The organism is Myxococcus sp. RHSTA-1-4 (assembly GCF_020037125.1).
Classification (GTDB): domain Bacteria; phylum Myxococcota; class Myxococcia; order Myxococcales; family Myxococcaceae; genus Myxococcus.
Genome location: NZ_JAIQDG010000040.1, coordinates 57,672 through 104,963, shown reverse-complemented (window position 1 = coordinate 104,963; position 47,292 = coordinate 57,672). Strand labels below are relative to the sequence as shown.

Annotated in this window: 42 protein-coding genes and 1 pseudogene (1 of these 43 cut by a window edge); 22 read left to right on the top strand and 21 right to left on the bottom strand. The window is 70.6% G+C overall.

The features are described from left to right. Positions 1 to 104: 104 nt before the first annotated feature. Positions 105 to 407 carry a hypothetical protein gene (locus tag K8638_RS37895; protein WP_223759604.1) on the bottom strand — a complete coding sequence of 101 codons (303 nt, stop codon included), beginning with the start codon at positions 405 to 407 and terminating at the stop codon, positions 105 to 107. Between the two features lie 31 nt (positions 408 to 438). Continuing rightward, the gene (locus K8638_RS37890; protein WP_223759603.1) at positions 439 to 999 is read right to left on the bottom strand and encodes a type IIL restriction-modification enzyme MmeI; all 561 of its coding nucleotides are present in this window, start codon (positions 997 to 999) and stop codon (positions 439 to 441) included. 153 nt (positions 1,000 to 1,152) lie between these two features. Between K8638_RS37890 and K8638_RS37885 the strand changes: the two genes are divergently transcribed. The 3 genes from K8638_RS37885 (at position 1,153) to K8638_RS37875 (ending at position 4,181) form a co-directional block, all read left to right on the top strand. Continuing rightward, positions 1,153 to 2,802, top strand: coding sequence for a hypothetical protein (locus K8638_RS37885; RefSeq protein WP_223759602.1), 1,650 nt, complete (start codon positions 1,153 to 1,155; stop codon positions 2,800 to 2,802). Positions 2,803 to 2,939: 137 nt separating this feature from the next. Then, the gene (locus K8638_RS37880) at positions 2,940 to 3,482 is read left to right on the top strand and encodes a hypothetical protein (protein ID WP_223759601.1); all 543 of its coding nucleotides are present in this window, start codon (positions 2,940 to 2,942) and stop codon (positions 3,480 to 3,482) included. Positions 3,483 to 3,632: 150 nt separating this feature from the next. Beyond that, entirely contained in the window at positions 3,633 to 4,181 is a 549-nt protein-coding gene (locus K8638_RS37875) for a hypothetical protein (RefSeq protein WP_223759600.1), read from the top strand. Positions 4,182 to 4,263: 82 nt separating this feature from the next. Here the strand turns inward: K8638_RS37875 and K8638_RS37870 are convergent, their stop codons facing one another. Next, entirely contained in the window at positions 4,264 to 5,730 is a 1,467-nt protein-coding gene (locus K8638_RS37870) for a pentapeptide repeat-containing protein (protein WP_223759599.1), read from the bottom strand. A gap of 44 nt (positions 5,731 to 5,774) precedes the next feature. Here K8638_RS37870 and K8638_RS37865 point away from each other — a divergent pair, with 44 nt between their 5' ends. After that, on the top strand, positions 5,775 to 6,740 hold the full coding sequence (locus K8638_RS37865; RefSeq protein ID WP_223759598.1) for an RluA family pseudouridine synthase: 966 nt from the start codon (positions 5,775 to 5,777) through the stop codon (positions 6,738 to 6,740). A gap of 24 nt (positions 6,741 to 6,764) precedes the next feature. Beyond that, positions 6,765 to 9,338: a penicillin-binding protein 1A gene (locus tag K8638_RS37860; RefSeq protein WP_223759597.1), complete on the top strand. Its 2,574-nt coding sequence runs from the start codon at positions 6,765 to 6,767 to the stop codon at positions 9,336 to 9,338. Here K8638_RS37860 and pyrF read toward each other — a convergent pair. Both pyrF and K8638_RS37850 read right to left on the bottom strand, forming a co-directional pair. Next, positions 9,319 to 10,188, bottom strand: coding sequence for an orotidine-5'-phosphate decarboxylase (gene pyrF / locus K8638_RS37855; RefSeq protein ID WP_223759596.1), 870 nt, complete (start codon positions 10,186 to 10,188; stop codon positions 9,319 to 9,321). The genes K8638_RS37860 and pyrF overlap by 20 nt on opposite strands. A gap of 34 nt (positions 10,189 to 10,222) precedes the next feature. Continuing rightward, positions 10,223 to 10,984, bottom strand: coding sequence for an SDR family NAD(P)-dependent oxidoreductase (locus K8638_RS37850; RefSeq protein WP_223759595.1), 762 nt, complete (start codon positions 10,982 to 10,984; stop codon positions 10,223 to 10,225). Positions 10,985 to 11,213: 229 nt separating this feature from the next. On the opposite strand from K8638_RS37850, the gene K8638_RS37845 reads away from it, so the two are divergent. Further along, on the top strand, positions 11,214 to 11,609 hold the full coding sequence (locus tag K8638_RS37845; RefSeq protein ID WP_223759594.1) for a response regulator: 396 nt from the start codon (positions 11,214 to 11,216) through the stop codon (positions 11,607 to 11,609). Between the two features lie 7 nt (positions 11,610 to 11,616). Here the strand turns inward: K8638_RS37845 and K8638_RS37840 are convergent, their stop codons facing one another. Continuing rightward, positions 11,617 to 12,642 (bottom strand): histone deacetylase, encoded by a 1,026-nt coding sequence (locus K8638_RS37840; protein ID WP_223759593.1) that lies wholly within the window; start codon positions 12,640 to 12,642, stop codon positions 11,617 to 11,619. Positions 12,643 to 12,758: 116 nt separating this feature from the next. Here K8638_RS37840 and K8638_RS37835 point away from each other — a divergent pair, with 116 nt between their 5' ends. From K8638_RS37835 to K8638_RS37810, 6 genes are all read left to right on the top strand, one after another. Further along, positions 12,759 to 14,810 carry a HAMP domain-containing methyl-accepting chemotaxis protein gene (locus tag K8638_RS37835; RefSeq protein ID WP_223759592.1) on the top strand — a complete coding sequence of 684 codons (2,052 nt, stop codon included), beginning with the start codon at positions 12,759 to 12,761 and terminating at the stop codon, positions 14,808 to 14,810. Positions 14,811 to 14,849: 39 nt separating this feature from the next. After that, positions 14,850 to 16,133, top strand: coding sequence for an MFS transporter (locus K8638_RS37830; protein WP_223759591.1), 1,284 nt, complete (start codon positions 14,850 to 14,852; stop codon positions 16,131 to 16,133). Between the two features lie 125 nt (positions 16,134 to 16,258). Next, positions 16,259 to 16,774, top strand: coding sequence for a Sec-independent protein translocase protein TatB (gene tatB, locus K8638_RS37825; protein ID WP_223759590.1), 516 nt, complete (start codon positions 16,259 to 16,261; stop codon positions 16,772 to 16,774). A 42-nt stretch (positions 16,775 to 16,816) separates the two neighbouring features. Continuing rightward, the gene (locus K8638_RS37820) at positions 16,817 to 18,022 is read left to right on the top strand and encodes a twin-arginine translocase subunit TatC (RefSeq protein WP_223759589.1); all 1,206 of its coding nucleotides are present in this window, start codon (positions 16,817 to 16,819) and stop codon (positions 18,020 to 18,022) included. 10 nt (positions 18,023 to 18,032) lie between these two features. Then, positions 18,033 to 19,124 carry a TrkA family potassium uptake protein gene (locus tag K8638_RS37815; RefSeq protein ID WP_223759588.1) on the top strand — a complete coding sequence of 364 codons (1,092 nt, stop codon included), beginning with the start codon at positions 18,033 to 18,035 and terminating at the stop codon, positions 19,122 to 19,124. Positions 19,125 to 19,206: 82 nt separating this feature from the next. Continuing rightward, complete coding sequence (locus K8638_RS37810; protein ID WP_223759587.1) at positions 19,207 to 23,319, top strand: protein kinase; 4,113 nt, start codon at positions 19,207 to 19,209, stop codon at positions 23,317 to 23,319. Here the strand turns inward: K8638_RS37810 and K8638_RS37805 are convergent. Beyond that, complete coding sequence (locus tag K8638_RS37805; protein ID WP_223759586.1) at positions 23,271 to 24,581, bottom strand: alpha/beta fold hydrolase; 1,311 nt, start codon at positions 24,579 to 24,581, stop codon at positions 23,271 to 23,273. The two genes, K8638_RS37810 and K8638_RS37805, sit on opposite strands and share 49 nt — an antisense overlap. A gap of 51 nt (positions 24,582 to 24,632) precedes the next feature. Further along, on the bottom strand, positions 24,633 to 25,922 hold the full coding sequence (locus K8638_RS37800) for an O-acetylhomoserine aminocarboxypropyltransferase/cysteine synthase family protein (protein WP_223759585.1): 1,290 nt from the start codon (positions 25,920 to 25,922) through the stop codon (positions 24,633 to 24,635). A 337-nt stretch (positions 25,923 to 26,259) separates the two neighbouring features. On the opposite strand from K8638_RS37800, the gene K8638_RS37795 reads away from it, so the two are divergent. Both K8638_RS37795 and K8638_RS45045 read left to right on the top strand, forming a co-directional pair. Continuing rightward, entirely contained in the window at positions 26,260 to 26,691 is a 432-nt protein-coding gene (locus tag K8638_RS37795; RefSeq protein ID WP_223759584.1) for a DoxX family protein, read from the top strand. Positions 26,692 to 27,343: 652 nt separating this feature from the next. Then, a complete protein-coding gene (locus K8638_RS45045) occupies positions 27,344 to 27,556 on the top strand; it encodes a hypothetical protein (protein ID WP_305071223.1) in 213 nt (70 codons plus the stop codon). Between the two features lie 104 nt (positions 27,557 to 27,660). Here the strand turns inward: K8638_RS45045 and K8638_RS45430 are convergent. Further along, a pseudogene (locus K8638_RS45430) lies at positions 27,661 to 27,759 on the bottom strand (TetR family transcriptional regulator); the annotation flags it as partial. Positions 27,760 to 28,606: 847 nt separating this feature from the next. After that, on the bottom strand, positions 28,607 to 29,236 hold the full coding sequence (locus tag K8638_RS37780) for a glutathione S-transferase family protein (RefSeq protein ID WP_223759583.1): 630 nt from the start codon (positions 29,234 to 29,236) through the stop codon (positions 28,607 to 28,609). 170 nt (positions 29,237 to 29,406) lie between these two features. On the opposite strand from K8638_RS37780, the gene K8638_RS37775 reads away from it, so the two are divergent. Then, positions 29,407 to 30,294, top strand: a complete 888-nt coding sequence (locus K8638_RS37775) for a methylated-DNA--[protein]-cysteine S-methyltransferase (protein ID WP_223759582.1) — start codon at positions 29,407 to 29,409, stop codon at positions 30,292 to 30,294. Positions 30,295 to 30,332: 38 nt separating this feature from the next. Here the strand turns inward: K8638_RS37775 and K8638_RS37770 are convergent, their stop codons facing one another. From K8638_RS37770 to K8638_RS37750, 5 genes are read right to left on the bottom strand one after another with little or no spacing between them, the layout of a single operon-like run. Then, complete coding sequence (locus K8638_RS37770) at positions 30,333 to 31,079, bottom strand: SDR family oxidoreductase (RefSeq protein WP_223759581.1); 747 nt, start codon at positions 31,077 to 31,079, stop codon at positions 30,333 to 30,335. Between the two features lie 10 nt (positions 31,080 to 31,089). Next, positions 31,090 to 31,782: a histidine phosphatase family protein gene (locus K8638_RS37765; RefSeq protein ID WP_223759580.1), complete on the bottom strand. Its 693-nt coding sequence runs from the start codon at positions 31,780 to 31,782 to the stop codon at positions 31,090 to 31,092. After that, positions 31,782 to 32,879, bottom strand: coding sequence for a phosphotransferase family protein (locus K8638_RS37760; RefSeq protein WP_370644222.1), 1,098 nt, complete (start codon positions 32,877 to 32,879; stop codon positions 31,782 to 31,784). Before K8638_RS37760 ends, K8638_RS37765 begins: the two co-directional genes overlap by 1 nt. A gap of 10 nt (positions 32,880 to 32,889) precedes the next feature. Then, positions 32,890 to 33,708, bottom strand: coding sequence for an SDR family oxidoreductase (locus K8638_RS37755; protein ID WP_223759578.1), 819 nt, complete (start codon positions 33,706 to 33,708; stop codon positions 32,890 to 32,892). Positions 33,709 to 33,712: 4 nt separating this feature from the next. After that, positions 33,713 to 34,948: an acyl-CoA dehydrogenase family protein gene (locus K8638_RS37750; protein WP_223759577.1), complete on the bottom strand. Its 1,236-nt coding sequence runs from the start codon at positions 34,946 to 34,948 to the stop codon at positions 33,713 to 33,715. Positions 34,949 to 35,030: 82 nt separating this feature from the next. On the opposite strand from K8638_RS37750, the gene K8638_RS37745 reads away from it, so the two are divergent. Together K8638_RS37745 and K8638_RS37740 are read left to right on the top strand one after the other, a co-directional pair. Continuing rightward, a complete protein-coding gene (locus tag K8638_RS37745; RefSeq protein WP_223759576.1) occupies positions 35,031 to 35,957 on the top strand; it encodes a LysR family transcriptional regulator in 927 nt (308 codons plus the stop codon). Between the two features lie 147 nt (positions 35,958 to 36,104). Further along, the gene (locus tag K8638_RS37740; protein ID WP_223759575.1) at positions 36,105 to 37,301 is read left to right on the top strand and encodes a cytochrome P450; all 1,197 of its coding nucleotides are present in this window, start codon (positions 36,105 to 36,107) and stop codon (positions 37,299 to 37,301) included. A 27-nt stretch (positions 37,302 to 37,328) separates the two neighbouring features. Here K8638_RS37740 and K8638_RS37735 read toward each other — a convergent pair whose 3' ends face one another. The 3 genes from K8638_RS37735 to pruA all read right to left on the bottom strand — a co-directional run bounded on the left by K8638_RS37735 (position 37,329) and on the right by pruA (position 41,166). Next, positions 37,329 to 38,516 (bottom strand): polymer-forming cytoskeletal protein, encoded by a 1,188-nt coding sequence (locus tag K8638_RS37735; protein WP_223759574.1) that lies wholly within the window; start codon positions 38,514 to 38,516, stop codon positions 37,329 to 37,331. Positions 38,517 to 38,654: 138 nt separating this feature from the next. After that, a complete protein-coding gene (locus tag K8638_RS37730; protein WP_223759573.1) occupies positions 38,655 to 39,503 on the bottom strand; it encodes an aldose epimerase in 849 nt (282 codons plus the stop codon). 7 nt (positions 39,504 to 39,510) lie between these two features. Further along, on the bottom strand, positions 39,511 to 41,166 hold the full coding sequence (gene pruA, locus K8638_RS37725) for an L-glutamate gamma-semialdehyde dehydrogenase (protein ID WP_223759572.1): 1,656 nt from the start codon (positions 41,164 to 41,166) through the stop codon (positions 39,511 to 39,513). A gap of 243 nt (positions 41,167 to 41,409) precedes the next feature. On the opposite strand from pruA, the gene K8638_RS37720 reads away from it, so the two are divergent. From K8638_RS37720 to uraH, 5 genes are read left to right on the top strand one after another with little or no spacing between them, the layout of a single operon-like run. Then, the gene (locus K8638_RS37720) at positions 41,410 to 42,792 is read left to right on the top strand and encodes an FAD/NAD(P)-binding protein (RefSeq protein ID WP_370644221.1); all 1,383 of its coding nucleotides are present in this window, start codon (positions 41,410 to 41,412) and stop codon (positions 42,790 to 42,792) included. After that, a complete protein-coding gene (gene allB / locus K8638_RS37715) occupies positions 42,789 to 44,159 on the top strand; it encodes an allantoinase AllB (protein ID WP_223759570.1) in 1,371 nt (456 codons plus the stop codon). Before K8638_RS37720 ends, allB begins: the two co-directional genes overlap by 4 nt. A gap of 25 nt (positions 44,160 to 44,184) precedes the next feature. Next, the gene (gene alc / locus K8638_RS37710) at positions 44,185 to 45,207 is read left to right on the top strand and encodes an allantoicase (RefSeq protein ID WP_223759569.1); all 1,023 of its coding nucleotides are present in this window, start codon (positions 44,185 to 44,187) and stop codon (positions 45,205 to 45,207) included. Next, positions 45,204 to 45,713, top strand: a complete 510-nt coding sequence (gene uraD, locus K8638_RS37705; RefSeq protein ID WP_223759568.1) for a 2-oxo-4-hydroxy-4-carboxy-5-ureidoimidazoline decarboxylase — start codon at positions 45,204 to 45,206, stop codon at positions 45,711 to 45,713. Before alc ends, uraD begins: the two co-directional genes overlap by 4 nt. Continuing rightward, complete coding sequence (gene uraH / locus K8638_RS37700; protein ID WP_223759567.1) at positions 45,710 to 46,054, top strand: hydroxyisourate hydrolase; 345 nt, start codon at positions 45,710 to 45,712, stop codon at positions 46,052 to 46,054. The genes uraD and uraH overlap by 4 nt, the downstream gene beginning before the upstream one ends. 16 nt (positions 46,055 to 46,070) lie before the next feature. Here the strand turns inward: uraH and K8638_RS37695 are convergent, their stop codons facing one another. The 3 genes from K8638_RS37695 to K8638_RS37685 form a co-directional block, all read right to left on the bottom strand. Beyond that, positions 46,071 to 46,472 carry a response regulator gene (locus tag K8638_RS37695; protein ID WP_223759566.1) on the bottom strand — a complete coding sequence of 134 codons (402 nt, stop codon included), beginning with the start codon at positions 46,470 to 46,472 and terminating at the stop codon, positions 46,071 to 46,073. A gap of 180 nt (positions 46,473 to 46,652) precedes the next feature. After that, on the bottom strand, positions 46,653 to 46,922 hold the full coding sequence (locus K8638_RS37690) for a hypothetical protein (RefSeq protein WP_223759565.1): 270 nt from the start codon (positions 46,920 to 46,922) through the stop codon (positions 46,653 to 46,655). A gap of 100 nt (positions 46,923 to 47,022) precedes the next feature. Continuing rightward, positions 47,023 to 47,292, bottom strand: partial view of a serine protease gene (locus tag K8638_RS37685; RefSeq protein WP_223759564.1) — the end only. It continues 393 nt past the right edge of the window; 270 of the gene's 663 nt are visible here — the last part of the coding sequence; its start codon lies beyond the right edge, outside the window; its stop codon occupies positions 47,023 to 47,025.

The following is a 47,292-nucleotide window of genomic DNA, read 5'->3' as shown; positions in this document are numbered from 1 at the left end:
GCACCGAACGAATCAACTTCGCTCGTCCTTTGAGCATGCCGGCCTTCACCTTTAGCTAATTTCCCGAAGCTGTTTAGGGTGAAGTTGGATTGTTGGACTGCAGATCACGGGCCCGCGCAGTACGCCTCCCTCGGGCCCGCCCAGTTGCATGACGCCTCCCCCGCGCACTCGCGGAGCGGGGACCACTCGCCGCCGTCGCACCGGAGCACCGCGCGGGAGTCCTTGGGAGGGGCGGAGCACCGCAGCTCCCCGGGCTCGGCGCACGGCTCCCCGACGCGGGGGGTGTGCTCGCCCGGCCACCCGACCTCGCCGTGCCCGTCGGGCGGCTGACAGCCCTGCAGCGTGAACACCAACCAGTATGCTCCGACGATAACTGCCAGGTTCTGCTTCGGTGCGGAGATCATCATCCCCTCCTTTGGTTGAAATTGAATTGCTGAACTACGAGCCGGGCTTCCACCCGGCGGGTGGAATCCAGCCGGCGGGTGGCCGGAGTGCATCCGGCTCACGCATGAGTGCCCTCAGCACGCGCAGGGGCTCGGTCGGGTCGTTGCGGAGGTCCTCCAGGGTGAAGCGGTGGACCACCTTCTTCGTGCCGGTGAAGTTGGTGTGGACCTCGAGGTTCTCCAGGTCACACACCACCAGGAGGGGAGGGTTCTCCAGGGACTCCCGGTACTGGAGGAGCTGCTGGTAGGCCTTCTCCAGGTTCTTGTGCTTGCCCTTGTACTCCCAGGCGAAGTGGCCGCGCTTCCAGACGTCGGCGAAGCCGTCCGAGCCGTCCTGTTTCTCCGCTCCCTTCTCGAAGGCGTACCACTCGCCGTGAGGGTCGGCCTCGTTCGGCGTGTCCACACCGAGCATCCGGCACAGGTCGATGTAGTGCTCCTGGGTCGCGGCGCGCTCGTTTCGCGTGCTGCCGCTCCATTTGGCTGCGAACTCCGAAGGACTGAGCGCGCGCGGCCCCATTCCCGACTGCCCCTCCGACCTCACCTCTCGCTGGGGCATCGACTCCCTCGCTCCCCGGATGATTGGTCCGGCCGCAGACTATGCGTGGTAGGTGACATCGGGGAACACAGAGGAGCCTTTCTGGGAGGGGGCTCCGGGAACTCACCGCAGCAACCCCATGAGCTTTGCTGGGACTGGAAAGGCACGGACGGCATGACGCGCATCCTCGCTGTAGCGGCCCTCCTCGCCCTCTCCCTGGTGTGGACCGGCTGTGCGACGACGCACGACGGCTCGGGCGGCACGGTGTGGGTGGGGAACGGCCTGCCCGCCGGCATGGACGAGGCCGCGCTGGAGCAGGCCACGAGCGCCGAGGCGTCGCGAGAGGTATCCCAGGTCCAGGCCGTGGCCGCTGGTGTGCACGAGGTGGGGGCGCGCCTCGCCTTCACGTTCTGGGCAGAGCGGGGTGCGCTGACGCTGGTGGCGTATGAGTCCTCCGGTCGCGGAGGCCCCATTGGGCGGCCGGTCGATGTGGACGCGACCCTCTCCTCGTTGCGGACGGTCTTCGAGACGTACGCCATGCGGCGCACCGGAGAGGTGCGGCTGGTGCTGCGGCGGCAGGAGTCGCGCTGGGCAGTGGACTACGAGTCAGGCGCTCACGCCCGGCGTCCCCCGGAAGCGAAGTCGTTGCCCGTGCGCTGGGAGGGCACACCGACGCCGGCCATCGAGTCCTCGACGGAGGAGCTGGGCAGGCTGCTGCGCGCGGTGGAGGTCCCCGCCGGAGGTGCTGCCCGGGTCGTGGCGGAGGCCCGCCTGGAGGACGGGCGTGTGGAGGGCTGGGAGCTGAGGAGCTTCCAGGTAACGCACCGGGGAGTCGGCGGTGGGGCCCGGCCAGTGTCCGAGGCGGTTCGCGGCGCGGGAGTGAAGGTGCTGCTGCCCTTCATGGAGGGGCTGGGGCCGCGCGCGGTGCGGGTGGAATGGGTGCTGGTGCACCGCGAGGGCGAGGCGCGAGCGGGAGGTTGGGTGGAGGGCGCGCGGGTGGTGCGGGCCTCACCCCCGGCCGGGCTCGACGATGACGCCGTCGCTGAGTACCGGGCGCTGCACGAGGACATCCTGCGGCGCTGGCGAGAGGGCGTGCACGAGGGGTTTTCGTGGCTGGCGCGGCGGGGCGTGGAGGAACTGGCGCTGTGGTACGTGGGAGGCGTCCTCGCCAAGAGCGCGGGCTTCTGGGCGGTGCGAGGTGGCGGCATCGTCCTGAAGGCGCTGCGCAGGGGCAAGGAAGCCGCGGCCGGCTGGCTGCGTACGATGCTGGCGCGGCTGTCGGGCGGTGAGAGGCGGGCCTTCGAGCGGCTGTGGGCGAAGGTACAGCTCGAAGGGGAGAAGGCCCTGAGCGCAGGGGAGCGGCAGGAACTACGCGCGTTGATGGCACGTATCGAGCAACTCGCTGCCTCGCCGCTGACCCCGGACGAGAAGGACATCATCAGGGCGAAAGCGCGCAGATATTACAAGGCACTTCATCCCCGCCTCGCGCCGGTCATGGACTCGCTCCCCGCACAGTGGCCGGTTCATCATCGACGTCCCCTCCAATATGCCCACCTCCTGCCTGCCGAGGACATCAATGCCGCGAGCAACCTGGCGATGGTGGAGTATCCCATCCACAGTCGCATCAACATGCTCTGGGACAAGTTCAGCAGGGCTCGGCCAGCGCCCTCGGCGGATGACGTGCGGAGGGCCGCTGGCGTGATTGATGACCAGTTCGGGCCCTGGTACCACCGCGCAGGGGGTGTGCCGACGATGAAGACGCCCGATGAGGCAGAGCAGGCCGCACTCGAAGCCCTGAAGAGGCTCTTCCCGGGCCTTGAATAGTGGGAGCTGACGCCATGGACAATGAGGTGCTACCCGGCCTTGCTCGACTATTGGCTGTCTGCACGAAGCTCGGGGCTCGGATCGTCACGACACCACCCGGGAAACAGTCCTCCCTGTCGTTCACCCGGGTGGACGGCATGCCGTTGGACCCATTGCTCGTCGCCATCTACGCCCGCCTGGGAAGCGCGATGTTCGCGGCGGACATCGATGGACTTGGCCTGTTCCAGGTGGACGATGACGTCAACGAGCTGCAGACCAGGAACGCAGCCGTTCACGAGGGGTGGCAGGAGAACTTGTTCTCATCCTTCCTCGTCTTCGGGGGGGCGCCGGGTCTGGCCCACTTCTACGCCACGGTTCCCGCCCTGGCGGATGAACAGGGGCACCAGCCGGTGGTCTGGGTCAATGCCTACGAGCAGGGATATGCCTTGCCCGTCGCCTCCACCGTGGACCGTCTCTTCGACACCTACTCTCGCTACCTGGAGGAGTTGGTCGCGCACGAGGACTTCAAGGAGGAGGGGGCGGCGGCCCTGACCTTCCCCTGGCGCACGCCCCACCTGCTGGCCCGCGACGAGCACCTGGTCCGGCTCATCAAGGAGGGGCATTTCGACCGGTGGCTCCCCGGACAGGAGGGGAGGGACTGGGCCGGTAGGGTCATCAAGGCCCACCATGACCACTTCTGAGTCGCTGAAAGTTACCGGGGTAGGGAGGTCCGGACGATGGAGGACACGACGCTTCCAGGCCTGCGTCGGCTGCTGGCCGCCTGCGAGAGGACTGGGCTCGGCTTGCGCACCAATCCTCCCGGACGGGCTCCCCCCGCGACCGGAAGGCTCGTGGGCGGCTTTCCCCTGGACCCGGAACTGGCGGCGTTCTACTCGCGGTGTGGCGGCGCGAGCTTCGCGAGCGACATCTACCTCCTGCGCGTCAACGACGAGGAGGAACAACTGGAGGAGAAGGCCCAGTGGTGGCGTGAGGAATGGCAGGACCGCGTAGGCGTGCCTCTCCTGATATTCGGGGGAGTGGCGTCCCTGGCGTATTACTTCGCCACGGTTCCGGGCCTGACGGACGCGCATGGACGCCAACCCGTCGTGCAGGTGGATACGTACAGGCTCGACGGGCCCTCCCTGTTGCCGCTCGCGTCGAGTGTAGACCGCTTCTTCGACACCTACTCGCGCTACCTGGAGGAACTGGTCGCCCACGAGGATTTCAAGGACCAGGGCGCAGCGGCCCTCAACTTCCCCTGGAAGGTGCCCCACCTCCTGGCCCGCGACGCCAGGCTCGTCCAGCTCATCCGGGAGGGGCACTTCGACCCGTTCCTCCCCGGACTGGAAGGCCGGGCCTGGGTCGCCCAGGTCCTCGCCGCCCACGACCTCCTCGCCTGACCCCGGAAACACCACGGGGCCGCCAGGCCCGGGAATCTCCCGAGCCTCGCGGCCCCGCGGGCCTCGTCCTATTCGCCGTCCGTCACACGTCCGGCGACTGGACGATGAGCTTCTCCTTGCCACACACGTCGCAGCGCACGTGGACGAAGAGGTCGTCGTCGCTCTCCTCGGGCACCTCGCCCTCGGGCACGCCCAGCTCCGCCTTCGCCAGCGCCGCCACCTTCAGCGGGATGTCCTGCGCCTTCAGCGCCTGGACGTACGTCATCTCCCGGTCATGGCACTCGCGCGTCTCCGGGCCATTCAGCCACGCCGGCTCCATGCCCTCCGGCAGCCGGCTCACCAGCTCCAGGTTGGACACCGACTCGGCCAGGTACGCCAGCCTCCGCAGCCGCGCCTCTTCCGGCAGCGCCGCGAACACCTGGAAGCCCTCGAAGAGGGCGTTGCGGTCCTCGCCCGTGGCGAGCTGCGCCAGCTCCATCGCCTGGTCGCTCGACTCCAGCGCCTCCTCCCAGTTGTTCTCCGGGTTGAAGCCCGCCTCCAGGAGCGACGTGTAGAGCTGCGTGGCCGCCAGCCGGCGCCGCGCCTCTTGCAGGTGCTCCACCACCTCGTGCGTCAGCCGCAGCTCCAGCAGCGCCCCCGTGGTGCGAGGGTCGATGGAGCCCGTCAGGTCATCCACCTCCACCTCTTCCCGCAGCGCGCCCTTCAGCACCTGCGCCGCGGAGAAGCGCGCCAGCGGCAGCACGCCCACCTCGCGCAGGTACATGGCCGCAACGGCCGCGTCCTTCGCGCCCATGCGCAGCGCCTTCTGCGCCCGCTCCACCACCGCCGGGTCCGCCAAGGGCTTCTTGTTCTCCAGCCGCGTCTTCACCGCCTCGCGGTAGAGCGTCTCCAGCGAGCTGCCCGGCGGCAGCCGCTGGGGCAGCAACGGCCGCAGGCCCGGCACGTCCAGCACCCACAGGGGGGGCACCGCCAGCCGCTTCAGCCCGCGGAAGAAGAGCGAGCCCGGCGGGTCCTGGGGCCGGAAGGGCGGCAGCTCGTCGCCCGCGGGCTCGCCCTGCATGACGGCGGCGGCCTGCACGCCGAGCGCCTTCTCCCGCTGCTCCCGGGTGAACGCGGTGATGCCCTGGGCCGGGGGCGGGGGCGGGGGCGGGGCCTCCTCCCCGTCCAGACCGACGACGCGGTCCATGTCCACGTCGTCCAGCTCCATGTCGTCGAGCCCCTTGGCGCCCGTGAAGTCGCAGCGCAGGAGCTTCAATTTTTCGAACGTGGCGCCCTCCAGGTTCGCCCCCCGGAAGTCGCAGTCCTGGAGCCGCCCACCGTGGAAGTAGGCGTTGGACAGGTCCGCGTCCCGGAAGTTGACCTTGGAGAGGTCGCACCGCTCCCACTCGGAGCCGACGAGGCCGAGCCCCGAAAGGTCCGTGTTGGCGGAGAACAGTTGACTGAAGGTGGCGCCGGTATGGTCGGACGGAACCTGGCCGGACTTGCGCAGGCGGTTCCATTCCGCCGAGCCACTCTGAAGAAGCTTCTCGATACTTGGGGCTTTCGCCATGGACCCGGGATTATTCGTATGGTCTGGTCCGCGCGCCAGCACAAATGATCGAGTACCGAATCGAAGCCGACACCGCCGGGATGCGGCTGGACAAGCACCTGCGCAAGAGGCTCCCCAACGTCCCGGTGAGCCACCTCTTCAAGATGATTCGCACCAAGAAGGTGCGGGTGAACGGGAAGCGAGCCCAGCCTGAGCAGTTGCTAGCCGAGGGAGACGTGCTCACCATCCGCGGCGACGAGCAGCAGCTCACGGCCGACGACCGTCCGAAATCGGACCGTCCCACGCCGCCGCCCCCGCCGGTGGACCCCAGCCGGCTGGTCATCTTGAGGGAGGACGACTGGCTCATGGCCGTGGACAAGCCCAGCGGCATGGCCGTCCATACCGGCAGCGGCATCACCGGCGGCACGCTGGTGGACTATGTGCGCGCCTACCTCGGCCCCAAGGCCGTCCGCAACGACTTCGCCGCCTCGCCCGCCCACCGGTTGGACAGGGAGACGTCCGGCGTCATCCTGGTGGCCAAGCGCCGCCCGGCGATGGTGCACTTCACCGAGGTCTTCACCCACGGCCACTCGAAGAAGCGCTACCTCACCCTGGTGAAGGGGAAGATGCCCAGGGACTCGGGCGTCATCGACCTGCCCCTGTCGGAGCACCAGCAGACGGCTGAGTCCAAGGCCCGTCGTGGGGTGAACATGCAGGAGGCGCTCACCCGGTGGAAGGTCGTCAAGCAATCGGGCGACGCAGCGCTCCTGTCCTGCTCCATCGAGACGGGGCGCACCCATCAGATAAGAAGGCATCTGGCCGCCATCGGACATCCGGTCGCGGGGGACAAGAAGTACGGAGATTTCGCCTTCAACCGCGACGTGCGGGCGCGCTGGGGGCTCAAACGGCTGTTCCTGCACGCCGAGCGCATTGAATTCCCGCATCCCGAAGGCGGTGGGAGGGTGGCCGTGGAGGCCCCCCTCCCACCGGAGCTGAGGGACGTGCTCAAGCGGGCCGCACTGGTGCCCTGAAGCCCGCAAGGTTCCGAAACGCGTATGGCTGACCCCAAGACGACTGACCGCAGCCGCTCGAAGCTGGTGCTCGACGGCGTCCCCCCCAAGCGCTGGTGGAAGTTCTTCCTCAAGGCGGCCGGGTGGCTGACGCTGACGGGGGCCACCGCCGCCGTGGTGGCGGTGATGGCCGTGTATTACGTGTACTCGGACGGGCTGCCCGCCATCCCCAAGGTGGACGAGTACTGGCCCCCCATCGTCACCGAGGTCTACACCGACGACGCGGTGCTGGCCGGCGAGTTCTACAACGAGCGCCGCAAGGTGGTTCCGTACGAGCGCATCCCCAAGCGGCTCGTGCAGGCGTTCATCGCCAGCGAGGACTCCAGCTTCTTCGACCACTTCGGCGTGGACGTGCTGGGCACCGCGCGCGCGGGCTTCAAGACGGTGGCCTCCAAGCTGGGGCTGCGCTCCGGCGGCATCCAGGGCGGCTCCACCCTCACGCAGCAGACGGCGAAGGCCGTCCTCATCTCCGCGGAGGGCTACAAGTCCGCCACCGCGAAGACGCTCACCCGCAAGATTCGCGAGGCCATCCTCGCCCTGCGGCTGGAGCAGGCGCTGACGAAGGAGGAAATCCTCTACCTCTACCTCAACAACGTCTTCCTCGGGCACCACAGCTACGGCGTGCAGAGCGCGGCGGAGAACTACTACCGCAAGGACGTGCGCGATTTGACGCTGGGGGAGATGACGCTCATCGCCGGCCTGCCGCAGGCGCCCAGCCGCTACTCGCCCTTCCTGCGCCCGGAGGCCGCGAGGAAGCGCCGCTCCTACGTGCTGCGCCGCATGCTGGACGAGGGCATGATTTCGCAGGCCGAGCACGACGCGGCCAACGCCGAGCCGGTGAAGGTGTACCCGGTGGAGGACGTCTTCCACGAGTTCGCGCCGTACTTCGTGGAGCAGGTGCGCAAGGACATCGTGGACCGGTACGGCAACCCCGTGCTGCTGAAGGAGGGCCTCAAGGTCTTCACCACCATGGACAGCGAGCGCCAGCGCGCCGCGCAGGACGCGGTGCTGGACGGCCTGCTGTCGGTGGACAAGCGCCAGGGCTGGCGCGGGCCGGTGCAGCAGCTCACCACCGACGAGGCCATCAAGTCCTTCCTGGACCGCGCGAAGAAGGCCATGGGCAAGGAGGAGCTGGCGGAGAACCGGCTCTACGTGGCCGTCGTCACCGCGATTGACTCCGACGGCAACGGCGCGGACGTGCAGGTGGGGCCGCACAAGGGCCGGCTGCCGCTGCTGGGCATGCGCTGGGCGCGCAAGGTGAACCCGGAGGGCTACTACCCGGCGATGATGATTTCGTCGGTGAAGAAGGCCATCGCCGTGGGCGACGTCATCGTGGTGCGCCACGTGACGAAGAAGGACCTCACGGACGACAAGGAGCAGTGGGACAAGAAGCTGGCCGAGGCGATTCCGGCGGAGGGCGTGAAGCTCTTCCGCCTGGAGCAGACGCCCGAGGCGCAGAGCGCGCTCGTCTCCATCGACCCCCACCGCCAGTACCTCACGGCCATGGTGGGCGGGTACGACTTCGACGACAACGAGTTCAACCGCGCCTTCCAGGCGTGCCGCCAGCCGGGCAGCTCCTTCAAGCCCTTCGTGTACTCGGCGGCGCTGGAGCAGCTCAACTGGACGGAAGCCACCGTCATCGTCGACTCGCCGATTGTGGAGCACGACCCGGACAACAAGGTGTCGTGGAAGCCGGAGAACTACAGCGAGGAGTTCGTGGGCGACGTGCTCCTGCGCACCGCGCTGGTGAACTCCATGAACATCCCCGCGGTGAAGACCTTCGCCGCGGTGGGCGTGAAGAACATGGCCGCGTGGAGCCAGAAGCTGGGCCTCACCACGCCCATGAACATGGACTTCTCCGCCGCGCTGGGCTCGTCCTGCGTGTACCCGGTGGACCTGGCCAACGCGTACGCCACCTTCAACCGCTACGGGCGCAAGAAGCCCACGTACTTCGTCCGCAAGATTGAGGACCGCTGGGGCCGCACGCTGGAGGACCACACCGCCTTCGACGACGCATGGGCCCCGCTGCAGGACCGCGTGGCCGCCGGCTACGCGCGCCTGTTCGAGCCGGGCGAGCAGGTGATGAGCTCCGAGACGGGCTTCATCCTCACGCACCTGCTGCGCGGCGTGGTGCTCCAGGGCACCGGTGGCCCGGCCACGAAGCTGGGCAAGCCCGCCGCGGGCAAGACGGGCACCACCAACGACTCGTTCGACGCGTGGTTCGCCGCCTACACCCGGGACCTCGTGACGGTGGCGTGGGTGGGCTATGACTTGAACCCGCACCCGCTGGGCCGCTACGAGACGGGTGGCCGCGCCGCGCTGCCCATCTGGCTCGACTACATGAAGCGCGCCCTGGAGGGCCGGCCCCAGTCCGAGTTCTTCCCGTGGCAGTCCATGGACCTGGTGCGGCTCCACATCGACAAGAAGACCGGCAAGATTGCGCCGCCGGGCTCCAAGGGCTCGGAGCTGATGTTCTTCAAGAAGGGCACCGAGCCCAAGGATGCGGTGCCCGACAAGAACCAGGTCGACGTGGACCAGTTCATGATGGGCGCGCAGTAGCGCGGAAGCGGCGGGCGGGCTCCAGGTGGCGCTCCAGCGCCGCGCGCAGCGAGGCGACGTCGGGGCCCGCCTCCAGCACGGAGCGGGTGGCGGTGGGGATGACCTGGGCCTCGCGGCCGGCGAACAGCCGCTTCAGGTCGTCGAAGCCGGCGCCCTGCGCGCCGATGCCGGGCGCGAGCATCAGCGCTCCGCCGAGCCGCTCGACGACGCCCCGGTCCGAGTCGGGGAGCGTGGCGCCCATGACAGCGCCCACCACCGGCGGCGCCTTCGGGCCGGGCTGCTCGTTCAGCTCTCGGATGCCGTCCGCCAGGGCCTCGGCCACGGTGCGGCCGTCCGCGCCCTTCGCCGTCTGGAGCGACGTGCCCTCCGGGTTGGAGGAGCGCACCACCACGAAGGCGTAGGCATTCGCCGCGCGCGCCAGCTCCACCGTCTTCGCCAGCGCGCCCAGGCCCAGGTAGGGCGAGAAGGTCGCCGCGTCCGCCTTGTAGGCGCTGTTCGGGCCGAAGAGGCTCTGCGCGTACGCGTCCATGGTGGAGCCGATGTCCCCGCGCTTCACGTCCAGCAGCGTGAGGCTGCCCTGGTCCTTGAAGCGCTTCATCACGTCCTGGAGCACGCGCAGGCCGTCGGGGCCGTGCCGCTCGTAGAAGGCGCTCTGCGGCTTCACCAGCGCCACCCGGTCTCCGGCCGCGTCCGCCACGCGCTCGCAGAACTCGCGCAGGCCCCGGGCGTTGTCCTCCAGTCCCCAGCGGGTGAGCAGCTCTTTCGACGGGTCGATGCCGAGGCAGAAGGGGGAGCGCTTTTCCGCGAGGGCGTTGAAGTTGTGGATGAAGGGCGGGGCGAGTGTCGTCACCGGTCTGCCTCCGTGAAGCGGGTGGGGAAGAAGCTCAGCGGAACCTGCGCGCGGCGGCGTCGAAGAGGGGGTTGGGCACCACCTTCAAGAGGCGCGAGGGGAGGGCGAGCTGCCAGGGGAAGTACAGCTCCGCCTCGCCCCGGAGGATGCCGCTGCCCATGCGCTCCACCGCCGCGTCCGTCTCCATGAGGAAGGGCATGGGGAAGGGGTTGTTCGCCGTCATCTCGCTCTTCACGAAGCCGGGGTAGACGCAGGTGACGCGAACGCCGGTGCCGCGCAGGTCCACGCGCAGGCTCTCCATGAAGGTGGCCAGGAAGGCCTTGGAGGCGGAGTAGGCGCCATGGCCCGCCAGCCCCCGGAAGGCCGCGAGGCTGGAGACGCCCACGAGGTGCCCTCGCCGGCGCTCCACCATCTGGGGCAGCACGGCGCTCAGCGTGGCGGCGGCGCCGGTGACGTTGGTGTCGATGATGGCGCGCACGCGCTCCCACTGGAGCCGCTTCCCGTGGGTGACGCCGCCCACGCCGGCGTTGGCCACCACGAGGTCCAGCCCGCCGCACTCGCCGTCGAGCTCGCGGATGCGCTCCAGCGTGGCGTCGGTGGCGGTGACGTCCAGCGCCACCGGCTCCACGGTGGCGCCGGCCGCCTGGGCCTCGGCGGCCAGGGCCTGGAGCTGGGGGACGCGCCGGCCGGCGGCGAACACGCGCAGGCCCCGCTTGGCCAGCCACAGCGCCAGCCCGCGGCCCAGGCCGCTCGTGGCGCCCGTCACCAATGCCGTCCGGTAGCTCATCTCCGCCATGTGTCCTCCTGGGTGCGGGAGGCTTCTCGCACGGTTGGCCGCCGCGCGGGACACAAATCCGAAGGGCCAGCCGGGGGGGGCGTGGGCCCTCGTCCCGGGAGGCGGGGTGCCTGTTGGCTGGCGGGCGCGTGGCGGGGCCGGTCGCTGGCCGCTTCCTCGGGCCGCGCCACGGGGGCGATGGCGCGAGTGCCCGCCGGTTCGCACCTTACACGCGGGGGAGGGTGCGGGCATGACGCCGTGGAACTGCGTGATGGCGGTAGATGACGACCCCGACATCCTGCTCGCCTTCAAGGACGTGCTGGAGATGGAGGGCTACGCCGTGCTGCTTGCCCGGAGTGGCCGCGAGGCGCTGGAGCTCCTGCGGAAAGGGGCGCGGCCGGCCGTCATCCTGCTCGACCTGATGATGCCGGACATCAATGGCTGGGACTTCCGCGAGCTGCAGGCTGCCGATGCCTCGCTCGCCTCCCTCCCCGTGGTGGTCGTCTCCGGGCAGGGCGTGAGCGCGAGCGACGTCGCCCGGCTCGGTGTGGACGGCTACCTCAAGAAGCCGGTGGACCTGGACCAGCTCCTGAGCACCGTCGAGCGCTACGTGCGGCCCCAGCCGCTCCAGCCGCAGCACGCGTGACGGGCACCTACAGCACGGACCAGTACGGCCTCAGCGCGTCGCGGCTGGCGATGAGCGCCTGCTTCGCGTCCGCGTGCGTCGTCCCGGAGGGGAAGCTGTCCCCGCGTCCTGCGAGCACCTCGATGCAGGCGTGCACGGACTGGGAGAGCCCCTCCAGCGAGTAGCCCCCCTCCAGCAGCAGCACCAGCCGGCCGCCGCAGACGCGCTCGGCCAGGGAGCGCATCGACGCGCACATGGCGGCGAAGCCGCGCTCGGTGACCTCCATGCCGCCAATCGGGTCATTCTGGTGCGGGTCGAAGCCCGCGGACACGAGGATGAGCTGCGGCCGGTACGCCTCCGCCATGGGCAGGAACAGCTCCTCGAAAATCATCCCGTAGTCCGCGTCCGAGTTGCCGCCGGGCAGGCCGACGTTGACGGTGTAGCCCTCGCCCTCGCCCACGCCCACCTCGGGGGCCGCGCCGGTGCCCGGGTAGTAGGGGAACTGGTGCACCGACTGGTACAGCACGTCGCGCCGCGAATAGAAGGACTCCTGGGTGCCGTTGCCGTGGTGCACGTCCCAGTCGAGGATGAGCACGCGCTCCGCGCCCAGCCTGCGCCCGGCCTCCGCGGCGATGGCCACGTTGTTGAAGAGGCAGAAGCCCATGGCCCTGCCGGGCTCGGCGTGGTGCCCCGGCGGCCGCACCAGCGCGAAGGCGTTGCGCGCGCGGCCCGCCATGACCTCCTCCACCGCCTTGATGGACGCCCCCGCCGCCAGCCGCGCCGCGTCCACGCTGTCCGGTGACACCTGGGTGTCCGGGTCGATTTGCGCCTCGTGCCCGCTCAGGCGCTTCAGGTAGGCAAGCAGCTCCGGGGTGTGCACCGCGGCCAGCTCCGCGTCCGTGGCCGAGCGGGGCACCCCCATCACCGTGCCCTCCACCGGCGCCCTGGCCAGCACGCCCAGGATGCGCTGCAGCCGGGCCGGGGACTCCGGGTGGCCGTGCCCGGGGTCGTGCTGGAGGAACAGCGGGTCGGTGAGCAGCAGGGTTGCGGTCATTACGTAGAACCTTACGCATCCCAGCGGAGGGAAGTCAGGCCCCCAGCGGGCAGAGGGGCGGGGGCGGCGCACCGGTTCTTGCCCTGCCGGGGATTCCCTCCCTACAGTGCCCGGGCTTGACTCCCCGCTTCAAGAAACCCGGCCTGCGAAGCCTGCTGCTCGGCTCCTTCGCCCTGGTGCTGGCCCTCATCCTCGGGACGCTCTACTTCGTCGTCCCGTCGCGGGTGGAGGCCTACCTCGAGGGCCGCCTGCTCGCGCATGGCGTGGCCCGGGCCGGCCAGGTCGCCACGGTGCTGACCAGCCCCTCGGACGCGGCCCTGCCGGCCAGCCTGGCGCGCCTGCACGCCGATGACGACGACTTCGACGTGATTGCCGTCCTCGCTCCGGACGGGCGGGTGGTGGCCAGCCATCCCTCGCCCCCTCCGGAGTGGTTCCAGAAGGAGCTGGGGGCGCGCCCGGCGGGGACGCCGCTGGACCGCTTCCGCTTCTCCAATGGGGACGCGGCCGTGGCCAGCCCGGTGTCGCTGCGGGAGAGCGGCGAGGGCCAGGTGGTGGTGGTGGTGAACTTCGCCGGCCTCGACGAGGTGCTCACCTCGCTGCGCACGGTGGTGCTGCTGGCGTTCGGAATCGGCCTGGCGCTCTTCCTGGTGGTGGCCTTCTTCATCTCCCGCGCCTTCATCCTCGTCCCGCTGGACGCGATGATGAGCATGGCGCGCCGGCTGGCGGAGGCGGACCTCACCGGCCGCGTGGAGGTGGGCACCCGGGACGAGCTGGGCCTGCTGGCCGAGGCGCTCAACCGCATCGCCCAGAGCTGGCGCGACACGCTGGGCCGGGTGCGCGGCGTGTCGGACGTGGTGGCCGGCGTCGTCGAGCAGATCCACCGCACCGGCACCACCGTGTCGTCCGGCGCGGGCACGGTGCAGGCTCGCGTGGAGGAGACGTCTTCCTCCATGGTGCAGATGATGGCCTCCCTGCGCGGCATCGCGGAGAACGTGGAGGTCCTCTACCAGAGCGCCGAGGAGAGCAGCTCCTCCATCATGGAGATGGCCGCCACCAATGACGAGGTGGCGGAGAACGTCCAGGCCATGGCCGCCAGCGTGGAGGAGACCACCAGCGCCATTGAAGAGATGACGTTCTCCATCAAGGAGGTGGCCAAGAACATCCAGGAGCTGGGCGCCTCCACGGAGGAGACGTCCTCGGCCATCAGCCAGATGGACGCGGCCATCGGTCAGGTGGAGGCCAACGCCAAGGAGACGGCCCGTCTGTCCGAGCAGGTCTTCGAGGACGCGCAGACGGGCGTGGAGTCCCTGCGCAAGACGCTCACCGGCATCGACCGCATCAAGGAGTCCAGCCGCACGGCGGCCACCGTCATCGACAGCCTGGGGCGGCGCATCTCCGAGATTGGCAACATCCTCAACGTCATCGACGACGTGGCGGAGCAGACCAACCTCCTGGCCCTCAACGCCGCCATCATCGCCGCGCAGGCGGGGGAGCACGGCAAGGGCTTCGCGGTGGTGGCGGAGGAAATCAAGGACCTGGCCGAGCGCACCGGCGCGTCCACCAAGGAAATCGCGGAGCTCATCCGCGCCATCCAGGACGAGAGCCGCAACGCCGTGGTGGTGATGAACCAGGGCGTGCGCAACGTGGAGGAGGCCGTGTTGCTCGGCCGCGAGGCGGAAGGGGCGCTGCGCAAAATCAACGACAGCACCCAGAAGTCCACGCAGATGGTGAAGGCCATTGCCCGGGCCACCGTGGAGCAGGCGCGCGGCAGCAAGCAGGTGACGGCCTCCATCCACCGCATCAGCGAGACGGTGCAGCAGATTTCCAAGGCCTCCAACGAGCAGGCCAAGGGCGGCGAGCAGATCATGAAGAGCGCGGAGAAGATGAAGGCGCTCACCGCCCACGTGCAGCGCAGCAGCCAGGAGCAGGCGCACGGCAGCAAGCAGATCACCCGCTCCATCGAGAGCATCAACGAGATGGTCACCCACCTCAACCGCGCCCAGAAGGAGCAGACCAAGGGCAGCGAGCAGGTCCTCAAGGCGGTGGAGACCATCAAGGGCGTGTCCGAGCACCAGACGCGCTCGGTGCGCCAGCTCGAGGAGGCCATCGACAACCTCCAGAAGCAGGCGGAAATCCTCCGCGCCGAGGTGCGTCGTTTCCGCGTGTAGGCGTGCACAGCGGGCGGGAATGGCTTAGTAGAAGGCCACATGCCCAGTGAAAGACAGGTCTCCGAGCGCGCGCTGGTGTTCCTCATCGGGGCGGTCCAGTTCGTCAACATCCTGGACTTCGTGATGGTGATGCCGCTGGGCCCGGACTTCGCGAAGGGCCTGGGCATCGCCGCGTCGCACATCGGCACCATTGGCGGCGCGTACACGGCGGCGGCGAGCGTGGCGGGAGTGGTGGGCGGCTACTTCCTGGACCGGTTCGACCGGCGCAAGGCGCTGGCGGTGGCCATGCTGGGGCTGGTGGTGGCCACCGCGGCGGGCGGCCTGGCCACGGGCTTCGCCACGCTGCTGCTGGCGCGCGTGGCGGCGGGCCTCTTCGGTGGGCCGGCCACGTCGCTGTCGCTGTCCATCATCGCGGACCTGGTACCGGTGGAGCGGCGCGGGCGGGCGCTGGGCGCGGTGATGGGGGCCTTCTCCGTGGCGTCCATCATCGGCGTCCCCCTGGCGCTGCGGATGGCGAGCTGGGGCGGCTGGCAGCTCCCCTTCTTCCTGGTGGCGGGGATGGGGCTGCTGGTGGTGGCCGGCGCCATCTTCTTCCTTCCGCCGGTGCGCGGGCACCTGACGCCGGAGCGTCAGGCGGTGAAGCCGGTGGGCGTGCTGGAGCTGCTCGGCCGCCGGGACGTGCAGCTGTCCTACCTGATGACGGCGGTGGTGATGATGGCCGGCTTCCTCATCATCCCCAACATCTCCGCCTACGTGCAGCAGACCCTGGGCTACCCGCGTGACAGCCTGGAGCTGGCGTACTTCGTGGGCGGCCTGGTGAGCTTCTTCACGCTGCGGGTGGCGGGGCCCCTGGTGGACAGGTACGGCGCCTTCCGCGTGGGCACGGTGGGCTCGGTGCTGACCCTGCTCTCCACCTACGTGGGCTTCGTGGCCTACCCGAAGTGGCTGCCGGTGCCGGTGCTCTTCATGGCCTTCATGCTGGCCATGGGCACGCGCAACGTGGCCTACAACACGCTCGCCTCGCGGGTGCCGGAGAACCCGGTGCGCGCGCGCTTCATGTCCCTGCAGTCCGCCATCCAGCACATGGCGGCGGCCGTGGGCGCCTTCCTCAGTGTGCAGCTCCTGACCGACCTGCCGGATGGCACCCTGGGCGGCATGGCCCGGGTGGCCGGGGTGTCCATGCTCCTGACGGCCCTGTTGCCCCCCATGTTGAGGGTGGTGGAGGGGCAGGTGCGTTCCAAGGAGCGGGCCCGGGCGCTGGCGGTGGCCCCCTCCAAGGGGCTGGCGGTGCCGCTGGCCCCGGAGGCCCACCCCCAGCGGTAGACGCTCCCCCCGGCCGCCTGCCGCCCGCCCACGGTAGCGGGCGGACGTCCGGACGAGACGAGCGGTTGCGCTGGCCCGCCCGGGGCGCGATAACCCAGGCTGCCTTCCGGGGAGCGCGTCAGGACATGTTCAACATCGGCGCAGGCGAAATGGTGCTCATCCTGGTGGTCGCGCTGCTCATCCTCGGGCCGCAGCGACTGCCCGAGCTGGCGCGTGGCATCGGCAAGTTCATGCGCGAGTTCCGCCGCCAGACGGACGAGGTCCGCAACGTCGTGGAGCGTGAGTTCTACTCCATGGACCAGGAAATCGCCCGCGAGCCCACCCCGCCGGTCCGTCCGGGGACGTCGTTCGCCTACAACCCGCCCACCCCCCCGCCCGTCCTGCCGGACGCCCCCGCCATTCCCGCGCCGGAAGCACCCGTCGCCGCCGCGCCGGAAGCGGGTGCTCCGGGTACGCCGGCCCCGGTGGACGCTCCCCCGGCCCCGGCAACCCAGGGGCCGGAGCTGGACGCGAAGGGAGAGCGCTCCCCGCCGGGCGCGACCCTGGAACCCGCGGCGCCGCGCGAGCCCGCGCCGCTGACCCCTGACGTGCCGGTGCCCGTTCCCGGCACGGTGGCGCGTAACGCGCCGAAACGGAGCTGAGTCCTGAGCCCCCCGCCCGTCTCCCCCGAGCCCGAGCTGCGCATGAGCCTCGCGGAGCACCTCACGGAGCTCCGCTCGCGCCTGCTCAAGTGCACCATCGCGGTGCTGGTGCTGGGCACCGTCTCGCTGCTCTTCGCCAAGCCCATCTTCGGCCTGCTGATGCGGCCGGTGCTGGACGCGCTGCCCGAGGGCAACCGCGCCCTCATCTACACGTCCGGCATCGAGGAGCTGAACGTCCTCATGAAGGTGGGCGTGTACTGCGGCATCTTCCTCACCACGCCCGTCATCCTGATGCAGCTCTGGGGCTTCGTGTCGCCCGGGCTGTACCCGGAGGAGCGCCGCTTCGCCGCGCCCTTCGTGGCGTTCGGCTCCATCGCCTTCATCCTGGGCGCCGCCTTCTGCTACTTCGCGGTGCTGCCCTCCATGTTCAAGTTCCTCCTCAACGAGGAGGAGACGCTGGCGCTGGAGCAGCGGCTGGACACGGCCCGGCTGCGCGCGGACGACGCCCTGCGCTTCCTGCGCATCGGGGAGGCGGAGCGGGCAGGCGTGCTCGCCAGGGAGACGAGCGACGCGCTGCGCGCGGCGGGCGAGGGCCAGGCCCCGGCACCGGAGCTGGCGCCGTCGGCCGCGGTGGAGCTGAAGGCCCGGCTGGACGGCCTGGGGAAGCTGGTGGACGCGGCGGCGGACGGCTTCGGCGCTCCGGCCCGGGGCGTGCTGAAGCAGGCGGTGGAGAAGCGGGCGGAGGCGGTGGCGGCGTACGGCCGGCAGGACTACGCGGCGGCGTCGGAGGCCATGGACGGCGCGGCCAGCCTGCTGGCGGGCGTGGCGCCCACCCGCACGGAGGAGCTGGCGGGGCTGTGGAAGCTGGAGAAGGAGCTGGCGGCGGCCAACGCGCTGCACGAGGCGGCGCGGTGGACGCGGCCCATGCTGACCATGCACGAGCAGCTCTCGCTGGTGCTGCTGCTCATCCTCGCCTTCGGCATCATCTTCGAGCTGCCGCTCGTCATGGCGCTCTTGGGCGTGGTGGGCGTGGTGCAGTCGAAGTGGCTCTTCAAGTACCAGCGCCACGCCTTCGTGGTGTGCCTCATCGCCGCGGCCATCATCACCCCCACCGGAGACGTGGTGAACCTGTCGCTGATGGCCGGCCCCATGCTGCTCTGCTACGAGCTGGGCGTGCTGCTGGTGTGGCTGGTGGAGCGGCGGCGGGCGCGCAACGCGGCTGAGACCGGCATCACCCCGGTGTCCTAGCGGAGGCCCCATGGTGTCTGCGCCCCGGCACCTGCGCGCCAACCTGCGCTACCTGCGGGCGCTCGTGCGCCGCTTCCGCGTCACGCTGGTGCTGGCGGCGGCGCTGTTCCTCCTGGGGCCCCTGCTGTACCACCTGCGCTACGTGGGCCCGGGCGGGGACCGCATCACCTTCGGCGAGGGCCTGCACCACGTCTACTTCCTGCTCTACGGCCAGCCGTCGCTGCCGTACGTGCACGACTGGCTCATCGAGCTGCTCAACGTGGTGATTCCGCCGGTGGGCATCGCGCTGGTGGTGGATGGCGTGGTGCGCTTCGCCTACCTCTTCTTCGCCCGGCACAAGAACGACAAGGAGTGGATTGAAGTGGTCACCGAGACGATGAAGGGCCACGTCGTGGTGTGTGGGGCGGGGCGTGTGGGCTACCGCGTCGTCGCGCAGCTCCGGGAGATGGGCAAGGACGTGGTGGTGGTGGAGAAGCGTGAGGACGCCGCCTTCGTCTCCGCGCTGCGGGACGAGCAGGTGCCCCTGCTCATCGACGACACGCGCAGCCCGCTGTGCCTGCCGCGCACCAACGTGAAGAATGCCTCCGCCATCGTCTGCGCCACGGACGACGACCTGGCGAACCTCAACATCGCGCTGGACGCCCGCAAGCTCAACCCGGACATCCGCGTGGTCATCCGCCTCTTCGACGAGGACCTGAGCGGCAAGGTGCGCGACACCTTCAAGGCGGAGGCGCTCTCCAGCTCGTCCCTGGCGGCGCCGGCCATGGCGCTGTCCGCCATGGACCCGCGCATCATCCACTCCTTCCACCTGGGCAGGCACCTGATGGTCGTCTCCCACTTCGAGGCGCGCGAGGGGCTGCCGGGGCTCGACGTCTCCAGCGTGCGGGACAGGTTCGGCGCGCTCGCGCTGTCGCTGGTGCGGGGGGAGCACGAGAAGCTCCACCCGAACGGCGACGAGGTCATCCAGCCCGGCGACGTGCTGACGCTCCAGGCCGCGTACCCGGACTACCGCCGGCTGCGTGCCTTCACGCGCGAGTCCGAGCCCCCCATCTGGTCCCACCACGAGCCGCCAGCGGTGCCCGGGCAGCGCAAGGTGGGGTGAGCCGTCACAACGCGGCCCGCCCCGCTCCACCTCTCAGAGCGGAGCCGCGTCCGTCGCGGGGCTCCGGCCGAGGAGGGGTGAGATGCGGGAGGACGAAGGCGTTGGCTCGAGGGACTCGGACTTCGAGGACTCGTTCCTTCGCCGGCTCGCCCGGGTGGACGTGGACGAGCCGCCGCTCAGGCCCATTCCGGGCGAGTGGCTGGGCGGAGCGGACGGGCGCCGCTTCCGCATCCTCGAGGACCTGGGGCAGGGCGGAATGGGGCTCGTGCTCCGCGCGTGGGACGAGGTGCTGCACCGCGCCGTGGCCCTCAAGTTCCTCGTGCCCCAGGTGCGGCTCTCGGGCGCCTCGCAGCTGAGGCGCGAGGCCCGGGCCGTGGCGCGGCTCGACCACGAGAACATCGTCCGGTTGCTCGACCTGTCCGAGTGGTGCGTCGCTCCGATGGAGGAGCGGATGCCCTTCCTCGTCATGGAGTACCTGGAGGGAGAGTCCCTGTCGGCGCTGCTGCGCCGCGGGCCGCTCGGGCTGCGGCACGCTCTGGGCATCCTGCGCGCCGTGGCCGCGGGGCTGGCCCATGCCCACGCGCGCCAGGTCATCCACCGGGACCTCAAGCCCAGCAACGTCTTCCTCACCCGGGACGGGCGGGTGAAGCTCCTCGACTTCGGGCTGGCCCGGCTCGCGGCCCTGGGCACCGCGTCCGCGGGGTTTCTCCCCATCACCGGCACGCCGGCCTACATGGCACCGGAGCAGTGGCGGGGCCTGCCGCAGGACGCACGCACGGACATCTGGGGGGCCGGGCTGCTCCTGTTCGAGATGCTGGTGGGCGCGCCGCCGTTCCGTCCCGGCTCCCCCGAGAAGCTCCGGGAGCAGATTCTGTCGTCGGCCCCCGTGCCCTCCGTGCGCGAGCGCCACCCCGAGCTCCCGGAGGCGGTGGAGCGCATCCTGTCCCGGACCCTGTCCCGCGAGCCCGGCCGGCGCTTCCCGAGCGCGGAGACGCTGCGGGAGCACGTGGACGCCCTGTCGCGGAGCCTCGGTGCCCCGCGCCCCCGCTCCCCGGATGCGCCTCAACATCGACAGGTGACGCTGGTGGCCTGCCGGCTCACCGGGCTCGACTCGCGGCTTGGCCCAGGCGACGTGAACGAGCTGGTGGATGCGTTCCAGAAGGAGGCCCAGTGGCTCCTCCATCGTCGCGGAGGCGGTCTCACCATGGGCATGGGCGACGAGCTGGTGGCCTGCTTCGGTCATCCCGTGGCGCATGAGGACGACTCGGAGCAGGCGGTGCGCGCCGGAATGGAGCTGGCGACCGTCCTCGCGAGGGAGCAGTGCGAGCATTTCCCGCACCTCCCTGACCTGAAGCTGGCGATACGGGTGGGAATCCACACGGACCGGGTGGTGATGGGGAGCCCCGGGGAGGGCGCGTGGGCGGTCACCGCCATCTCGGGCGAGGCTCCGAAGGTGGCGGCGTGGCTCGCCAGCGAGGCCGAGCCGGGCGCGGTGCTGCTCAGCCAGTCGACGCAGGAGCTGGTGCAGGGCGTCTTCGAGACGGAGCCGCTGGGCAGCCGGGTATTCGCGGGGCTCGGGCGCACCGTCGAGCTGCGCGTGTACCGGCCCGTCCGGGAGCGGAGGGCCCTCTCCCGATTCGAGCGCTCCCGGGGGAACGGCGTGCTCACTCCGCTCGTGGGCCGCGAGCGCGAGCTCCAGGCGCTGGAGGCGTACTGGTCAGAGGCGCTGCGAGGGCGGGGCTCGCTCGTCCTCGTGCGGGGGGAGGCGGGCATTGGCAAGTCACGGCTCATCCAGGAGCTGGGCGGGCGCTCCCTGTCGAAGCCCTCCTGCTGCTGGCGGGCGCAGTGCTGGCGGCAGTCGAGCAACAGCGCGCTCCTTCCCATCATCGAGTTGCTCTATCGAGGACTGGAGCTCACGTGTTTGGAGGAGCCCGCGAAGAGGCGGGAGCAGCTGGAGGCCCGACTGGGAGCCCTGCGTCTGCCGCCGGATGACCTGGAGCTGCTCGCGATGCTGCTCTCGGTTCCCGTGGCCGAGGGCTCGCCCGTCCCGCGGTTCACCCCGGAGGAGCGCAAGGTGAAGACGCGGGAGGCCCTCACGCGGCTGCTGTTGTCCATGGCGGCGGAGCACCCGGTCCTCCTCGTGCTGGAGGATGTGCAGTGGGCGGACCACTCCACCCTGGAGCTGCTGGGCTTCCTCCTCGAGCACATCTCGACCAGGCGACTGCTCCTCGTCATGAGCGCGCGCACCGGGTTCTCGCCGCCCTGGCCCGCGGGCCAGGGCTTCCACACCCTGACGCTGGAGCGACTGTCCTCGGCGCACACCGAGTCCCTGGTGAGGGAGGTGGCTCACGGTGGGGGGCTGCCCGCGGAGACGGTCCGTCACCTCGTCGTGGAGAGGGGCGAGGGCGTTCCCCTCTTCATCGAGGAGCTGACGCGCATGGTACTCGAGCGCACGCCCCAGGCCGGGGACGCGCTCGCGCCTTCCATCCCCGCCACCCTGTACGAGCTGCTCCTGGCCCGGCTCGACCAGCTCCTTCCCCGGCAGAAGGCCCTGGCCCAGCTCTGTGCCGTGGTGGGCCGCGCCGTCGCCGCCTGCATGTTGGCGCGGTTCTCGGCGGAGATGGAGGTGGGGGCGCTGGAGCAGGTGCTCTCGGAGCTCATCGACGCGGGTGTGCTCCAGCGGGAAGAGTCGGCGGACGGGCCGCTCTATCGGTTCCGCCACGTGCTCATCCAGGACGCGGCCTACCAGTCCCTGCTCCGGAGCACGCGCCGGGAGTACCACGGCCGGATTGCCCGTGTCCTGGAGAAGGACTACCCCGAGGTGGCGGAGGCACAGCCCGAGTGGTTCGCCCACCACTTCACGGAGGCGAGGGAGGCCGAGCGGGCCATCCACTATTGGCTGCGGGCCGGGGAATCCGCCATCGAGCGCTCCGCCTTCGTCGAGTCCCTGGGGCACCTGCGCCAGGGACTGTCGCTGCTGGAGTCGATCCCCGATACGCAGAAGCGCATCCGGGAGGAGATTTCGCTGCGGCTCGTCCTGGGGGCCGCCCTGATGGAGCTCGAGGGGCTCGATGTCTCCGAACTGGAGCGGAACCATGCGCGGCTCCGTGAGCTGCTCCTGGAGGTCGACGCGGCCTGGTTGCCTACCGACGTGGCGTACTGGGCTCCCTTTCCCTGCATCTTCTCGCTGGGGAGCATTCCCGTCACGTGGGAGCTGTCCGGGAGGCTGCTCGAGGCGGGAGCTCGCCTGGGCAGCGACGAGATGCTCGGGCATGGCCACCGGATGCGGGCGTTCGTCCTTTTCATGAGGGGCGAGTTCGCCGCAGCCGGAGCCGAGCTCGAGCAGGCGCTGGCCTGCTTCGAGGCGCCGGGGCGCAAGCCCCTCCCCGCCACGGTCTCGAAGAGGGCCGGCAACAGCTCGCTGGCGGCGGTCCATGCCGGCGCCTCGTGCTTCCACTCCATCTCGGGCCAGCCGGAGCGGGCACGGGAGCATTCACGGGCCTCCCTGCGGCTGGCCGAGCAGAGTGGCCATCCCTACATCCAGGTCTATGCGCGGATCTGCATGGCCCTCACGCACCTGCTCCGCCGTGAATCGGAAGAGCTCCTGGCCTGGGCCACCAGGGCCGGCGCCCTCGCCCGGAAGCACGAACTCGTGACCTGGGGCGCGTGGGCCCAGACCCTGTGGGCCTGGGCTGTGGCGGACCTCGGTCGGCCGCGAGAGGGACTCCAGCGGATGCGGGCCTTGCTGGACTCGAACGCCTGGGCCCACGCGGGTGCCCGGCCGTTCCTTCCCGCGCTCGGTGGCCTTCACGCGGACATCCTCTTGAGGCTGGGCTCGTTCAATGAGGGGCTGTCGGTGGTGCGAGATGCGCTGGGGTGGATGGCCCGAACCGGCGAGCGCTTCTTCGAGACCGAGCTGTACCGGCTCCACGGCGAGCTGCTGCGCCAGGCCGGACGTGAGGACGAAGCGAGCCCGTGGCTGCAACGGGCCGTGGAGGTCGCCCGGAAGCAGAGGGCCCGCACGCTGGAGCTGAGGGCCGCCGTCAGCCTGGGGCGACAGCTCCAGGCGTTGGGGAGGCTCGACGAGGCGCGCTTCCTGCTGACGCGGTCCACCGAGGGGCTGGCCCCCCAGCTCGACATGCGGGACTACCGCGACGCCAGGGACCTGCTCCTCCAGCTCCCCCCTTCGACCTGAGGCACCACCCACGGGGAGGGCGCGGGGAGCGCGAGCGCGCGGGTGAGCAGCTTCGCCACGGCGTCCCACTCCACGAGGAAGCCGTCATGTCCGTACGGGCTGGACAACACGGCGTGCTCGGCGTGCCGGCCGTGCTCGCGCAGGCGCCGGGCCAGGGCCTCCATGTGGTGCGGGAGGAAGAGCTGGTCCTGGTCGATGCCCACGCACAGCGCGCTCGCGCGGATGCGGGGCAGCCCTCCGTCGGGGCAGCGCGCGAGGTCGTGGTGGTCCATGGCGCCCAGCAGCGCCAGGTAGGCGCGCGCGTCGAAGCGCGCCTCCAGCTTGCGGCCCTGGTGCTCCAGGTAGCTCTGCACGGGGTAGAGCGCGCGAGAGGACCAGGTGGCGGGACGGGCCTGGTTCAGCTCCAGCCCCGGCTCCGCGCGATAGGTGAGCATGGCCAGCTGCCGGGCCAGCTCCAGCCCGCGGTGCGGCGCCTCCGGGTAGCCCGGGTCCAGCAGCACGGCCTGCCGCGCCACGTGGTTGAAGCCCACCACCCAGGACGTGGCCGTCTCCGCCGCCGCGATGGGGGCCATGCGCGCGAAGCGCTCCGGCGCCAGCGCCGCGAGGCAGAGGACAATCATCCCTCCCAGCGAGCCCCCGACGACGAGCGACACCTCGTCCACGTCCAGCGCGTCCAGCGCCAGGAGGATGCTCCGCGCCTGGTCCCACGGGGTGATGGTGGCGGGTAGCCTGTGCTCGTCCTGGCGCAGGTCCCCCTTGGGCAGCGGGCGGGGCGGCTCGGCGCGCGAGTCGTCCAGCCTCCCCGGGAAGCCCTCGTCCGCGGGGCCCGTGGTGCCGTAGCACGAGCCCAGGTTGTTGAAGCACAGCAGCCGCACACGCGTGGGGTCCAGCGCGCGCCCCGGGCCGATGACGGGCTCCCACCAGCCGCCCTCTCCGCCCGCGCGCATGTCGCCCGTGAGCGCGTGCACCACCAGCACGGTGGGCACGGAGGGCGCCGCGTGGGCCGGGCCGACGGGACGGGCCGCCTCGGCGGCCTGGAGCTGCTCGGCCATGGAGCGGCGGACGACGCGCAGGGCGCTCTGGCGGGCCTCGTGCTCGGGGAGGATTCGCGCGCGGGAGCCGAGCCAGGGGAGGTCCTCCTCGGGCCCCCACCACCAGCCACGCACGAGGTGATTCGAGACGCGAGCACCGGCCTCCAGCCTCAGGTCCGGTAACGACAGGTCGAAGAGGCGCGGAGCGGGCGCGCGGTATGGGGAAGACACGGGGATTCTCCAGGGGCTTGGAAGGAAACGGCACGGGGTGCGTCGCGGGCCTCAGGCCGCGGCGAGCGCCTGGTCCAGGTCGGCGACGATGTCGTCCACGTGCTCCAGCCCCACGGACAGGCGCACCAGGTCCTCGGTGACGCCGGTGGCCAGCCGCTCCTCGGGGGTGAGCTGCTCGTGCGTGGTGGATGCCGGGTGGATGATGAGCGAGCGCGTGTCGCCGATGTTGGCCAGCAGGCTCCACAGCTTCACGCCGTTGATGAGCCTCCGGCCCGCGTCCAGTCCGCCCTTCACACCGAACGTCACCAGCCCGCCCGAGCCGCCGCGCAGGTAGCGCCGCGCGTTGGTGTACGACGGGTCGTCCTCCAGGCCGGGGTAGCGCACCCACGCCACCTTCGGGTGGTGCTTCAGCCAGCGCGCCACCATGAGCGCGTTCTCCGAGTGCCGCTCCACGCGCAGCCGCAGCGTCTCCAGCCCGAGGATGAAGGCGTGCGCGTTGAAGGGACTGAGCGCCGGCCCCAGGTCCCTCAAGCCTTCCAGCCGTGCCTTGAGGATGAAGGCCGCGGGGCCGAAGGCCTCCGCCAGCCGCAGCCCGTGGTAGCCGGGGTTGGGGTGCGTGAACTCGGGAAACTTCCCGTTCGTCCAGGGGAAGGTGCCGCCGTCCACGATGACGCCGCCGATGGAGGTGCCATGGCCGCCGATATACTTGGTGGCGCTGTGCACCACGATGCTGGCGCCGTGGCGCAGCGGCTGGAAGAGGGCGGGGGACAGGGCCGTGTTGTCCACGATGAGCGGCAGGCCCGCCTCGCGCGCGACGGCGGCGATGGCCTCGAAGTCCGGCACGTCCAGCCGGGGGTTGCCCAGCGCCTCCAGGTAGACGGCCTTCGTCTTCGGGCCGATGGCCTCGCGGAAGGATTCGGGCCGGTTCGCGTCCACGAAGCGGGTGTGGATGCCCAGCCGGGGCAGCGTCACCTTGAAGAGGTTGTAGGTGCCGCCGTAGAGGCTGGAGCCGGAGACCAGCTCGTCACCCGCCTTGAGGAGCGTGAGCAGCGCGAGCGTCTCCGCGGCCTGACCGGAGGCCACCGCGAGCGCCCCCACGCCGCCTTCGAGCGCGGCGATGCGCTTCTCGAAGACATCCGTCGTGGGGTTCATGATGCGTGTGTAGATGTTGCCGAACTCCTTCAGCCCGAAGAGGGCCGCGGCGTGGTCGGCGTCACGGAACGTGTAGCTGGTGGTCTGGTAGATGGGCACCGCCCGCGCGCCGGTGGCCGGGTCGGGCGCGTAGCCGGCGTGCAGGGCGAGGGTGTCGAAGTGCAGGGGACGGTCGGAAGGCGTACTCATGGTGGCGCTGGGCTCCTCGGTGGGGAAATGCGAGGGCAGCGCGCGTCCAGAGACGACGAAGCCCACCGACCCTCGCGGGGTGGGTGGGCTCCGGTGGCTCGCCAGTGTCGGGACGGACGTCAGCCGACGCTGGGGGGCACGGGCCCACCCGGCAGCATCGACATTCGACACATGGAGCGAAGAGACGTCATTGGCTTCAACGGATAAGCCCTTGCCTCGCGGGAGTCAAGCCGCCCTGCCTCCGGGTGGGGGGCGACTGTCAACTTGGGGAGGCCTGGGGTTGCGTGGTTGAGTCCCGGCAGGCGAGAACGCAACCCGACGTATTCCCGAGGTGACGATGAAGCGCCTGTTCTACCCGGAAGTCCTCAGCCCCCGTGCGTCGGTGGGGCTGCTGGCCGTGCGGCTGCTGGCGGGAGTCGCGCTGATGCACCACGGCTGGGGCAAGATTCAGAACCCCTTCGGCTGGATGGGCGAGTCCGCGCCCGTCCCCGGCTTCCTCCAGGGGCTCGCGGCCCTGTCGGAGTTCGGCGGCGGGCTCGCGCTGGTGCTCGGCCTGCTCACCCCGCTGGCCATGCTCGGCCTGCTCTGCACGATGGCCTTCGCGTCCTTCTTCCACATCTCCAGGGGCGACCCGTTCGTGGGGACGGGCGGCCCGGCCTGGGAACTGGCGGGCCTCTACTTCGTCCTCGCGCTGTGTTTCATCCTGTGCGGCCCGGGACGCTACTCGCTGGACGCGAAGCTGTTCCGTCCCTCGTCCTCCAAGCCCTGAGGGCGAGGGGCAGTCCTCATTCATGACGCAGCAGGGAGTCGCCCAAGGCAAGGCGCTGCCCGGCGGTGCCTGGGCCATGGCGGCCCATCGAAAAAGGCGCGGCCGGGGCGGCCCTCGATGAAGGCCATCGCGTTGCACGTACCCTGAGGGACGTCCCGCCGCGTTGAAAGCCGCCCGCGAGCCAGGGCGCTCGCCCCTCGCAGTCCTCCATCGAGGACCCGGGCACCTGCCTCTCTGAGGCCAGACGACGCGACGGCCCGGTGACACGGCCAGGCGCTCGCGCTGCCGCGACGCGCATGGAGGCGCGACGCGCGTTGAGAGGGCGCCCCTTTCTCGAGGTGCATGCCCCGGCACCATTCCATGGGAGACGAGTGTATCGGGCGATGCAGCACCGGTGACCAACGCGGGTCCGCCAGTCCTCTCGGTCTCGACGTGCGCCGCTGCAGGGGCAGACGTGCTGGCGTCTTCGAGCCCGGAGTCTTCTGTCCTTGCCGCCCCTGAAGGAGGTGTGCCCGTGCCTCGGGAAGGCGAGTCCTCCTCCGCCGCCAGCGCCCTCCAGAGGGCCCGGCCCGCGGCGTTGACGTCCTCTTCGACCAGCGACGCCTCTTCTCTTCGGGCCAGCGCGCGAACCAGCTCCGCCAGCGCTCCCCAGATGAGTCCCTCCCCCACCCGGACGCTGCCCGGCGCCAGCGCCCCCTCGCGCTCACCGAGGGCCAGCACCTCGCGCACCAGCGCCCGCGCCTCGCTCCCGAAGGACTGCGGCTCGAGCGAGTCCTCGTGCCAGTGCATGAAGGCGAAGTGGAAGCACTCCGGCCTCCGCGTCGCGAACCAGGCCAGCTGCTGCCAGAAGTCCCCGAAGACCTGACGGAAGTCGCTGCCCTCCCGCGAGCTCGGCTCCACCTCGAAGACGATGCGCGCGATGCGGCACAGCTCGCTGTCGGCCCACTGGCGCACCCGGTGGGCGAAGGCGCCCTTGCTGCCGTAGCGCCGGTAGAAGCTGCCCACCGACAGGTTCGCGGCCCTCGCCATCTCCTCGGCCCGCACGTTGCCGTAGCCCCGCCGCGCCATCACCGCCGCCGAGTCCCGCATGCTCATGAGGTACAACTGCTCCGCCGTCCACATACCCCTGCCCCTCCCTCTCGCCCCTGGGACGACGCTCCGCTGAAAGGAGCGCTCCTCCCGCGGCATTTTGTCTACCCCAGGGGTCTGACATGGCGGGGAGGCTGGAGCCTTCCATCCGGCGAGGACCTGGCGGGTCATGCGGAACGGAGGCTCCATTCCGCGCAGGGCGGCCCGGAGCAGGTGACAAGGCGGGGAAGGTAGGGCCGAGGAGCGGTGAGGGCTGCGCGGGCCACTCGGAATGGCAGTTCCATTCCGCGCAGGGCGGCCCGGGCGGGGGAGCTGAGAAGGTGGAGAGGCCAGGCGCATGAGTGGCGAGCGCGTGGCGGGCCACTCGGAACGGAGGCTCCATTCCGGACCTGCACGGCTCGAGGGAGGGCTGACAGTCCGGGCGGGGGGGCAGGGCCCATGAGCGGTGAGCGCATGACCGGCCACGCGGAGTGGAAGTTCCATTCCGGGCCTGGGCGGCTCGGGGGCTGAGAGTTTGGGCGGGGGGCAGGGCCCATGAGCGGTGAGCGCATGACCGGCCACGCGGAAGTGGAAGTTCCATTACGGGCCCGAGCGGCGCAGGGGGCATGCCGGGGAGGCGGGTCCGATGAATGGAGAGTGCCCGGAAGGCCGTTCGGAACGGACGCTCCATTCCAGACCTGCGCGGCGGGGGGGGGACATGGCGGGAAAGCGGAGGCTGGGGCCTCGCGCGCCCTCAGGCTCCGGGCACTCCGAACATGTCGGAGATGCCGTTCCTGCGACTGCGCGGCCGAAGTGGCTTCGCGGCAGGACTCATCCGCGTCCTGAATCAGGCGGCCGTCACGTGCGCGTTGGCGGTGTATGGCGCCAGCGGGCCGATGTGGCCGGGCACGGCCTTCACGCGCGCCAGCCACTCGGTGACGGCGGGGTAACGCCCGAGGTCGAAGCCGCCATCCGGCGCGACGTGGGTGAATCCATACAGCGCGATGTCCGCGACGGTGGGGCGCTCGCCCACGAGGAACGTGCGCCCGCGCAGGTGCCGCTCCAGGGCGGCGAGCGCCTCATGGCCGCGCTCCGTGCGCAGGCGGAAGGTCTCCGGGAAGCGGGCCGCGCGGCCCGTCAGGTGCCAGAAGCGTACGGTGCCCACGTTGGGCTCCAGGCTGTTCTGCTCGAAGAAGAGCCACTGGTGGACCTGGGCCTGCTCGAAGGCGTCCTCCGGCAGCAGCGGTGTACCCCTCGCGAGATAGAGGAGGATGGCGTTGGACTCCGCCAGGAAGCGGCCCGGCTCGGGCTCGAGCACGGGGATGCGCCCGTCGGGATTCTTCCTCAGGAAGTCCTCGGTGTGGCTCTCTCCGGCGAAGATGTCCACGGGCACCAGCTCGTAGGACCTGTCCAGCCAGGAGAGCAGGAGGCGGATTTTGTAGCCGTTGGCGGAGGGGCGATAGTCGTAGAGGCGCATCGGGGCTCCAGGAGTGGGTGGAACACGAGGCAGGGTAGGGAACACACCCTCGGCGGACGACCCGCTCCTTGCGGCCTTCGGATGACGCGAAGGGGCGCAAGAACCGGGTTGTTACCGCGCGGCCCGGCGACCATACCGGAGGCAGGAGCTCACTTCCCAGGAGCCGTGGCATGGCGACCAGCGACTACGCCCGAATCGAGCAGGCCATCCTCTACCTCGACGCCCACGCGCGCGAGCAGCCGTCCCTGGACGATGTCGCCGCGCACGTGGGGCTGAGCCCCTTCCACTTCCAGCGCCTCTTCACCCGCTGGGCGGGCATCAGCCCCAAGCGCTTCCTCCAGGTGCACACGCTCGCCTCGGCCCGCCGCCTGCTGGCCGAGCGGCGCAGCGTGCTGGACACGTCCTTCGCCGTGGGGCTGTCCGGCGGCGGCCGCCTGCACGAGCTCTTCATCACCCTCACCGCCATGACGCCGGGTGAGTTCAAGCTGGGCGGCGAGGGGCTCACCGTGCGGTACGGCATCCACCCGTCGCCCTTCGGGGACTGCCTCATCGCCGTCTGCGAGCGAGGCATCTGCGGCCTGCACTTCCTCACCGGTGAGTCCGCGGAGGAGGCCCTGGCGTCGCTGCGCGCGCAGTGGCCGCGCGCCACCTTCGAGGCGTCCCGCGAGGCGGCCGCCACGTGGGCGGAGCGCATCTTCCCCGCGCGGCCTCCTCGCGAGCCCACGCCGCTGTCCGTGCTGGTGAAGGGCACGCCCTTCCAGGTGCAGGTGTGGCAGGCACTGCTGCGCATCTCCCCGGGGCATGTGGCCACGTACGAGGACATCGCCCAGGCCATCGGCAACCCGAAGGCGGTGCGCGCGGTGGGCTCCGCGGTGGGGGACAACCCCGTGGCGCTGCTCATCCCCTGCCACCGCGTGCTGCGCAAGACGGGCGTCTTCGGGGACTACCGCTGGGGCCCCGCGCGCAAGAAGGTGATGCTCGCGTGGGAGTCGCTGCGGTACGGCGCGGAGAACGAGGACGGCGAGGCGCGGGGCTCAGGGGCCTCGCAGCTTGCGTAACGCGTCCAGGGCCTCGTAGAGCCCGGCCTCGAGCCGCGTCAGGACATCTTCGCGACGAGCTTGAGCGGCAGGTTCCGCATGAGGAAGCCCACCGCTGCCCACGGCCAGCCCGGCACGTAGGCCTTCACCGGCTCGCGCTCAATCGCCTTCACCAGCGCGCGCGAGCCCTTCTCGGAGCCCACTGCGAAGGGCAGGTTCTTCGCCCCCGCGTTCAGCTCCGTGTGGATGTAGCCCGGGTAGAGGGTGCTGACCTTGATGCGCGTGCCCAGCAGCTCGGCGCGGATGCCCTCCGTCAGCGTGGCGAGCCCGGCCTTCGTCGCCGCGTAGGCCGTCAGGTGCCGGGGCAGCCCACGCATGGCGCTCATGGAGGAAATCGTCACCAGGTGTCCCTGGCCCTGCTTGCGGAGGATTCCCACCGCGGCCTCGCACTGCGCGAGCGCGGCGACGAAGTTCGTCTGCGCCGTCTGCACGTTGGTGGCGAAGTGCCCGGTGCCGATGCGCTTTCCCAGACCGATGCCCGCGTTGATGATGATGCGGTCCAGGCTCCCCAGGTCCTGCGCGAAGGCGTCGAACACGCTGAACACCTGCGCGTGGTCGTTCACGTCCAGCGCCCGGACGGAGAGGGTGATGCCCGGGTGCTTCGCCAGCAGCTCCGCCTTGAGCGCGTCCAGGCGCTCGGTGCGGCGCGCGCACAGCGCGAGGTTGCGGCCCAGGGCGGCGAACTCGCGAGCCATGCCCTCGCCCAGGCCGGAGCTGGCGCCGGTAATCAGGATGTTCTTGCGCATGGAGCAGCCCTCAGCGGTAGGTGAGGAGCGCGCGCTGCGCGCCCTCGAAGTGGCCGTGCTCGTTGAGCGTGGACAGGAACCGGCTTCGCTCGCTGTAGACGACCTTGGTGACGCCGCAGTTCGCCAGGGCCGTGTTCAGCCGGAAGGCATGCTCGTCGGGAATCCGCAGCAGGTCCTGGCAGATGGCGGTGATGGGGCCGCCCGAGGTGAACACCAGCGCGTTCTTCGAGGCCCCCAGCTCGCGGATGAGCTCATCCAGCGCCCGGATGCAGCGGTCCCTGAAGACGGGCCAGGGCTCGGTGTACTCGTCGTCGTACCGGCCGCCCACCCAGCGGGCGACGGCCTCCGTGAACAGCTCCTGGAACGCGCGGCGCGGCTCGGCCGCTCCGGCGATGTCCTGCATCAGCAGCGTGCGGTCCGCGTAGCGCGGCTCGTGGCGGACGATGAGCTCGTCCAGGTTGAACTCGTCGAACGCCGCCGAGCGCCGTGGAGGGACGTCCAGTCCCAGCGCGGTCAGGCACGCGTCGGCGGTCTGCCGGTGGCGCAGCAGGGTGCCCGTGACGACCGCGTCCACGCGAGGCAGCCGCTGGCGCAGCGTCTCCCCGAGCACGCGCGCCTGGGCGACGCCCGTCTCCGAGAGCTGGTCGTAGTCCGCGGCTCCGAACGAGGCCTGTCCATGGCGGACGAGGTACACCACCCCCATCAGCGGGCCCCCCTCTTGCGGATGAGCCGGTCGCACCGCAGGCCGAGGTAGTTCACCAGGACCCAGAAGTTCTTGAAGGCCGGGTTGCGCGTCTGCTTGTGGTGGTAGCGGTAGTAGATCTGCTGGGCGATGACGGCGAGGCGGAAGAGGCCGTAGACCTCGTAGAAGGTCCAGTTGGCGGGCTTCAGCTTCATGCGGTCGCAGTAGTACTCGACGACCTCCTCGCGCCGGAGCATGCCGGGCAGGTGCGTGGGCTGGCGGCGCGTGGCGCGCAGCATGTAGCCGTCGTCCGCGTGGACCCAGTAGGCCAGGGCATTGCCCAGGTCCATCAGCGGGTCGCCCAGCGTCGCCATCTCCCAGTCGAGCACGCCGATGACGCGCGTGGGGTCGTTCGAGTCGAGCACCACGTTGTCGAAGCGCCAGTCGTTGTGGATGACGCAGGTGGCGACGTCGTCGGGCGTGTTCGCCTTGAGCCAGTCGCGCACGTGCGTGAAGCCGAGCACGTTCCACGTGCGGGCCTTCTCGTAGCGGTCCGACCAGCCCTCAATCTGCCGCTTCGGGTAGCCCGGCCCCTTGCCCAGCGAGGACAGCCCCACCGCCTCGGCGTCCACGGAGTGCAGCTCCACCAGCTTGTCGATGACGTTGAGGCAGAGCTGCCGCGTGCGCGCCTTGTCCAGGGTGAGGCCCCGGGGCAGGTTCTTGCGGGGGATGATGCCCTCGATGCGCTCCATCACGTAGAAGTCCGAGCCGATGACCGACGGGTCCTGGCACAGGCCAATCATGGTGGGCACGGCCGGGTAGGCCGGCTTCAGGGCCTGCTGCACCTTGAACTCGCGGGCCATGTCGTGCGCGGACTTCGCCTTCGTGCCCGCGGGCGGGCGGCGCAGGATGAGGTCGCGATTGGCGTACTTCAGCCGGTAGGTCCAGTTGGAGGCGCCACCGGAGTACTGGGTGACTTCCGGCGTCCCCTCCAGCGTGGGCACCAGGGCCTTGAGCCACGCGTCGACGGCGGGGACGTTCAGCTCCTCCCCGGGGCGTACGGCGCCGGACGGGTCGATGGGGGCGGAGGCGGGGGCGGTGGAAGGCATGGCCTGCATTCTCTCTCCCTCAAGTCGGTGCCGGGCCGGAGCGCATCCGGGCGGTGTTCTTGCGCATGACCTTCGCGTAGATGTCGCGCGGGAGGAAGCGCTTCAGCAGCCAGGCCCTCCGGCCCTCCGCGTGGGACAGGACGTAGAACTCGCGCTTCTCCACCGCGCGGAAGACGTCATTGGCGATGTCGTCCGCGGTGATGGCCGAGCGCTCCAGCAGCCGCGCCATGGTGGCCCCCAGCCGCGGGTCCGTGGTGCGCAGCGAGTCGCCCAGGTTGGTCTTGAAGAAGGACGGGCAGACGACGCTGACGCCGATGTTCGCTTCCGCCAGCTCGTTGTGCAGCGTCTCCGACAGCGACACGACGGCCGCCTTGGTGGCGTTGTAGCTGCTCATCATGGGCACATCGAGCAGGCCCGCCATGGAGGCGACGTTGACGAAGTGCCCGCGGCCCTGCCGCCGGAAGACGGGGGTGAACACCTTGCAGCCCCGCACCACGCCCAGCAGGTTGATGTCGATGATCCACCGCCAGTCGTCTATCGAGACGTCCTCGATGGCGCCCGCCTGGGCGACGCCCGCGTTGTTCACCACCACGTCCACGCCGCCCCAGCGCGTGTTCAGCTCCTCCGCGGCGGCGCGCAGGTCCTCCTCGCGCGTCACGTCACAGCGCAGGTAGTGCGCGTCGCCTCCGAACCCGCGGAGCGCCGACAGGGTCTCCCCGCCCCGGGTGTCGTTGAGGTCGGCGATGCAGACCTTCCACCCCGCGCGGGCGAAGCGCAGGGCCATCGCCTTGCCAAGGCCGCTGGCACCACCGGTGATGAAGATGCGTTGGTGGGTCATGGGCTCAGCTCCGGGAGTAGCCGCGCTTGGACAGCTCGATGCGGGCGATGAGGCCCTTGTGCACCTCGTCCGGGCCGTCCGCGAGGCGCAGGGTGCGCGCCTGGGCGAAGAAGCCCGCCAGCATCGTGTCCTGCGACACGCCGGCGCCGCCGTGAATCTGGATGGCGTCGTCCACCACCTTCTGGAGCACGCTGGGGGCGGCGACCTTGATGGCGGAAATCTCGGTCATCGCGCCCAGGGCGCCGACCTCGTCCATCTTCCAGGCGGCATAGAGCGTCAGGAGCCGCGCCTGGTCGATGGCGACGCGCGCCTCGGCGACGCGCTCGCGGTTGCCGCCCAGGTTGAGGAGCTGCTTGCCGAAGGCGGTGCGCTTCATGCCCCGGTCAATCATCAGCTCCAGCGCCTTCTCCGCCGCGCCGAGGCAGCGCATGCAGTGGTGGATGCGGCCGGGGCCGAGCCGCCCCTGGGCAATCTCGAAGCCCATGCCCGGCCCGGAGATGATGTTGCTGACCGGCACGCGCACGTTGTCGAAGGACACCTCGCCATGGCCGTGCGGGGCGTCGTAGTCGCCGAACACGGGCAGCATGCGGCGGATGTTCACGCCCCTGGCGTCCATGGGCACCAGCACCATGGAGTGCTGGTGGTGGCGGTCACCCCCGGTATCGGGCGTGCGGGCCATGAAGATGATGACCTTCGCCTTCGGGTGGCCCAGGCCGCTGGACCACCACTTGCTCCCGTTGAGGACGACCTCGTTGCCCTCGACGACGGCCGTGGCCTGCATGTTGGTGGCGTCCGAGGAGGCCACCTCCGGCTCCGTCATGCAGAACACCGAGCGGATTTCGCCCGCGAGCAGCGGCTTGAGCCAGCGCTCCTTCTGCTCGTCGGAGCCGTACTTCCAGAGCACCTCCATGTTGCCGGTGTCCGGGGCGTTGCAGTTGAAGACCTCGGGGGCGATGAAGCTGCGGCCCATCTCCTCGGCCAGCGGCGCGTACTCCAGGACGCTGAGGCCGGCGCCGAGCTTCGGGTCGGGGAGGAAGAGGTTCCACAGCCCTTCCGCCTTCGCGCGGGCCTTCAGCTCCTCCATCACCGCCGGCACCTTCCACGTCTTCCAGTCGCCGCCGTGGCAGGTGGAGACGACCTCGTCGCGGTAGCGGGCCTCGACCGGGTCGATGTGCTCGCGCATGAACCGCTGGATGCGCTCCAGGTAGTCCTTGGTTCGGGCGCTCGGTTCGAAGTCCATCGCGGGTCCTCCTGGAGGTGGGTGGAGGCATCCTGCGCATCCCCCGCTTGATGCATCCAGTGAATGTTGGTCATGTGTTCCCATGAACCCAGTTCAGGATTCCGCCCGGCTGGCGAGGATGGACCTCAACCTCTTCCGGGTGTTCGACGTCGTCCTCCGGGAGCGGAACCTCACCCGGGCCGCGGAGGTGCTCTTCCTCAGCCAGTCGGCGGTGAGCCATGCGCTCGCCCGCCTGAGAGATCAGCTCGGCGAGCCGCTCTTCGTGCGCGAGGGACGCGGGGTGGCGCCCACGCCGTTCGCGGAGCGGCTGGCGCCGGAGATTCGCGAGGCGCTGTCCCTGCTGGAAGGCGCGGTCCACCACACCCGGGGCTTCGACCCCCGGCGGGACGTGGGCAACTTCACCGTGGCGATGAACGACGTGCTGGAGCCGTCCATCCTCCCGCACCTCGTCTCGCGCCTGCGGGAGCGTGCTCCGGAGGCGCGCGTCACCAGCGTCCGGCTGGACCGGGCGCGGCTGGAGCGGGACCTCGCGTCGGGGCGGCTGGACCTGTCCATCGACGTGGAGCAGCCGACGGGCGCGGACCTGCGGCATGCCCCGCTGCTGCGGGACACCTTCTGCGTGGTGAGCCGGCGGCGGCGCCGGCTGGACGTGGCGGCGTACATGGCCGCCCAGCACGTCACCGTGTCCTCGCGCCGCACGGGGCTGGCCGTGGAGGACCTTGTGCTCAGCCGGCTGGGCTACCAGCGTGACGTCACGGTGCGCTGCCAGCACTACGAGGCCGCCTTCCACATCGTCTCCGGCTCCGACCTGCTCCTCACCATGCCCCGGCGTCGCGCGGAGGCGCTGCACGCGCTGCTGGGCAACCACGTCCTGCCCATGCCGCTGGCACTTCCACCGCTGGAGCTGCACCTCTACTGGCACCGGCAGACGGACTCGGAGCCGCGCAACCGGTGGCTTCGCGAGGAATTGCTGTCGCTCGCCGCGGCGCTGGTCTCGGGGGCGAGGTAGGACTCCGGGCCCGGTGGGTGGGGCACGCGTACCCCGGGACGCACCTGAAGCGGCAACCCGTTTGGAAGCGGGGCTCCGTAGAATGGGCTTCACGGCGCGGGGGCCACAGACTTCCCGCGCCCCCGCACCCAGGCGAGGATTCTGTTCATGAGCGGACGCGTGAATCTGTTGGTGCCCGGGGTCCGGGCCAATCCCTATCCGACGTATGCCGAGCTGCGCCGGAACCCCGTGTGCCAGGTGGACCCGGGCGGCTATTGGGTCCTCACCCGGTACGACGACGTGGTGGCGGCCTTCAAGAATCCGCAGGTGTTCTCCAACATCGGCATGCGCGTGGCGACGAAGCCGGCATGGCTGGGGCACAACCCGTTCGCGGACTCGATGATTGGCATGGACCCGCCGAACCACACGCGGCTGCGGACCCTGGTCAACCGTGCCTTCGGCCCGCCGACACTGGCCCGACTGGAGCCGCGTGTCCGCGCCTTCGCGGAGGGCATCGTCGCCCGTCTTCCCGAGGGCCAGCCGGTGGACATCGTGGACGGGCTCTGCCTGCCGCTGCCCGCCAGCGTCATCGGCGAGCTCATCGGCCTGGACCCCACGCAGCACCACCTCTTCAAGCGCTGGGCGGATGACCTCACCAGCATCACCGCCATCGGCCCCAAGCCCGAGCGCGAGACGCCGCGCATGGAGGAGATTCGCGCCACGGTGCGCGAGACGGAGCAGTACATGGGCCAGGTGCTGGCCAGCCGCCGCCTGGAGCCTCGCGACGACCTGGTGACGGACCTCCTCAACGCGCGCGTGGACGGAGAGGCCCTCACGGACGCGGAGTTGATGAACTTCATGTTCCTGCTGCTGGTGGCCGGGCTGGAGACGACCATCCACCTGATGAGCCACGCGATGCGCATCCTGATGGAGCGGCCGGACCTGGTGGCGCGCCTCAAGGCAGAGCCCTCGCGCATTCCCCGCTTCGTGGAGGAGGTGCTGCGCTACGAGCCGCCGGTGCAGGCCATCATGCGCGTCACCACCGCCGACACGGAGATTCGCGGCGTGACGATTCCGAAGGGCTCTCCGGTGGCGCTGATGATTGGAGCGGCCAACCGCGACGAGACGCACTTCCCCGGGGCGGAGACGTTCGACATGGACCGCGAGGGGACGAACAACCTGCCCTTCGGGCACGGCGTCCACTTCTGCCTGGGGGCGCCGCTCGCGAGAATGGAGGCGCGGTTCGGCCTGGAGGCCCTGCTGGCGCGCTTCTCCCGCTTCACCCCGGCCGGGCCGCTGGAGTGGAACCGGTCCATGACGGTGCGCGGCCCCGTGCGGATGCCCGTCGTGGCCCACGCGGACTGAGGCGGTCCGGGGCCACCGGCCCGGGACTCAGGCAGGGGCAGGGGTGGACGCGGCGGGTCCTCGCTGGTGCCGGATGGCCAGCAGCAGGGCCCCCAGTCCGAAGCACATGGTGGCCAGGGCGATGAGCCCGCCCAGGATGGGCACCCGCCTGGCGAGCGTCAGCAGGACGATGCCCACCAGCAGCGCGAGGATGACCGAGGCGCCCCGCTTCCCGAAGCGCTCCAGCAGCCACCGGCCGATGAGCAGCCCCACCACCGGGAAGCTCGTCAGCAGCGCCAGCACGTAGAGCGCCAGTGCGAACACCCCCAACCACCAGCCGCCCACCACCAGCCCCAGCACGAAGAGCGCGCCGGCGAGGAGGGGAGTGACCACGAAGACCACGGCCCCCCAGCCCAGGCTCCTCCACGGTTGCTCGCGCAGCTCCGCCGGCGCGCGTGCCGCGAGCCGGGGCGCCAGCAACGCGAGCAGCAGTCCCAACGCGAACAGGCCGACGATGGAGCGTCCCCAGAGATAGAGGAAGCCCAGCACGCCTCCTCCCCCGTCGCGCTCCTCGTAGGGCAGCCGCTCCACGCGGCCCGCGACAGCCTCGGGGGGAACCTGGGCCTCGCTCTGGGCGGTGAAGCGCAGGTCTCCGCCGACGCGCGCGCCCTCGGCCAGCCGGAGCGTGACGACCTCGGCGCTCACGCTGCCGCTCACCGGAGCCCCCAGCGTGAGCGACTGCGCCGAGGCCCGCACGTCGCCCCCCACCGGGGCCTGGACCCTGACCTCGTTGCCCGCGACGAGCAGGTCTCCGGGGATGTTCGTGCCCGGCATCAGGCCCACCTGGTTGCCAAAAATCAGGGCGTCCTTGCCCACCGCGGCCGTCAGCGTGAGGTCCCCGGTGGCGCTCCGGAGGCTGCCCCGCACCGGGCCCGCCACCGTCGTCTCCATGGCACCGGAGAGCAAATCACCCTCGACGGTGCCTCGCATGTCGAGCCGCCGCGCCGCCGCCACCACGTCCCCGCGCACCGTGCCCTGGATGACCACCTCGCGGCCGAAGGCATAGAGGTCATCGTTGATGACCTCCTGCGGGCCCACCGTCACCACGTCGCCGGTGCGCAGCTCCGCGGCCCTCGAGATTCTGGGGAACACCGCGCACAGGATGAACACGAGCAGCATCCAGGCCCTCGGGTGCCGGGCCCTCCAATGGGACTGGGTGGACCTGAACCTGGACATGGCGCCCTCCTGTGCTGGTGCCCCTCAAGGCACCGCTGGGCACGCCCGGCTCCGGGAACAAGCGGCAGAGGACGGCGCGCCCTTCCAGCGCCTCCCCTCACCGTCGGGGGAGGCGCCAGGAAGCAGGCGCCACCTCGCTCACGCCTCGATGTCGAACGCGAGCGAGGTCCGCTCGCCGGGAGGTACGTGCAGCAGCCCCTGTCCGGTGGCCAGCGCACCCGCGGCGGCCGTCCACGGCTCCACGCAGATGAAGTCCTTCCCCTTGAACGTCCACACGACGAGCAGGCGGAACTCCGGGCTCCAGGACAGGCGCACCGGCCGGCTCCCCGGCCCGCGCTCCAGCCGCGTCCCGGGCCCCGAGTGGTTCCTCAGGTGCAGGTCCACCTCGTCCTCGGTGAAGTCGAAGCCGGTAAAGGGCACCTCGCGCTTGAGCCGGTTGTCCCAGGCGTGCGTGGCATCCGTCTCCACGCGCGTCTGGAGCTTCATTTCCTCCGGCACCCGGAAGTAGGGGTGGAAGCCCAGGTGCAGCGGCATCGGCCGGTGGTCCTGGTTCTGCACGTCGAAGCCCAGCGTCAGCCGCGTGCCCACCAGCGAGAAGGTGAGCTGCGCGTCGAACTTCCAGGGGAAGTGGCGCCGCGTCTCCACGTTGGAAGACAGCCCCACCACCAGCAGGGAGTCCTCCGACTGCCGCACCTTCCACGGCATCCTCCGCGCGAAGCCGTGCTGCGGCAATGTGTACAGCTCGCGGTCCGCCGGGTACGTGTCTCCCGGCAGCGGACCCGCGTTGGGGAAGAGCACGGGGATGCCGCCGCGCACGTTCTTCGCCGGGTCGGCGACGGTGGCCTCGTCGAGGTAGAGCACCTCGTCGCCGTCCACCGTCATCCGGGTGACGAGGGCGCCGCGCGAGGGAATGACCTCCACGCGGCATCCGCCGTCCACCAGCGCGTACGTGTCCAGGCCCGCGATGCCGGCGAATGGACCGCTCATGGGCGTCTCAGATGGCCCCTTCGTGCGGGTCGTTGTCCATGAAGGGGTAGGGCACCTTCACGGGCGGCACGAAGTTCTCCTTGATGGTGCGGGGGCTCGTCCAGCGCGTCAGGTTGAGCGCGGAGCCCGCCTTGTCGTTGGTGCCGGACGCGCGCGAGCCGCCGAAGGGCTGCTGGCCCACCACCGCGCCCGTGGGCTTGTCGTTGATGTAGAAGTTGCCCGCCGCGTGGCGCAGCTCCGTCAGCGCCGTGTCGATGGCCTTCCTGTCCCGCGCGAACACCGCGCCGGTGAGGGCGTAGGCGGCGGCCTGGTCGACCTCGCGCAGCGTCTCCACGTACTTCGCGTCCGGGTAGACGTGCAGGCCCACCACGGGCGCGAAGATTTCCTCGCGGAGGATGCGGTGGCGCGGGTCGGCGAGCTGCACCAGCGTGGGCTTCACGAACCAGCCCTCCTTCCGGTCCGTCTCACCGCCGGCCACGATGGAGGCCTGGTTGTCGTTCTTCGCCAGGTCGATGTAGCCCGACGTCTTCTTGAAGGACTTCTCGTCGATGACGGCGCCCATGAAGTTGCGGAAGTCCGTCACGTCGCCCATGCGAATCTCGGCGATGAGCGCCTGGAGGCGGGGCTTGAGCTTCGGCCACAGGGACTCGGGGACGAAGATGCGGCTGGGCGCGGAGCACTTCTGGCCCTGGTACTCGAAGCCGCCGCGGACGATGGCCACCGCGAGCGCTTCGATGTCATCCGCCGCGGACGCGTGGGCGACGATGAAGTCCTTGCCGCCCGTCTCACCCACCAGCCGGGGGTACTGCTTGTACCTGGAGATGTTCTCGCCCACCGTCTTCCACATCGAGTTGAACGTGGGCGTGGAGCCGGTGAAGTGGATGCCGCCCAGGTGCGGGCTGGCCAGCACGGGGTTGCCCACCGTGGGGCCGTCACCGGGCAGCATGTTGATGACGCCGTCGGGCAGCCCCGCCTCGCGCAGCAGCTCCATGATGTACCAGGCGCTGTAGGCGGCGGTGTTGGACGGCTTGAAGAGCACCACGTTGCCCATCAGCGCCGGCGCGACGGCCAGGTTCATGGCGATGGACGTGAAGTTGAAGGGCGCCACCGCGAAGACGAAGCCGTCCAGCGGGCGGTAGTCCGTCATGTTCCACGTCTGCGGCGCGTTCTCCGGCTGCGTGGCGAGAATCTGCTCGGCGAAGTGGACGTTGTAGCGCAGGAAGTCCACCGCCTCGCACGTGGCGTCAATCTCCGCCTGGTGGGCCGTCTTGGACTGACCCAGCATGGTGGCGGCGTTCATGATGGGGCGGTAGCGGGTGGACAGCAGCTCCGCGGCGCGCAGGAAGATGGCGGCGCGCGACTGGAACGGCATGCGCGCCCAGTCCTCCTTGACGGAGAGCGCGTTCTGGATGGCCAGCTCCACGTGGGTGGCGTCGGCCTCGTGCAGCGTGGCCAGCACGTGCGAGTGCTTGTGCGGCATGCGCACGGTGTCCGTCTTGCCGGTACGCACGTGCTTGCCGCCGATGAGGACGGGAATCTCGATCTGCTCGCCGCTCATGCGCTTGAGCGTGGCCTGCAGCTCACGGCGCTCGGGCGTGCTGGGCGCGTAGGAGAGGACGGGCTCGTTCTTCGGAGCCGGGACGCGGGTAATGGCGTTGATCACGCGGAATGACCTCGGGGTTGAGGGCGGAAACGAAGGGCGGCGGAGCATAACCAACCGGCCCGGTCTCGGCAGCCGGGAAGCGAGGACTGTCCCACCAGTGAACCCTTTGATTTCCCGGGACTTCCCTGTCGTCCGGGTGACATTGACCCGATGACTCGGTGCGCGGCTACGATGTGGGCCATGCGCGTCCTCCCCCGGAGTCCCGAAGCGCCGTCTTCCCCCGGTCTCTCCGCGTTGGAGGATGTGATTCGAAGGGACCTCGAGCGGCTGGAATACCCCAAGCGCCCCTGGGTGCTGCCGCGCTGCACGCGGGCCGGCCAGCCCGTGCTGGACGTGCTCATCATCGGTGGCGGACAGAGCGGGCTCACCGCCGCCTTCGGGCTGATGCGCGAGCGCGTCACCAACCTGCTCGTGGTGGACGACAGCGAGCCGGACCTCGCCGGGCCCTGGAAGACGTTCGCGCGCATGCACACGCTGCGCACGCCCAAGCATCTCACCGGTCCGGACCTCAACCTCCCCAACCTCTGCTTCCAGTCCTGGTACGAGGCCCAGCACGGCGAGGGCTCCTGGGATTCCGTGGGACTCATCCCCAAGGAGATGTGGGCGGACTACATCAACTGGTACCGCCGCACGCTGGACATCCCCGTGCGCTGCCGCACCCGCGTGGGCGCGCTGACGTGGAGCCCGGAGGAGGAGTGCTTCATCGCCCCCTTCCACCACACCCGTGACGGGGATGCCGGGGTGCTGTACGCGCGCAAGGTGGTGCTGGCCACCGGCATCGACGGCTCGGGCCGCTGGGAGGTGCCGTCCGTGGTGGCGGACCTGCCGCGCGAGCTGTACGCCCACACGCGCGACGACATCGACTTCGAGGCGCTGCGGGGCCGGAGCGTGGGCGTGCTGGGCGCGGGCGCCTCCGCCTTCGACAACGCGTCCGTGGCGCTGGAGCACGGCGCTTCCGAGGTGCGCCTCTTCTACCGGCGCAAGACGCTGCCCACCGTCAACCCGTACCGCTGGGCGGAGTTCGTGGGCTTCCTCAAGCACCACGCGGACCTGCCGGACGCGGACAAGTGGCGCTTCATCCACCGCATCATCGAGATGGGGCAGCTCCCGCCCGCGGACACGTACCGCCGCGCCAAGGCCTTCCCCCAGTTCCACCTGCATGGCGAGAGCCCGTGGCTGGCCGCGGAGGAGGTGGGCGGCAAGGCCCGCGTCACCACGCCGCATGGCCAGTTCACCTTCGACAAGCTCATCGTCGGCAGCGGCACGGTGACGGATTTGTCCCTGCGCCCGGAGCTGGCGCGCCTGTACGAGGACATCGCGCTGTGGAAGGACCGCTTCACGCCGCCCCAGGGCCAGGAGCACGCGGACCTCTCGCGCCACCCATACCTGGGCGCCCACTTCGAGCTGCAGGAGAAGCACCCGGGCCGCGCGCCGTACCTGTCGTCCATCTTCAACTTCACCTTCGGCTGCCTGCTGTCGCTGGGCTTCGGCGGAGCCAGCATCTCCGGGATGAAGTACGGCCTGCCCCGGCTGGTGGGCGGAGTGACGCGGCAGCTCTTCCTGGATGACCGGGACGCGTTCTTCGAGTCCCTGGAACGCTACGACGAGAAGGAATTCGAGCCATGAGCAGTGGTGAGGACTTCGTGCTGAAGAGCCGGCGCGTCCTCGCGCCGGAGGGCCTTCGCGAGGCGGCGGTGGTGGTGCGGGAGGGCCGGGTGGCCGCGGTGGTGGCTCCCTCGGACATTCCCGCCGGCCTGCCGGTGACGGACGTGGGCGACCGGGTGGTGATGCCCGGCGTGGTGGACAGCCACGCCCACATCAACGAGCCCGGCCGCACCGAGTGGGAGGGCTTCGAGACGGCCACGCGCGCGGCGGCGGCCGGCGGCATCACCACGGTGGTGGACATGCCGCTCAACTCGCTGCCGCCCACCACCACGCTGGACGCGCTCCTCCTCAAGGCCCGCACGGCCTGGAGCCGCTGCCACGTGGACCATGCCTTCTGGGGCGGCGTCATTCCCGGCAACGCGGACGAGCTGGAGCGGCTCATCGACGCGGGCATCGCCGGCTTCAAGTGCTTCCTGTGTCCGTCCGGCGTGGACGAGTTTCCACCCGCGGACCGCGCGGTGCTCGACGTGGCCATGCCGATTCTGGCGCGGCGGGGCGTGCCGCTCATCGTCCACGCGGAGCTGGAGTCCCCGGTGGAGGGCGGCGCGGGCACCAATCCGCGCACGTACCGGGGCTACCTGGAGTCCCGGCCGAAGCGCTGGGAGGACGACGCCATCCGGATGATGGTGGAGCTGGCGCGCGAGCACCGCTGCCGGGTGCACATCGTCCACCTGTCCTCGGCGGACGCGCTGCCCGTGCTGCGCGAGGCCCGCCGCGAGGGCCTGCCCGTGTCCGTGGAGACGTGCCCGCACTACCTCTCCTTCACGGCGGAGGAGATTGAGGACGGCGCCACCCACTTCAAGTGCGCGCCGCCCATCCGCGAGGCGGAGAACCGCGAGCGGCTGTGGGCCGGGCTGGCGCAGGGGGACATCGAATTGGTGGTGTCGGACCACTCGCCCTGTACGCCGGCCCTGAAGCACCTGGACCGCGGGGACTTCGGCGCTGCGTGGGGCGGCATTGCGTCCCTGCAGCTCAGCCTGCCGGCGGTGTGGACGGAGGCGCGCCGGCGCGGACACGGCCTGGAGTCGCTCGTCCGCTGGATGTGCGAGGCCCCGGCGCGGCTGGTGGGCTTGTATGGCGTGAAGGGCACGCTGTCTCCCGGCGCGGACGCGGACCTGGTGGTCTTCGACCCCGAGGCGTCCTTCACCGTGGAGCCCACTCGCCTGCTCCACCGCCATCCGATTACACCCTACGCGGGCCGCACGCTCACGGGCGTGGTGGAGATGACGTTCCTGCGCGGGGCGAAGGTCTACGAGCGCGGCCAGCCGTTGCCGCGCCCGGTGGGAAGATGGGTGCGCCGCCCCGTCGCGGCGCGCGTCGCTGCCTGAAGCACCTGGAGAGAGAACACACACCATGCATGCACCCGAAGAGGGAAAGCTGCGCGTAGGATTCACGGAGCTCATCGACCTCGTGGCGGAGAACGTGGGTGGCCGCGCCCTGCTGGCCAGCGACGAGTTCTTCGCGGCCAAGGAGAACCTCCTGAAGCCCGGCCGGGGCGTCTTCATCCCCGGCAAGTACACCGAGCAGGGCAAGTGGATGGACGGCTGGGAGTCGCGCCGCAAGCGTGTGCCGGGCCATGACTGGTGCATCCTCCAGCTCGGCCTGCCGGGCGTGGTGCGCGGCGTGGACATCGACACCAACCACTTCCTCGGCAACTTCCCCGAGTACGCCTCGGTGGACGCGCTGGAGGTGGAGGGCTCGCCCTCGCCCGAGTCGCTGGTGGACGCGAAGTGGACACGCATCCTCCCGCAGCTCCGGCTGCAGGGCGGCTCGCGCAACCTCTTCCCCATCGCCAGCGAGCAGCGCTGGACGCACCTGCGCCTCAACATCTACCCGGACGGCGGCGTGGCGCGCTTCCGCGTGCACGGCGAGGTGCGGCCGGACTTCGAGCGCCTCACGCGCGCGGGCGGGACGGTGGACCTGGCGGCGGCGGAGAATGGCGGCACGGTGGTGGCGTGCAACGACGCCTTCTTCGGCCCCAAGGACAACCTCATCCTCCCGGGCCGCGCCGCCAACATGGGCGAGGGCTGGGAGACGCGGCGCAAGCGCGTGCTGCCGGGCTTCGACTGGATTGTGGTGAAGCTCGCCGTGCCGGGCACCGTGCAGAAGGTGGAGGTGGACACCGCGCACTACAAGGGCAACTTCCCCGAGTCGGCCTCCATCGAGGGCTGCTACCTGCGCGAGCCGGTGGTGGACTTCGCCAACGCGCACGACATCACGTGGACGGAGCTGCTGCCGCGCACGAAGCTGCAGGCGGACCACCGGCACTTCTACGAGTCCGAGCTGCGCGCCCAGGGGCCCTTCACCCACGTGCGCCTGCGCATCTACCCCGACGGCGGCGTCAGCCGGCTGCGGGTCCACGGGCGGCCGGCATGAGCGGGCTGGAACGGCTCAACAGGATGTTGTCCGCGGACGCCCGCGCGGAGCTGCTGCGCTGCTGCGGCTCCTCGCGCTGGGCGGACGGCATGGTCCGCGCGCGGCCCTTCCGCGACGCGGAGCACCTGTTCTCCGAGGCCGCGTGGCTCTGGGAGCAGACGGGCCCGGAGGACTGGCACGAGGCCTTCAAGCACCACCCCCGCATCGGCGACGTGTCGCAGCTCCGGGCGAAGTTCGCCTCCACCGCCACCTGGTCCTCGCAGGAGCAGGGTGGGGTGGTGGGCGCGGACGAGGCCGTGCTGCAAGGGCTGGCCGACGGCAACGCCGAGTACGAGCGGCGGTTCGGCTTCATCTTCCTCGTGTGCGCCACGGGGAAGAGCGCGGCGGAGATGCTGGGGCTCTTGCGCGCCCGGCTGGACAATCCGCTCGACGAGGAGCTGCGCATCGCCGCCGGGGAGCAGGCGAAAATCACCCGCATCCGACTGGAGAAGCTGCTGGCGCCATGAGCACCCTGTCCACCCACGTCCTCGACACCCACCGGGGCCGCCCGGCCGCCGGAGTCCCCATCACCCTGGAGGTCCAGGCTCACGACGGGGCCTGGAAGGAGCTGGCGCGCGGCATCACCAACGACGACGGGCGCGTGCGCGACTTCCTGCCCGCGGGCTCCCGCGTGGAGCCGGGCGTCTACCGGATGGCCTTCGATACGGGGGCGTACTTCCGGGCGCTCGGCGTGAAGGGCTTCTACCCGTCCGTGACGGTGGTGTTCGAGCTGGCGGCGCCGGACGAGCACTACCACGTCCCGCTGCTGCTGAGCCCCTTCGGGTATTCCACCTACCGGGGGAGCTGAGCGCCCGCCGCGTGTCTCAGGCCTTGCCGATGGCGTGGGCGGTGGGGCCCTCGCCGTCGCGCCGCAGCAGCTTGTGCAGCTCCGCGATGAGCACGGGCGGCTTCACCGGCTTGACGAGGTACGCGTCCGGCTGCCCCTCGTCCGGGGTGACGCCCTCGCGGGGCGCGTAGCCGCTGACGAAGGCGACGGGGATGTGTTTCAGCGAGGGCTCGGCGCGGAAGCGGCGGCACAGCTCGTACCCGTCCATGCCGTCCATGTTCACGTCGGACAGGAGCACGTCGGGCGGCTGGGCCAGGGCCTGCTTCAGGCCGGACTCGCCGTCGGCTGCCGTGGTGCAGTCGAACTCGCCGGACAGCAGCAGGCGCAGCGTCTCGCGCATGGTCCAGGAGTTCTCGACGATGAGAACCTTCGGCTTCACGGCACACCGACTCCCTGGGTCGGGAGGCCTCCGGCTTGGTCCGGTGCTCCCTCCACGTTGTGTTGAGCCCCCAGCATCACCGCCCCGCGCACGCGCGGCAAGGGGTCCGCATCACCCCTGGTCGAGGCAGGCAGGCCCCTCGGGCTTGTTTCCGGCCCCGGGGATGGCCCGTGAACGGCCCTACTCCTCGGGTGGGGGATTCACAAGTCCCCGGCGGGACACCTCGGAGTTCGGCTCCTCGTCGCCGCGGGCCTCGCGCTCGGGGACCTGCTCCGTGGTCCACTCCTCGCCGCGCTCCACCCGCGCCTCCCAGGCGGTGTCGTCGGTGGGGCCGGGGTTGACGTCGCGCTCCTTCGCCAGCCGCCGGGCCGTCTCGGCCGCGCCGCGGTCCTGGGCATCCTCCACCTGCCCCCGGTTGCGCGGCTGGAAGTTCCTGGTGTTGCCCGCCATGGTGGTGTCGCCTCCGTGCGTACCTCGCCTGCCCGACTCAAGTTCGGAAGCGGCGGCGCACCGGGCAACCGACGCCCGGCGGGGGGACCTCCATGGAGGGCTAGCGCGCCCGGGGAGGGACCTGGCTCGCCAGCGTCGCGCCGCCCCTCGCCAGGTCTCCCACCAGGGCTCCCAGTCCGGCAGTGGGTGTGGCGATGCGGCAGGCCGCGCCGCCGTGCACCAGGCCCACCACCCGCATGCTCGAATCCACCAGCGGCGCACCGGAGTCGCCCGGACGGCCTCGCATCGTGGTGAAGAGGGCGGCCGGTACGCCCGGCAGCGACGGGCACCGGCCCAGCCGCTCCAGCAGGGCCTCCTGCGGCTCGCCCGG

Bases quoted from the DNA above. Each gene is read 5' to 3' on its own strand.
- K8638_RS37885 (WP_223759602.1), top strand. From the start codon at position 1,153: ATGACGCGCATCCTCGCTGTAGCGGCCCTCCTCGCCCTCTCCCTGGTG.
- K8638_RS37765 (WP_223759580.1), bottom strand. From the start codon at position 31,782: ATGGGGGTGGTGTACCTCGTCCGCCATGGACAGGCCTCGTTCGGAGCC.
- K8638_RS37840 (WP_223759593.1), bottom strand. From the start codon at position 12,642: ATGACCGCAACCCTGCTGCTCACCGACCCGCTGTTCCTCCAGCACGAC.
- K8638_RS37775 (WP_223759582.1), top strand. From the start codon at position 29,407: ATGGCGACCAGCGACTACGCCCGAATCGAGCAGGCCATCCTCTACCTC.
- K8638_RS37845 (WP_223759594.1), top strand. From the start codon at position 11,214: ATGACGCCGTGGAACTGCGTGATGGCGGTAGATGACGACCCCGACATC.
- K8638_RS37780 (WP_223759583.1), bottom strand. From the start codon at position 29,236: ATGCGCCTCTACGACTATCGCCCCTCCGCCAACGGCTACAAAATCCGC.
- uraD (WP_223759568.1), top strand. From the start codon at position 45,204: ATGAGCGGGCTGGAACGGCTCAACAGGATGTTGTCCGCGGACGCCCGC.
- K8638_RS37815 (WP_223759588.1), top strand. From the start codon at position 18,033: ATGGTGTCTGCGCCCCGGCACCTGCGCGCCAACCTGCGCTACCTGCGG.
- alc (WP_223759569.1), top strand. From the start codon at position 44,185: ATGCATGCACCCGAAGAGGGAAAGCTGCGCGTAGGATTCACGGAGCTC.
- uraH (WP_223759567.1), top strand. From the start codon at position 45,710: ATGAGCACCCTGTCCACCCACGTCCTCGACACCCACCGGGGCCGCCCG.
- K8638_RS37795 (WP_223759584.1), top strand. From the start codon at position 26,260: ATGAAGCGCCTGTTCTACCCGGAAGTCCTCAGCCCCCGTGCGTCGGTG.
- tatB (WP_223759590.1), top strand. From the start codon at position 16,259: ATGTTCAACATCGGCGCAGGCGAAATGGTGCTCATCCTGGTGGTCGCG.
- K8638_RS37735 (WP_223759574.1), bottom strand. From the start codon at position 38,516: ATGTCCAGGTTCAGGTCCACCCAGTCCCATTGGAGGGCCCGGCACCCG.
- K8638_RS37810 (WP_223759587.1), top strand. From the start codon at position 19,207: ATGCGGGAGGACGAAGGCGTTGGCTCGAGGGACTCGGACTTCGAGGAC.
- K8638_RS37880 (WP_223759601.1), top strand. From the start codon at position 2,940: ATGCCGTTGGACCCATTGCTCGTCGCCATCTACGCCCGCCTGGGAAGC.
- K8638_RS37740 (WP_223759575.1), top strand. From the start codon at position 36,105: ATGAGCGGACGCGTGAATCTGTTGGTGCCCGGGGTCCGGGCCAATCCC.
- K8638_RS37850 (WP_223759595.1), bottom strand. From the start codon at position 10,984: ATGGCGGAGATGAGCTACCGGACGGCATTGGTGACGGGCGCCACGAGC.
- allB (WP_223759570.1), top strand. From the start codon at position 42,789: ATGAGCAGTGGTGAGGACTTCGTGCTGAAGAGCCGGCGCGTCCTCGCG.
- K8638_RS37860 (WP_223759597.1), top strand. From the start codon at position 6,765: ATGGCTGACCCCAAGACGACTGACCGCAGCCGCTCGAAGCTGGTGCTC.
- K8638_RS45045 (WP_305071223.1), top strand. From the start codon at position 27,344: ATGAGTCCCTCCCCCACCCGGACGCTGCCCGGCGCCAGCGCCCCCTCG.
- K8638_RS37750 (WP_223759577.1), bottom strand. From the start codon at position 34,948: ATGGACTTCGAACCGAGCGCCCGAACCAAGGACTACCTGGAGCGCATC.
- K8638_RS37820 (WP_223759589.1), top strand. From the start codon at position 16,817: ATGAGCCTCGCGGAGCACCTCACGGAGCTCCGCTCGCGCCTGCTCAAG.
- K8638_RS37690 (WP_223759565.1), bottom strand. From the start codon at position 46,922: ATGGCGGGCAACACCAGGAACTTCCAGCCGCGCAACCGGGGGCAGGTG.
- K8638_RS37770 (WP_223759581.1), bottom strand. From the start codon at position 31,079: ATGCGCAAGAACATCCTGATTACCGGCGCCAGCTCCGGCCTGGGCGAG.
- K8638_RS37800 (WP_223759585.1), bottom strand. From the start codon at position 25,922: ATGAGTACGCCTTCCGACCGTCCCCTGCACTTCGACACCCTCGCCCTG.
- K8638_RS37760 (WP_370644222.1), bottom strand. From the start codon at position 32,879: ATGCAGGCCATGCCTTCCACCGCCCCCGCCTCCGCCCCCATCGACCCG.
- K8638_RS37830 (WP_223759591.1), top strand. From the start codon at position 14,850: ATGCCCAGTGAAAGACAGGTCTCCGAGCGCGCGCTGGTGTTCCTCATC.
- K8638_RS37895 (WP_223759604.1), bottom strand. From the start codon at position 407: ATGATGATCTCCGCACCGAAGCAGAACCTGGCAGTTATCGTCGGAGCA.
- K8638_RS37870 (WP_223759599.1), bottom strand. From the start codon at position 5,730: ATGGCGAAAGCCCCAAGTATCGAGAAGCTTCTTCAGAGTGGCTCGGCG.
- K8638_RS37745 (WP_223759576.1), top strand. From the start codon at position 35,031: ATGAACCCAGTTCAGGATTCCGCCCGGCTGGCGAGGATGGACCTCAAC.
- K8638_RS37865 (WP_223759598.1), top strand. From the start codon at position 5,775: ATGATCGAGTACCGAATCGAAGCCGACACCGCCGGGATGCGGCTGGAC.
- K8638_RS37730 (WP_223759573.1), bottom strand. From the start codon at position 39,503: ATGAGCGGTCCATTCGCCGGCATCGCGGGCCTGGACACGTACGCGCTG.
- K8638_RS37755 (WP_223759578.1), bottom strand. From the start codon at position 33,708: ATGACCCACCAACGCATCTTCATCACCGGTGGTGCCAGCGGCCTTGGC.
- K8638_RS37890 (WP_223759603.1), bottom strand. From the start codon at position 999: ATGCCCCAGCGAGAGGTGAGGTCGGAGGGGCAGTCGGGAATGGGGCCG.